The 51,047-nt window shown below is 73.1% G+C and carries 46 protein-coding genes and 1 pseudogene (1 of these 47 only partly in view); 15 read left to right on the top strand and 32 right to left on the bottom strand.

The features are described from left to right. Nucleotides 1-64: 64 nt before the first annotated feature. Nucleotides 65-1,465: an MFS transporter gene (locus tag ACFCY7_RS06030; RefSeq protein WP_376481728.1), complete on the bottom strand. Its 1,401-nt coding sequence runs from the start codon at nucleotides 1,463-1,465 to the stop codon at nucleotides 65-67. A gap of 116 nt (nucleotides 1,466-1,581) precedes the next feature. Here ACFCY7_RS06030 and ACFCY7_RS06025 point away from each other — a divergent pair, with 116 nt between their 5' ends. After that, the gene (locus ACFCY7_RS06025) at nucleotides 1,582-2,067 is read left to right on the top strand and encodes a MarR family winged helix-turn-helix transcriptional regulator (protein WP_376481726.1); all 486 of its coding nucleotides are present in this window, start codon (nucleotides 1,582-1,584) and stop codon (nucleotides 2,065-2,067) included. A gap of 271 nt (nucleotides 2,068-2,338) precedes the next feature. Continuing rightward, complete coding sequence (locus tag ACFCY7_RS06020; RefSeq protein ID WP_376481724.1) at nucleotides 2,339-3,241, top strand: tyrosine-protein phosphatase; 903 nt, start codon at nucleotides 2,339-2,341, stop codon at nucleotides 3,239-3,241. On the opposite strand, the gene ACFCY7_RS06015 is transcribed toward ACFCY7_RS06020, so the two are convergent. The 5 genes and pseudogenes from ACFCY7_RS06015 to ACFCY7_RS05995 all read right to left on the bottom strand — a co-directional run bounded on the left by ACFCY7_RS06015 (nucleotide 3,166) and on the right by ACFCY7_RS05995 (nucleotide 7,431). Continuing rightward, nucleotides 3,166-4,926: a DEAD/DEAH box helicase gene (locus tag ACFCY7_RS06015; RefSeq protein WP_376481723.1), complete on the bottom strand. Its 1,761-nt coding sequence runs from the start codon at nucleotides 4,924-4,926 to the stop codon at nucleotides 3,166-3,168. The genes ACFCY7_RS06020 and ACFCY7_RS06015 overlap by 76 nt on opposite strands. A 363-nt stretch (nucleotides 4,927-5,289) precedes the next feature. Further along, nucleotides 5,290-5,910: a TetR/AcrR family transcriptional regulator gene (locus ACFCY7_RS06010; RefSeq protein ID WP_376481722.1), complete on the bottom strand. Its 621-nt coding sequence runs from the start codon at nucleotides 5,908-5,910 to the stop codon at nucleotides 5,290-5,292. A 55-nt stretch (nucleotides 5,911-5,965) separates the two neighbouring features. After that, on the bottom strand, nucleotides 5,966-6,481 hold the full coding sequence (locus ACFCY7_RS06005) for a pyridoxamine 5'-phosphate oxidase family protein (RefSeq protein ID WP_376481720.1): 516 nt from the start codon (nucleotides 6,479-6,481) through the stop codon (nucleotides 5,966-5,968). Between the two features lie 146 nt (nucleotides 6,482-6,627). Further along, nucleotides 6,628-6,999: pseudogene (locus tag ACFCY7_RS06000) on the bottom strand (VOC family protein); the annotation flags it as partial. A gap of 51 nt (nucleotides 7,000-7,050) precedes the next feature. After that, nucleotides 7,051-7,431 carry a MerR family transcriptional regulator gene (locus ACFCY7_RS05995; protein WP_376481719.1) on the bottom strand — a complete coding sequence of 127 codons (381 nt, stop codon included), beginning with the start codon at nucleotides 7,429-7,431 and terminating at the stop codon, nucleotides 7,051-7,053. A 55-nt stretch (nucleotides 7,432-7,486) separates the two neighbouring features. Here ACFCY7_RS05995 and ACFCY7_RS05990 point away from each other — a divergent pair, with 55 nt between their 5' ends. Continuing rightward, nucleotides 7,487-8,431 carry an aldo/keto reductase gene (locus tag ACFCY7_RS05990; protein ID WP_376481717.1) on the top strand — a complete coding sequence of 315 codons (945 nt, stop codon included), beginning with the start codon at nucleotides 7,487-7,489 and terminating at the stop codon, nucleotides 8,429-8,431. Here ACFCY7_RS05990 and ACFCY7_RS05985 read toward each other — a convergent pair. Together ACFCY7_RS05985 and ACFCY7_RS05980 are read right to left on the bottom strand one after the other, a co-directional pair. Then, the gene (locus ACFCY7_RS05985; RefSeq protein WP_376481716.1) at nucleotides 8,426-9,145 is read right to left on the bottom strand and encodes a VWA domain-containing protein; all 720 of its coding nucleotides are present in this window, start codon (nucleotides 9,143-9,145) and stop codon (nucleotides 8,426-8,428) included. The genes ACFCY7_RS05990 and ACFCY7_RS05985 overlap by 6 nt on opposite strands. Next, entirely contained in the window at nucleotides 9,136-9,720 is a 585-nt protein-coding gene (locus ACFCY7_RS05980) for a PadR family transcriptional regulator (RefSeq protein ID WP_376481714.1), read from the bottom strand. Before ACFCY7_RS05980 ends, ACFCY7_RS05985 begins: the two co-directional genes overlap by 10 nt. Nucleotides 9,721-9,816: 96 nt before the next feature. Here ACFCY7_RS05980 and ACFCY7_RS05975 point away from each other — a divergent pair, with 96 nt between their 5' ends. The 3 genes from ACFCY7_RS05975 to ACFCY7_RS05965 all read left to right on the top strand — a co-directional run bounded on the left by ACFCY7_RS05975 (nucleotide 9,817) and on the right by ACFCY7_RS05965 (nucleotide 16,947). Next, complete coding sequence (locus ACFCY7_RS05975; RefSeq protein ID WP_376481712.1) at nucleotides 9,817-10,944, top strand: LLM class flavin-dependent oxidoreductase; 1,128 nt, start codon at nucleotides 9,817-9,819, stop codon at nucleotides 10,942-10,944. A gap of 104 nt (nucleotides 10,945-11,048) precedes the next feature. Beyond that, nucleotides 11,049-16,178, top strand: coding sequence for a caspase family protein (locus ACFCY7_RS05970; RefSeq protein ID WP_376481710.1), 5,130 nt, complete (start codon nucleotides 11,049-11,051; stop codon nucleotides 16,176-16,178). A gap of 316 nt (nucleotides 16,179-16,494) precedes the next feature. Continuing rightward, nucleotides 16,495-16,947: a hypothetical protein gene (locus ACFCY7_RS05965; protein ID WP_376481708.1), complete on the top strand. Its 453-nt coding sequence runs from the start codon at nucleotides 16,495-16,497 to the stop codon at nucleotides 16,945-16,947. Nucleotides 16,948-17,082: 135 nt separating this feature from the next. On the opposite strand, the gene ACFCY7_RS05960 is transcribed toward ACFCY7_RS05965, so the two are convergent. The 3 genes from ACFCY7_RS05960 to ACFCY7_RS05950 form a co-directional block, all read right to left on the bottom strand. Beyond that, the gene (locus tag ACFCY7_RS05960; RefSeq protein WP_376481706.1) at nucleotides 17,083-18,543 is read right to left on the bottom strand and encodes a glutamate synthase subunit beta; all 1,461 of its coding nucleotides are present in this window, start codon (nucleotides 18,541-18,543) and stop codon (nucleotides 17,083-17,085) included. Further along, a complete protein-coding gene (gltB, locus tag ACFCY7_RS05955; RefSeq protein WP_376481704.1) occupies nucleotides 18,536-23,125 on the bottom strand; it encodes a glutamate synthase large subunit in 4,590 nt (1,529 codons plus the stop codon). The genes ACFCY7_RS05960 and gltB overlap by 8 nt, the downstream gene beginning before the upstream one ends. A 571-nt stretch (nucleotides 23,126-23,696) precedes the next feature. Continuing rightward, nucleotides 23,697-24,425: a VIT1/CCC1 transporter family protein gene (locus ACFCY7_RS05950; protein WP_376481703.1), complete on the bottom strand. Its 729-nt coding sequence runs from the start codon at nucleotides 24,423-24,425 to the stop codon at nucleotides 23,697-23,699. Between the two features lie 255 nt (nucleotides 24,426-24,680). Here ACFCY7_RS05950 and ACFCY7_RS05945 point away from each other — a divergent pair, with 255 nt between their 5' ends. The 7 genes from ACFCY7_RS05945 to ACFCY7_RS05915 are packed head-to-tail and all read left to right on the top strand — an operon-like array spanning nucleotide 24,681 to nucleotide 32,779. Continuing rightward, the gene (locus ACFCY7_RS05945) at nucleotides 24,681-25,679 is read left to right on the top strand and encodes an ADP-ribosylglycohydrolase family protein (protein WP_376481701.1); all 999 of its coding nucleotides are present in this window, start codon (nucleotides 24,681-24,683) and stop codon (nucleotides 25,677-25,679) included. After that, nucleotides 25,676-27,178: an ADP-ribosylglycohydrolase family protein gene (locus ACFCY7_RS05940; RefSeq protein WP_376481700.1), complete on the top strand. Its 1,503-nt coding sequence runs from the start codon at nucleotides 25,676-25,678 to the stop codon at nucleotides 27,176-27,178. The genes ACFCY7_RS05945 and ACFCY7_RS05940 overlap by 4 nt, the downstream gene beginning before the upstream one ends. Continuing rightward, nucleotides 27,129-28,310 (top strand): ADP-ribosylglycohydrolase family protein, encoded by a 1,182-nt coding sequence (locus ACFCY7_RS05935; protein WP_376481697.1) that lies wholly within the window; start codon nucleotides 27,129-27,131, stop codon nucleotides 28,308-28,310. Before ACFCY7_RS05940 ends, ACFCY7_RS05935 begins: the two co-directional genes overlap by 50 nt. Next, nucleotides 28,307-29,797, top strand: a complete 1,491-nt coding sequence (locus tag ACFCY7_RS05930) for an ADP-ribosylglycohydrolase family protein (protein ID WP_376481696.1) — start codon at nucleotides 28,307-28,309, stop codon at nucleotides 29,795-29,797. Before ACFCY7_RS05935 ends, ACFCY7_RS05930 begins: the two co-directional genes overlap by 4 nt. Beyond that, nucleotides 29,794-30,714 carry a ribokinase gene (rbsK, locus tag ACFCY7_RS05925; RefSeq protein ID WP_376481693.1) on the top strand — a complete coding sequence of 307 codons (921 nt, stop codon included), beginning with the start codon at nucleotides 29,794-29,796 and terminating at the stop codon, nucleotides 30,712-30,714. Before ACFCY7_RS05930 ends, rbsK begins: the two co-directional genes overlap by 4 nt. Further along, on the top strand, nucleotides 30,711-31,946 hold the full coding sequence (locus tag ACFCY7_RS05920; protein WP_376481691.1) for a CaiB/BaiF CoA transferase family protein: 1,236 nt from the start codon (nucleotides 30,711-30,713) through the stop codon (nucleotides 31,944-31,946). The genes rbsK and ACFCY7_RS05920 overlap by 4 nt, the downstream gene beginning before the upstream one ends. Further along, complete coding sequence (locus ACFCY7_RS05915) at nucleotides 31,943-32,779, top strand: HpcH/HpaI aldolase/citrate lyase family protein (protein ID WP_376481689.1); 837 nt, start codon at nucleotides 31,943-31,945, stop codon at nucleotides 32,777-32,779. The genes ACFCY7_RS05920 and ACFCY7_RS05915 overlap by 4 nt, the downstream gene beginning before the upstream one ends. A 64-nt stretch (nucleotides 32,780-32,843) precedes the next feature. Here the strand turns inward: ACFCY7_RS05915 and lgt are convergent, their stop codons facing one another. The 11 genes from lgt to hisI form a co-directional block, all read right to left on the bottom strand. Next, nucleotides 32,844-33,845 (bottom strand): prolipoprotein diacylglyceryl transferase, encoded by a 1,002-nt coding sequence (lgt, locus tag ACFCY7_RS05910; RefSeq protein ID WP_376481687.1) that lies wholly within the window; start codon nucleotides 33,843-33,845, stop codon nucleotides 32,844-32,846. 84 nt (nucleotides 33,846-33,929) lie between these two features. Next, nucleotides 33,930-34,751 carry a DsbA family protein gene (locus ACFCY7_RS05905; protein WP_376481686.1) on the bottom strand — a complete coding sequence of 274 codons (822 nt, stop codon included), beginning with the start codon at nucleotides 34,749-34,751 and terminating at the stop codon, nucleotides 33,930-33,932. 63 nt (nucleotides 34,752-34,814) lie between these two features. Next, nucleotides 34,815-35,636 (bottom strand): tryptophan synthase subunit alpha, encoded by an 822-nt coding sequence (gene trpA, locus ACFCY7_RS05900; protein ID WP_376481684.1) that lies wholly within the window; start codon nucleotides 35,634-35,636, stop codon nucleotides 34,815-34,817. After that, nucleotides 35,633-36,871 (bottom strand): tryptophan synthase subunit beta, encoded by a 1,239-nt coding sequence (gene trpB, locus ACFCY7_RS05895; protein WP_376481682.1) that lies wholly within the window; start codon nucleotides 36,869-36,871, stop codon nucleotides 35,633-35,635. Before trpB ends, trpA begins: the two co-directional genes overlap by 4 nt. Nucleotides 36,872-37,272: 401 nt before the next feature. Continuing rightward, nucleotides 37,273-37,425, bottom strand: a complete 153-nt coding sequence (gene trpM / locus ACFCY7_RS05890; protein ID WP_376481732.1) for a tryptophan biosynthesis modulator TrpM — start codon at nucleotides 37,423-37,425, stop codon at nucleotides 37,273-37,275. 136 nt (nucleotides 37,426-37,561) lie between these two features. Continuing rightward, on the bottom strand, nucleotides 37,562-38,371 hold the full coding sequence (gene trpC / locus ACFCY7_RS05885; RefSeq protein ID WP_376481680.1) for an indole-3-glycerol phosphate synthase TrpC: 810 nt from the start codon (nucleotides 38,369-38,371) through the stop codon (nucleotides 37,562-37,564). Between the two features lie 148 nt (nucleotides 38,372-38,519). After that, nucleotides 38,520-38,963, bottom strand: coding sequence for a DUF2752 domain-containing protein (locus ACFCY7_RS05880; RefSeq protein WP_376481678.1), 444 nt, complete (start codon nucleotides 38,961-38,963; stop codon nucleotides 38,520-38,522). 260 nt (nucleotides 38,964-39,223) lie between these two features. Beyond that, a complete protein-coding gene (locus ACFCY7_RS05875) occupies nucleotides 39,224-39,478 on the bottom strand; it encodes an HGxxPAAW family protein (RefSeq protein WP_376481677.1) in 255 nt (84 codons plus the stop codon). Nucleotides 39,479-39,614: 136 nt separating this feature from the next. Then, complete coding sequence (locus ACFCY7_RS05870; RefSeq protein WP_376481675.1) at nucleotides 39,615-40,265, bottom strand: TIGR02234 family membrane protein; 651 nt, start codon at nucleotides 40,263-40,265, stop codon at nucleotides 39,615-39,617. A 14-nt stretch (nucleotides 40,266-40,279) separates the two neighbouring features. Next, a complete protein-coding gene (locus ACFCY7_RS05865; protein WP_376481673.1) occupies nucleotides 40,280-41,770 on the bottom strand; it encodes an anthranilate synthase component I in 1,491 nt (496 codons plus the stop codon). Nucleotides 41,771-41,781: 11 nt separating this feature from the next. Continuing rightward, nucleotides 41,782-42,132 carry a phosphoribosyl-AMP cyclohydrolase gene (gene hisI, locus ACFCY7_RS05860; RefSeq protein ID WP_376481670.1) on the bottom strand — a complete coding sequence of 117 codons (351 nt, stop codon included), beginning with the start codon at nucleotides 42,130-42,132 and terminating at the stop codon, nucleotides 41,782-41,784. Between the two features lie 84 nt (nucleotides 42,133-42,216). On the opposite strand from hisI, the gene ACFCY7_RS05855 reads away from it, so the two are divergent. Next, complete coding sequence (locus tag ACFCY7_RS05855; protein ID WP_376481668.1) at nucleotides 42,217-42,852, top strand: TIGR03085 family metal-binding protein; 636 nt, start codon at nucleotides 42,217-42,219, stop codon at nucleotides 42,850-42,852. A gap of 37 nt (nucleotides 42,853-42,889) precedes the next feature. Here the strand turns inward: ACFCY7_RS05855 and ACFCY7_RS05850 are convergent, their stop codons facing one another. The 10 genes from ACFCY7_RS05850 to hisD form a co-directional block, all read right to left on the bottom strand. Further along, nucleotides 42,890-44,137, bottom strand: coding sequence for an MFS transporter (locus ACFCY7_RS05850; RefSeq protein ID WP_376481665.1), 1,248 nt, complete (start codon nucleotides 44,135-44,137; stop codon nucleotides 42,890-42,892). A gap of 6 nt (nucleotides 44,138-44,143) precedes the next feature. Continuing rightward, nucleotides 44,144-44,731, bottom strand: a complete 588-nt coding sequence (locus tag ACFCY7_RS05845) for an ArsR/SmtB family transcription factor (RefSeq protein WP_376481664.1) — start codon at nucleotides 44,729-44,731, stop codon at nucleotides 44,144-44,146. Nucleotides 44,732-44,848: 117 nt separating this feature from the next. Then, nucleotides 44,849-45,604, bottom strand: coding sequence for an imidazole glycerol phosphate synthase subunit HisF (gene hisF / locus ACFCY7_RS05840; protein WP_376481663.1), 756 nt, complete (start codon nucleotides 45,602-45,604; stop codon nucleotides 44,849-44,851). After that, nucleotides 45,601-45,999, bottom strand: a complete 399-nt coding sequence (locus ACFCY7_RS05835; RefSeq protein WP_376481661.1) for a RidA family protein — start codon at nucleotides 45,997-45,999, stop codon at nucleotides 45,601-45,603. The genes hisF and ACFCY7_RS05835 overlap by 4 nt, the downstream gene beginning before the upstream one ends. After that, nucleotides 45,996-46,724 (bottom strand): bifunctional 1-(5-phosphoribosyl)-5-((5-phosphoribosylamino)methylideneamino)imidazole-4-carboxamide isomerase/phosphoribosylanthranilate isomerase PriA, encoded by a 729-nt coding sequence (priA, locus tag ACFCY7_RS05830; protein WP_017238761.1) that lies wholly within the window; start codon nucleotides 46,722-46,724, stop codon nucleotides 45,996-45,998. The genes ACFCY7_RS05835 and priA overlap by 4 nt, the downstream gene beginning before the upstream one ends. Further along, entirely contained in the window at nucleotides 46,721-47,368 is a 648-nt protein-coding gene (gene hisH, locus ACFCY7_RS05825; RefSeq protein WP_376481659.1) for an imidazole glycerol phosphate synthase subunit HisH, read from the bottom strand. Before hisH ends, priA begins: the two co-directional genes overlap by 4 nt. Next, nucleotides 47,365-47,529 (bottom strand): hypothetical protein, encoded by a 165-nt coding sequence (locus ACFCY7_RS05820; RefSeq protein WP_367825727.1) that lies wholly within the window; start codon nucleotides 47,527-47,529, stop codon nucleotides 47,365-47,367. The genes hisH and ACFCY7_RS05820 overlap by 4 nt, the downstream gene beginning before the upstream one ends. 2 nt (nucleotides 47,530-47,531) lie before the next feature. After that, nucleotides 47,532-48,125: an imidazoleglycerol-phosphate dehydratase HisB gene (gene hisB, locus ACFCY7_RS05815; RefSeq protein WP_017238764.1), complete on the bottom strand. Its 594-nt coding sequence runs from the start codon at nucleotides 48,123-48,125 to the stop codon at nucleotides 47,532-47,534. Continuing rightward, nucleotides 48,122-49,243 carry a histidinol-phosphate transaminase gene (locus ACFCY7_RS05810; RefSeq protein ID WP_376481656.1) on the bottom strand — a complete coding sequence of 374 codons (1,122 nt, stop codon included), beginning with the start codon at nucleotides 49,241-49,243 and terminating at the stop codon, nucleotides 48,122-48,124. Before ACFCY7_RS05810 ends, hisB begins: the two co-directional genes overlap by 4 nt. Further along, nucleotides 49,240-50,583 carry a histidinol dehydrogenase gene (gene hisD / locus ACFCY7_RS05805; protein ID WP_376481654.1) on the bottom strand — a complete coding sequence of 448 codons (1,344 nt, stop codon included), beginning with the start codon at nucleotides 50,581-50,583 and terminating at the stop codon, nucleotides 49,240-49,242. Before hisD ends, ACFCY7_RS05810 begins: the two co-directional genes overlap by 4 nt. 225 nt (nucleotides 50,584-50,808) lie before the next feature. Here hisD and ACFCY7_RS05800 point away from each other — a divergent pair, with 225 nt between their 5' ends. Then, nucleotides 50,809-51,047, top strand: the start of a protein-coding gene (locus ACFCY7_RS05800) for an oxidoreductase (protein ID WP_376481652.1). Its footprint extends 1,378 nt past the window's final position; the window shows 239 of its 1,617 coding nt (coding positions 1-239); the start codon lies at nucleotides 50,809-50,811; its stop codon lies beyond the right edge, outside the window.

The raw sequence follows: 51,047 nt of genomic DNA, 5'->3' as shown, positions 1-51,047 counted from the left end.
CCTCCGGGTGGAGGCGCCGCGCCCGGACGGACTCTCCCGGCGGGAAGCCCGCGGGAAGGGCGCGTCACTCGCCGTCGGTGACCGCTGTGCGGGGGAGCCGCAGGCTCAGGGCGGCGCACAGGGCGTAGGCCGCGAGGACCCAGGGCATGGCGGCCTTGAGGGAGAGGTCGGCGAACCAGGCGGTGCCGATGGCGGCGGCTCCGAGGGCGCCGCCGAACTGCTGGGCGGTGGCGAAGGCGCCCGAGGCGCCGCCGGCGAGTTCGGCGGGGGCGGCCGAGAGGACGATGCCGACGAGGGGGACGACGAGGAGGCCGAGGCCGGCGCCCGCGACGGCGAGGCCGGGGGCCAGGGGCCAGGCGCCGGTGTGGACGGGTGCGGCGGCCTCCATGGCGTACCAGACCCAGCCGTAGCCGGCCGCCATGAGGAGGGCGCCCGCGGTGGGGACGTACCGGCCGAGTCTGACCGCGAGCGGTTCGGCGGCGGGGGCGGTGAGGAAGCCGCCGGCGGAGAAGGCGGCCATCAGGACGCCCGCCTGGGTCGGGGTGTAGCCCTGGCCGCCCTGCAGCCAGATCGCGAGGACCAGGAAGAAGCCCTGCATGCCGAAGGCGAAGAGGAGCTGGACGGCGAGGCCGTACGAGAAGGCCGGGACGGTGAAGGTCCGCCGGGGCAGCACCGAGCCGCGTACGGCGACCCCGGTCACGGCGGCCGCTCCGGCGGCGAGGAGGGCCCAGCCCCAGAGCGGCCAGTCCCAGCTGCGGCCCTGGACGAGCGGCAGGACGACGGCGACGAGTCCGGCGGCGAGGAGGAGGCTGCCGAGCAGCGGGGGCCGGGCCGCGGCGCGTTCGCGGGTGGCCGGGACGAGGACGACGGCGGCGGCGAGGGTGAGGAGGGAGACGGGGACGTTGACGAGGAAGACGCTGCGCCAGCCGAGCCCGAAGAGGTCGGCGTCGGTGAGGACGCCGCCGAGCAGCAGCCCGATGGCGGAGGCGAAGCCGGCCACGGCCCCGTACATGCCGAAGACCTTGCCGCGGTCCTTGCCCCGGAAGAGGCTGTGGAAGGAGCCGAGCACCTGCGGCATGAGGACGGCGGCGGTCACGCCCTGCACGGCGCGGGCGGCGATCAGCTGGCCGGGGGTCTGTGCGAGGCCGCAGGCGAGGCTGGCGAGGCCGAAGCCGGCGGTGCCGGCGAGGAAGAGCGCCTTGCGGCCGTACCGGTCGCCGAGCCGGCCGGCGACGACGAGGGTCGCGGCGAAGCCCAGGAGGTAGGCGGAGACGGTCCACTGGAGGGCGCTCTCGGAGGCGCCGAGCCCGTGCCCGAGGGAGGGCAGGGCGACGTTGACGATGGTGACGTCGACCAGGTCCATCAGGGCGGCGACCATCATGACGACGGCGGCGGCCCAGCGGCGCGGGTGGACGGTGTACGGGTCGCCGGTGGCGGTGGTGTCGGTCGTGGCGGTCGCGGACATGTCGGCCTCCTCCTTTTATTTCGTTCGGCCTAACGAAATAAAAAGTGGCACACGCCGACCCTCGATCGCAAGTCTTTCGTTCGGGCGAACTAAATGAATTTTGCTAGGCTCCCCCCATGCCCACGAGCAAGAAGGACACCGAGGCGCGCGCCGCGGCCGTCGCCGCCCTCACCGCCGCCGGCCGCGACTCCAGCGCCGCCTCCGTCGCCTTCCACTCGGCCGTCGCGGCCCAGCAGGACCTGGGTGCCACCGAGACCAAGACGCTCGACCTGCTCGAACGGCACGGCCCGCTCACCGCCAAGGAACTCGCCGAGCACTCCGGCCTGGCGCCCGCCTCCGTCACCGGCCTCGTCGACCGCCTCGAACGCAAGGGCTTCGTCCGCCGGGTGAAGCACCCGACGGACAAGCGCCGGATCCTCGTCGAGCCCCGCCCCGAGAAACTGGCCGAGCTGGCCCCCCTCTTCGACGACTGGGCCCGCGAAGTGCACGAGCTCTACGAGGAGTTCACGACCGCGGAGCTGGAGACCATCACCCGCTTCCTCACCGGCGCGACCGACCGCCAGCGCGCCGCGACCAAGCGGCTCGGCGAGGGCACCCGCTAGCCCCCCTCGACTCCCCGGCCCCCGGCCCCCGCCGCTCCGGATTCCGCCGGGGCGCGCACGGCACTCCCGTCCGGCGCCGTCGGCTGCTACCTTCCTCGCGGGAAACCACCTAACAAGCGTTTGGTGGAAAGGTGACCGATCCGAGCCCGTGACCCCTCGGGTCCGTGCCCCTGACACTCCGCGGGCCCGTCCGCCCACGGCTGCCCCACCCGAGTCCGTCAGCCGTACGGCACGCCGCCGTACGTCCGTCAGTCCGCAAGGGAGTCCAGCCATGCCCCTGTCCCGACGCGCCCTGCTCACCGCCGGCGGTACCACCGCCCTGCTCGCCGCCGCCCCGGTGCCCGCGACGGCCCGCCCCGGCCCCCGGGCCGCGAACACCATCCGCCGGATCCCGCTCCAGGGCGCGGTCAACGTCCGCGACCTCGGCGGATACCTCACCTACGACGGGGCCCGGGTCCGGCACGGCCTCGCCTACCGGGGCGACCACCTCGGCAAGCTCACCGACGCCGATCTGGGCGCGCTCGGCGCGCTCGGCCTCGGGACCGTGGTCGACCTGCGGATCCCGCTGGAGGTGGGGTACGACGGTGCCGACCGGCTGCCGGCCGGTACGGCCCCGGTCGCCCGGCCCGTCACCGACAACGGCCTCTTCGGGCAGCTGCTCGCCGCGATCGGCTCGCGCGACCCCGTGCGGCAGGAGGAGATGCTCGGCGGCGGGCGGGCGGCCGCGTTCATGACCGAGGTGTACCGGACCTTCGTCACCGACCCGGCGAACCGGGCGGCGCTCGCGGCCACCCTGCGGGACTTCGCCGACCCGCGCCGGGGGCCGCTGCTGGTGCACTGCACGTCGGGCAAGGACCGCACCGGCTGGACGAGCTGGCTGCTGCTGACCCTGCTCGGGGTGCCCGCGAGCGCAGCCCGCGCGGACTACCTGGCCTCGAACACCTTCCGCGCCGCGTACGACGCGCGGGTCCGGGAGGGACTGAAGCAGGCCGGGCTCATGCAGAACCCGGAGCTGATCGTGCCGCTCCAGGAGGTGCGGACGGAGTACCTGGACACCACCCTGGACCAGGTCCGCACCTCCTACGGGAGCCTGTTCCGCTACGTGTCGGTCGGCCTCGGCCTGGAGCCGCGCGTGCTGCTCGCGCTGCGCGAACGGCTGGTGCTCGACGCCTGACGTCCGCCGCGGCCCGCGCCCGCACCGGCACCGGCACCGGCACCGGCACCGGAGGCGGCACCGCGCCCGGCTCCCGCGCCGGCTCCCGCGCCGGAACCCCGGCCGGAGCCGGTGCCGGTACCGGTGCCCCGGCCCGTGCCCGTCCCGCGACCCGCACCGGCCGCCGCACGGCCCGCGCCGGACGCGCCGCGCCCGGAGCCGGCCGTGGCACCGGAGCCGCGGCCCGAGGCCGTACCACCGGAGCCGGAGGAGCGGCCCGCACCCGCGGACGCACCGCCGGAACCGCCGCGACGGCGGCGGCCGCCGCCGGTTCCCGCCGCGTTGCGCGGCGGGGTCGGCTGCGGGGTCTCGATGACGACGGGGACGCCCGAGGGCTCCCGGGCGCCGGTCAGCTCGGCGAGCTGCTCGTCGCTGGACTTGATCTGCGCGGTGCGGGGGCTGATGCCCGCGTTCGACATGAGCCGGCCCATGTCGCGCTTCTGCTCGGGCAGGACCAGGGTGAAGACGCTGCCGGACTCGCCGGCGCGGGCCGTGCGGCCGCCGCGGTGCAGGTAGTCCTTGTGGTCGATCGGCGGGTCCACGTTCACGACCATGTCGAGGTCGTCGACGTGGATGCCGCGCGCCGCCACGTTCGTCGCGACGAGCGTGGTGACCTGGCCGGTCTTGAACTGGTCCAGGGTCCGGTTGCGCTGCGGCTGCGAGCGGCCGCCGTGCAGGCCGGAGGCGCGGACGCCGTTGGCGAGGAGCCGCTTGACCAGCCGGTCCACGGACCGCTTGGTGTCCATGAAGAGGATCGTCCGGCCGTCGCGGGCCGCGATCCGCAGCGTGACGGCCTTCTTGTCGGTCTCGTCGGCCACGTACAGGACGTGGTGCTCCATGGTGGTGACCGCGCCGGCCGACGGGTCGACGGAGTGCACGACCGGGTCGTCGAGGAACATCTTGACGAGCTTGTCGATGTTCCGGTCGAGGGTGGCCGAGAAGAGCAGCCGCTGACCGCCGGGCTCGACCTGCTTCAGGAGCTTCGTGACCTGCGGCAGGAAGCCCATGTCGGCCATCTGGTCGGCCTCGTCCAGGACCGTGATCGCGACCTGGTCGAGTCGGCAGTCGCCCCGCTCGATGAGGTCGTGCAGGCGGCCGGGGGTCGCGATGAGGACCTCGGCACCGCGCCGCAGCGCGGACGACTGCCGGGAGATCGACATGCCGCCGACGACGGTGGTGAGCCGCAGCCGCAGCGCGCCGGCGTACGGCGTGAGGGCGTCGGTCACCTGCTGGGCGAGCTCGCGGGTGGGCACCAGGACCAGCGCGAGGGGCGCGGTCGGCTCGGCGCGGCGGCCCGCGGTGCGGGCGAGGAGCGCGAGGCCGAAGGCGAGGGTCTTGCCGGAGCCGGTACGCCCCCGGCCGAGCACGTCACGGCCGGCCAGCGAGTTCGGCAGCGTCGCCGCCTGGATCGGGAACGGCTCCGTGACGCCCTGCTCGCCGAGGATCCGCAGCAGGCCCTCGGGCATGTCGAGGTCGGCGAAGGAGGCCACCGCGGGCAGCGCGGGCGTCACCGACTCCGGCGGCGTGAACTCGGCCGGCGGCGGAGGCGCCGTGGGGCGGCGGCCGCCGCGGGCTCCCTTCGGCTGCGACGTGGACTTCGCCTGCGTACTGCGGGGGCTGCGCTTGGGGCGTTCGGAGCGGGTCATGCGTGCCTTCCTGGCCGGTGCTCGCGGCACAGCCGGGGCCCGCACCTGCACGGTGCGGGCCCCGGCTGCTCTACCCGGAACACGCGATACGGGCCCCGGCTGTTTCTCCCGGAACACGCGAAACGAGCCCCGGATGTCTCTACCGGAACAATAGTGCGCCTCAGGACCTTCCCGCCCCGCCCGCCCGATGCCCGGACGGATCAGACCAGCCCAGACCCGGCCGACGTGGGCGACCTCACAGGGCGGCCGGGCGGACGGGGGCCCGGCAAGGGACCCGGCCAGGGGTCCGGCAAGGGGCCCGGCAAGGGCTCCGATCAGAGTTCTCGGTCAGGGCTCCGGCCAAAGCTCCGATCAGGGCTCCCGTCAGGCGGTGCGTACGGCGATCCCGTCCAGCACCATCGACAGGTACTGCCGCGCGATCTCCTCGGGGCTGTGGAGGCCACCGGGGCGGTACCAGGACGCGGCGACCCACACGGTGTCGCGGACGAACCGGTAGGTGAGGCGTACATCCAGGTCGGCGCGGAAGACCCCGTCGGCGACACCGCGCTCCAGCGTGCCGAGCCAGGCCTTCTCGAACCGGCGCTGCGAGTCGGTCAGGTAGTGGAAGCGGGGCTGGTCGGTGAGGTGCCGGGACTCCTTCTGGTAGATCGCGACGGCGGCGCGGTGCCGGTCGATCTCGCGGAAGGACTCGGTGACGAGGGCCTCGATGGTCTCCCGGGGGCCGAGGCCGGCATCGAGGACGGCGTCGTACCCCTCCCACAGCTCGTTCAGGAAGCCGGAGAGGATCTCGTCGAGCATCGACTCCTTGGAGTCGAAGTGGTAGTAGAGGCTGCCGGCGAGCATCCCGGCGGCGTCCGCGATCTTGCGGACGGTGGTGGCGTTGTACCCCTGGGCGGCGAACACCTCGGCCGCCGTGTCGAGGAGTTCCCGGCGCCGCTCGGGTGCGGCGGCGTTCACCTGCTTCTTCTTCTTGGTCGTCGGCACGTGCCCATTCTGGTCCCACCCGCGCCGGGCGACGACGCCCGGCCGCCGCCCCGGCTCAGCCGTCCCTGCGCGGCGGGCCGTCGTCGTTGCCGCGCCGGATCGTCCGGGTCGGGCGTCCCGGGGTCCAGGTGCGGAAGACGATCTCCTCGCCGTCGACCCAGGTCCGGACGATCTCGGCCGGCTCCACCCGGAAGAGGTGGAAGGGCTGGGGGGCGCCCGCCTCGGCCGCGTACCGCCCGACGGCCTCCGGGTCGGTCACCTCGACCGCGCGCCCGGAGACGCGGACGTCCCCGCCGCCCATGCCGGTGCCGGCGCCCGGGTTGGCGAGCAGCGCGAAGCGGGGGTCGCGGCGCAGGTCGAGGGCCTTGCGGGAGTTCGGCATCATGCCGAGCCAGAGCTCGCCGAAGCGGAAGTCGGCCTCGATGCCGCTGAGCCGGGGCGAGCCGTCCTTCCGTACGGTCGCGAGGGCGTGGTGCGTGTACTGCCCGAAGCGTTCCCGCACGGTCGCGGCGAACTCGGGTTCGGCGGCCTCGAAGGCCGACCAGGTGGTTCCGGTTCCGGTGTCTCCCATGCGTCCAGGAAACACCGGATACCCGTCACCTCCTGTCCGGATTACTCCGGGCGGACGGAGGTCGCGGCCTTCGGGCGCGTGGGAGGTCGCGGCCCTCGGGCGCGTGGGAGGTCGCGGCCCTCGGGCGGGCGCGGCACTCAGGCCGTCGCGGCGCGCTCCGCCTTGCTGCGCTCGACGCAGAACTCGTTGCCCTCGGGGTCCGTGAGGGTCGCCCAGCCGGTGCCGTCCGGGTTCCGGTGGTCCTCGAAGAGGGTCGCGCCGAGGGCGAGCAGCCGCTCGACCTCCTCGTCGCGCGTGCGGTCCTGCGGCTGGAGGTCGAGGTGGACGCGGTTCTTGACGGCCTTCGGCTCCGGCACCTGGATGAAGAGGATGTTCGCGCCGGGCGATTCGACGAGCGCCTCCGGGTCGCCGGGCTGGTCGTCGTCGGAGACCTTGGAGTCGAGGGCTCCGGCCCAGAAGGTCGCCAGTGCGTAGGCGTCGGCACAGTCGATGGTCACGTGGCGCACGAGAGAAGTCATGGACCGCATGATCGCCCTCGACCGCCCCGCGGGCCAGTGAATTACCACCCGTCAGTCGGCGGCGGCCAGTTGCGTGCCCTCGGCCGCCGCGACGAGGGCGGCGAGCGAGGAGCGGGTGCCCTGGAGGTCGTGGATCCGCTCGTCGATGGCGTCGAGCTGAGCGACCAGCATCGGGCTGAGGCAGGGCTCGATCTCCGCCTCGCTGCCGCAGACGCAGTCCAGGACCTCGGAGATGACCCGCGTCGGCAGCCCGGCGCCGAGCAGGGACCGGATCCGGCGGACGACGGCGGGGGCGTCGGGGCCGTACACCCGCTGCCCGCCCGGGGTCCGTTCCGACGCGAGGAGGCCCTGCTCCTCGTAGTAGCGGAGCAGCCGGACGTTCACGCCGGTCAGCTGCGACAGCTCGCCGATCTTCACTGTGATCCCCCTCACATCCACCCGTCCGTGCTTGAACCTCACATCCATGTGAGCTCCTACGGTTCCGGGCATGACGAACGACACGAAGTCCTCGGACACGACGATATTCCGGCTCGGCGGCGACCTTCCGGTCCGGCGTGTCGGGTACGGCACGATGCGACTCGCCGACGGCCCCGGCGACCCGACGGGCCCCGAGGCCCGCATCTGGACGGCCCCGACCGACCGGGCCGCGGCGCTGGCCCTGCTGCGGACGGCCGCCGAGGCGGGCGTCACCCTCTTCGACACGGCCGACGCGTACGCCCTCGGGGCCGGCGAGGAGCTCCTGGCCGACGCCCTCGAGCCGTACGGCGACGAGGTGGCCGTGGCCACCAAGGTCGGCGTGGTGCGCCCCTCCCCCACCGAGTGGGTGCCGCTCGGCCACCCCGCCTACCTGCGCCAGCAGACCGAACTGAGCCTCCGCCGGCTCCGTACCGAGCGCATCGACCTCCTCTACCTCCACCGCGTCGACGAGAGCGTCCCGCTCGCCGACCAGGTCGGCGCCCTCCGCCGGCTCCAGGAGGAGGGCAAGGTCCGCCACATCGGCCTGTCCGAGGTGACGGTCGCCCAGTTGGAGGCCGCCGAGGCGGTCGCCCCCGTCGCGGCCGTCCAGAACCTCTACAACCTCGCGACCCGCGACCACGAGGCCGTCGTCGAGCACACCGCCGGTCGCGGCATCGCGTTCGTCCCCTTCTTCCCGGTCGCCATGGGCGGGCACGCGGGGCCCGACGGCCCGGTCGCCCGGGTCGCCCGCGAGGTCGGCGCCACCCCGTCCCAGACGGCCCTGGCCTGGCTCCTCCACCGCGCCCCGCACCTCGTGCCCATCCCCGGCACGTCCTCGGCCGCCCATCTCCTGGAGAACCTCGGCGCCCTCGACGTCACCCTCACCGACGAGCAGTTCGCCCGCCTCGACAGGGAAGTCACGAAGGAAGTCACGACGGAGGTCACGAAGGAGGCCGCGGCGGCGTCGGGCTCATGACCGGACGATGCCCTGGGCCCGGGCCGCGGCCAGCCACGCGGGGAAGTCGCCGACGATCCTGTCGTACAGCTCCTCGTCCGGCACCCGGTTCGGGTCCTGCCCCGCGTGGAAGAAGCCGGCGTTGTCGACGGGCCGCTTCGCCGGCACGTCCAGCTCGTCGAGCCTGCGCAGGAACTCGAACTGCCGGCTCCCCGGGTCGCCGAAGCCGATGAACTGCCAGAAGATCGGCAACCGGGCCGCCTTGCAGACGTACCGCTCCGCCGCCAGCTTGTTGATCGGCCCGCCGTCGGTCTGGAAGACGACCAGCGCGGGCGCGGTGGAACCGCTGTCCAGGTAGTGGTCGATGACGGCGTCCATCGCGAGGTGGTAGCTCGTCTTCCCCATGTGCCCGAGACCGGCGACGATCCGGTCGATGCTCCCCGCGTGACCGTCCAGCCGGATGTCGGTCTCCGCGTCGATGTCGGTGGAGAAGAAGACCACCGGCACCCGGCCGTCGTCGTCGAAGTGCGCGGACAGGCCCAGCACCCGGTCCGCCAGCGCCTGGACGCTGCCGTTGCCGTAGTACGGCTTCATCGACCCCGAGTAGTCGACCACCAGGTACACGGCGACCCGCTGCCCGCTGATCCCGTGCCGCTGGAGCGACGCCCCCGCCGACTTGTAGAGGCTGACGAGCGCGGGCGCGGTCTCCTCGACCTTCCGCAGGCTCAGTGCCATGGACGCTTCCTCTCCCACTCCTCGATGTCCGCGAGCATGGCGTCGGCCAGGTCGCGCTCGGCCGTGTAGTACCGCTCGGCCCAGGCGAGGGTGAGGCGGGGGAACGCCCACGCCTCGTCGGCCCCCGCGTCGGCCGCGTCCGCCTCGGCGCGCCGCCGCATGCCCTCGGCGTACTCCCGGTGCCCGGCGAGGACCTCCCGCATCCGCTCGGGTTCGAGGAGGTGGCCGAGCCAGAGCCGCAGCATCGGCCCGTGCTTGAGCACCGGCGGGTCGAGGGGGGCCGTGCGGGCCCAGGCGCGGACGGCGGCGAGACCCTCGTCGGTGATCCGGTAGACGCGCTTGTCGCGCGTGCCCGTCTCCGGGGCGACCAGGCGCGAGGTGGCGTAACCGGCGCTCTCCAGCCGCTTGAGCTCACCGTAGACCTGGCTGAACGACGGGCTCCAGTAGAAGAGGCCGAGCGACCGGTCCGACCACTTCTTGACGTCGTAGCCGGACAACTCCCGTCCGAAGGAAAGCAGTCCGAGCACCGCCCAGCTCGTCGCCGGCAGCCCCGGCAGGGTCTCTTCGTCCGCCACGGACGGCAGTCTACGGCTCTTCCCTCCTCCACCTATGCCTGCTAGAAGTATTTCGATTAGGCATAGCCGTGTCGGCTTTCCCGGGAGGAGCTCCCGTTGAAGTTCTCCATGATCTTCGAAGCACAGCTCGTCGACCCCACCCCCGACCGCGAACACCGCGTCCTCCACGACTGCGTCGAACAGGCCGTCCTCGCCGAGGAGATGGGCTTCGACCGCATCTGGGCGGTCGAGCACCACTCGCTCACCCGGTACGCCCACATGAGCGCCTCCGAGATCTTCCTGACCTGGGTCGCCGCCCGCACCCGCACCCTCCGCGTCGGCCACGGCGTGGTCACCATGCCCTTCGGCTACCAGCACCCCGTCCGCGTCGCCGAACGGACCGCCATGCTCGACGTGCTCTCCGGCGGCCGCGTCGACATCGGCGCGGGCCGGGGCGCCACCCGCCAGGAGATGCGGATGTTCGGCGTGCGCCCCGAGGACACCCGCCCGCAGACGGAGGAAGCCCTGCGGATCCTCGCCTCCGCCTGGCGCGAGCCGGAGTTCACGTGGCACGGCACCCTCGACATCGGCCCCGGCGCCGTCCTGCCCCGCCCCGTCCAACGCCCCCACCCACCCCTCTTCATGGCCTGCTCGCAGCACGAATCGCTCCGACAGGCCGCCGAACTCGGCATCGGAGCCCTGGTGATGGGCTTCGCCGGCGCCGACGACGTCCGCGCGATGCGGGCCGTGTACGACGAGGCCATCGCCGCACGCGACGGCTCCCGGTTCGTGTCCACGGAGGTCAACGACCACTTCTCCGCCCTCTGCCCGACGACCGTCCTCGACGACGCCGACCGCGCCCTCCGGCTCGGCACCCGCGGCCAGCGCTTCTTCGCCGAGTCGATCGCCCACTGGTACTCCGGCGCCCCCGCCCCCACCGGCCACGCGGAGGACGAGGACCACACCGGCGCCCTCGACCGGGAGCGCGAGAAGCTGATCGCCCGCCTCCACGAGGCGAACGTCCCCGCCCGCCCCGTCGACACCGGCACCTACAACACCGACCACGCCTACGGCGACGCCGGCACCGCGATCGCCTACGTCGAACGGCTCCGCGAGATCGGCGTCGACGAGGTGATGTGCCTCATCCAGATGGGCACCGTCCCGCAGGACGTCTGCCTGGAGACCATCCGCCAGTGGGGCACGAAGGTCATCCCCCACTTCCGCGAACCGGCGGGCCCCGCATGACGGACCGGTGAGCCGACCGCATCGCCCCAACCACCCCTGGTCGGCACGCCCGTTCTGGAATCATGGACGTCCGGCGGGGCAGGGCAGGGGAGTTGGGGGCACGGGTGGGCACGGCGACGGACACGACCGAGGAGCAGGCGACCGGAAGAAGGCGGGCGCTGCTCATCGGAGTGGGCCGGACCGAGTTCCTGGAACGCGACGAGGACCTCGCCCGGCGCTACCCGCCGCTCGGCTTCGTCGACCGGGACGTCGAACTCGTCGGCACCGCCCTCGCCGAATCCGGCTACACCGTGGAGGCCCTCCACCCCGGCCACCCGAACCCGGAGCGGCGGAACACGGGCGTGGGCTCGATCGTGAGCGCCGTGGAGGAGTTCCTCCTCTCCTGCGCGGCCGGGGACACCGCCTTCCTGTACGTCTCCGCCCACGGGGTCACCGTCGCCGAGCGCGAGTACCTCCTCACCTCGGACGCCCGCCCCCGGGCCGACGGCTCCCTGATCGCGCAGACCATCCTCGAAACCGCGCCCGACGTCCTCCTCGGCACCGTCCCCGACGGCGTCACGGTCGTCGTCTCCCTCGACACGTGCCGCACCGACCAGCCGCCCACCGCCACGCCGCCGCGCCTGACCCGCCTCGTGGACTCCTCGTACGAGAACGTGGCGTGGCTCCGCGGCTGCGGCCCCGGACAGGCCGCCTACGCCGACCCGGAGAAGGGCAGCTACTTCGGCATCGCCCTCTCGGAGGCCCTGTCGCCGCACAGCCCGCCCCGGACGTTCGAGGAGGTCCACGCCTTCGTCCGCGCCCGGGTCGACCGGCTCACCTCCCTCCTCACGGAACCCCCGCCGGCCGTCGAGTTCCAGTGCGCGGAGGAGCTCGCCGCCCGGCTCGTCCTGTGCGACGGCTCCGAGGAGACCGAGCTCTGGACCGAGGCCGTCGACGCCTCCGTCCTCTGGAAGCACACCTCGCAGACCGCCGTCCACGAACGGGTCAAGGAACGCCTCGGCGACCTGGCCCGCGAGGTCGCCAAGAGCAGGCTGGGCACCGACTCGGCCCTCGCCACCCCCTGGAGCGATCCCGCCTACCCGCTCCGGGTCGTGGAACGCCTCGGCCACCTCGTCGAAGCCGCCGGCCTCACCGGCCGCGAACTCCTCTCCCCCGCCGAGACGGCCGCGCTGCTCGCCGCTCCCCTGCTCCACGAAGGCGTCGTCGCCGTCGCCCTGAGCGAACTCGCGGCACTGCGGCCGGACCGCATCGACCGCAGCGAGGACGGCAGGGGCCGTGCCGTGACCACCTCCCACGGCCGGCTGGTGTGCGACGCCGCCCGCGACGTCTCCCGGGCCCACTCCCAGGTCGCCCAGACCGCCGAGACCCTGCGCCGGCGCCACCTCCCCGCACCCGCCACGGCCGCCGACCACTGGCTGCGGCACCGCTTCATCGCCGACTGGGACCTCCTGTGGGACGGCACGGGCGACTACGCGGCGATCGACCACCTGATCGACCGCGTGGTCACCGCCGTCGCCGCCGCCGGACCCGGCGAACCCTCCGCGCAGAACCGCACCCTGATCGACCGCCAGATCCGGCAGGTCCTCGCCCACGTCACCGTCGCCCCCGGCAGCAGCCCCCGCATCGACCACACCGGCGAACTCCGCTGGAGCGAACACCCGGCCGTCACCGGCAACGCCTGGCGCGCCCGCGACCTCGCCTACCTCGTCTGGCTCGCCTCCCTCCTCGCCGCCGACCCCCGCCGCATGTCCAGCGCGCTCGTCGACCACCTCGGCTCCGCCCACCGGCGCCTGGTCCCCTCCGAGGTCGTCGCGGCCCTCGCCGAGTACCGGCTGCACGCCCCGAACGACGCCGAAGGCGCACACGACCTCGCCGTCAACTTCCACTGCCCCCACCCCGCCCTCCACGCCGCCCTGGAAGAACTCGCCGCCACCGCCGACGCCTCCGTCCGCGCACGGCACAAGGGCTGGAAGGAGGCCCGCACCACCGCCCCCGACCTCCTGCGCGGCATCCCCCGCAAGGTCACCACCGAGTTCCTGGAGCCCCTGGCGCAGCAGTACACCAAGCCCCTGGAGCGCTTCCGCCTCGCCGAGGACGAGATCCGCCCCCTCCTCATGGGCACCCAGCTCTACGGCGACAAGATGCTCGCCGTCCGCGAGCTCTACCAGAACGCCCTCGACGCCTGCCGCCACCGCCAGCTCCGCACCGCGTACGGCCGGAAGATCGGCAAGTGCGGGGCGACGGACACCGGCCGCGAACCGGACATCACCTTCGTCCAGGGCTACGACGCGGACCGCCCCTACATCGAGTGCCGCGACACCGGCACCGGCATGAGCCGCAAGAAGCTCACCTCCATGTTCGCCCGCGCCGGCAAGCGCTACGAGCAGGACCCCGACTTCGTCCAGGAACGCCGCAACTGGCGCCGCGCCCGCATCGAACCCGTCCCCTTCAACAGCCGCTTCGGCATCGGCGTCTTCAGCTACTTCATGCTCGCCGAGGAAGTCGTCGTCACCACCTCCACCATCGACCTCCACGGCATCCCGTCCCGTACCGAAGCCCCCCTCCAGGCCACCATCCAATCCGGCTCCGGGCTCCTCGAGATCGTCGAGACCTCCGCCGCCCCCGAGCGCGGCGGCACCACCGTCCGCCTCTACCTCAACGCCGACGGCGAACCGACGCCCTCCCTCGTCGAGACCCTGCGCAGCCTGCTGTGGGTGAGCGACCACCGGGTGACGGCGGTGGAGCTGGACCGGGAGGGCGGGACGATCCGATCGGAGGAATGGACACCGGGCCGGCTCCAGGCCTCGGAGCACTGGACCACCGCGCCCGCCCGAGCCGGGGACGACGCGTGGATCGTCCAGGGCCGAGGCCAGCTGCTGCTCGACGGCGTCGTCGTCAGGAACGCGCCCGACGTGCACGGATACGTCTTCAACCTGCGCGAGCGGGACCAGCCCGTGCCCACCGTCGACCGCAACGGTCTGCTGCGCTACGACGAGGAGGGGGTGACGCGCCGGGTCCTGGCCGGCGTGCCCGAGGCGGTCGCCGCGTTCGAGGAGGTGTCGCTGCGGTGGCTGTGGAAACTCGCCGGCCAGGAGCCCCGGTTGGCGGTGAGGATCTTCGACTCGCTGGCCGACGACTCGGTGGGAGTCCTGCACCCGACGCACGAGGAACGCAGCCTGGCCGCCTCGTCCTTCCCCCTGCGCAAGGTGGGATGCCACCCGCCCGACCAGGCATCGCTGAGCCAGCACCAACTCATTCGCCCCTTCGGGCCGGAGCGGTTGCACGAGGGCGCCCTGCACCATCGGTGGCGCACCTCCTTGCTGGGCGTTCTCGGTGGCGCGCGGGAAGCGTTCGCGCCTCGCGGGTACCCCGATCCCGTCGGACTCGACATGTTGGTCTTCGGGCGCGGCGCGCCCAGCGGGTCCTGGGCGGGGCCGCTGCGCGTGGCCGCGCTCGCCGGTGAATCCCTCACGGCGGCCGTACGCGCCCAACGGCGCTTCGCCATCGCCGGATTGAAGGTGCCCGAGATCGCCGACATCAGTGCGCTCCGGGAGATGTTCCCGACCGTGGTCGCGGCCGACCTCTGCGCCGCGTACGGACCGGTGGACACCGGACCCGAAGCGGGAGGACCGGATCCGGCCCTCACCGCGATCCTTCCGATCACGGCCACCCACAACGTGCCCCTGTCCGAGGCTCTCGCCACGGTCCGGGACCTCGCGAGCCGCCTGCCGCTACCGGGCTGGAACGACATCCCCCAGGTCGAGGCGGACGTCCTCTCCGAGTCGGACAGGATCGCCGCCTTCTTCACGGAGGTGGGGGCGGCCCACTGGCAGAAGGGGGTCGCCCACCCCGTCGACCTCCTCGTGGACGCCCCCTCCGTCGAGCAGCGCAGGCACCTCGTCGACCGGATCGAGAGCTTGAAGCCGTTCGGCTTCTTCCTGGGTACGGGGTGTTCGCCCGCGACTCTCGCCCATCGCGCCCTGAACGGCGACGAACGCCGTCTCCTGTCACGGGGGGTGGACGGCGAATCACCATGGCTCGAAGGCGACCTGACCATGCTCGACGTCCTGGAACGCTCCCGGGCCATGAGCATCCCGATGGGCCGCGTGGTGGAGCAGATCAACGCCCTCACGCCCGCGACCGGTGTATCGGCACCACCGGTCCCCGACACGGTCACCGACTGGACGGTCCCCCCATGGGTCGCCTCCCTCGTTCCGTGGCCGGAGGAGGAGTCCGGCCCCTTCGGCCCTTGGCGTGTGACCGCCGCACTGCGGCATGCCACTCCGTCCGACTTCGCGTCGACGCGTCAGGACCTGCGCCATCTGGATGCCTGCGGACTCCTCGCACCGGGTTGCCTGTCGCTCGTCGAAGCCCACGGCGAGCGGATCACCGAGGACTCCGCCGTCGACGATCTGCTCGAGATCGTGCACCCGTTCTCGAAGTACGGCCACGGGCGGTGGGATCTCGACACCCTCGGTCTCGGGATCGAACCGCTGATCCACCTCGCGTCCCGGAGCAGGTCGACACTGGGCACCGAGGCGGGGCGCCTGGCGCCCCTCGGCCTGCCCTTCCCCCTGCCGGTCGCCGATCTCCCCGACTCCCTCAGCGCGCTCACCCCGAGCGTCGGGTTCCGGTTCCTCTTCGAGCTGGGCAGGGGCCGCAACATGGCGTTCCGGAGCGCCCTCACCCTGGGACAGCTCCTCGCCCACGCCGTCTACGAACCCGGCGGCCTCGGCGAGACCGTCCGCACCGCCCAGGCCTTCCTCCCCGTAGGCGGCCCCACCCTCCCCGGCCCCTTCACCGGCCCCGACGCCGAGGCGCTGGAGCGCTTCGCACCCGACGACTTCGATCTGGCGGCGTTCGATCCGGGGCTGCTGGGTCCCGGCACCCTCGGCCCCCTCGAACTCGTCCTCGTCGCGGGCCGCTTCGGCTGGACGCTCGGGAAGGCGTACGAGCGGTACGCGCCCTTCCGTTGCCTCGGGCTCGACGTGACGGTCGAGGCACCCACCGGGGACGAGCGCGACATCGTGCCGGACTGGCGGGACGTCATCGTGCTGACGGCGCGGCTGACGGGTCGGGCGCCGGCGGTCGAGGGGGCGGTGGAGGCCGCTCACGTACTGCTCTGCTCGGAGGAGACGGACCTGTCCGAGGAGGAGGTCCTCGAAAGGCTCCGCCGGTACCAACGGCTCTTCGAGCTGATAGTTCCCACCACCACTGGAGGCCCGCGCCCATGAGTTCCGCTGTTCCCTACCGCGTCACGGACCGACCGTTGACCTCGCCCGTCACCACGTTCCTGTGGGAGTCGCGGGGAGGGGGGCGGGTGGAGGCCTCGGGCGAGTGCCCCGAGTGCCGGTGTGTGACCCGGCGGGCGTGGGAGGACGTGCAGTACGTGACGAAGGGCCCGGGGTCGTCGCGGGGGCCGGAGGCCGAGGACACCGCGCCGAGGTACGCGCGGTGCGCGTGCGAGACGTGGCACGTGGACCGTCCGGCGGGGGTGGAGCAGGGGTGCGGGGCGTCGTTCTGGATCGCGCGGCCGCGGGGGAACCGGCGGTGAACGAGTTCACGCCCGCGGAGCTGCGGGACGCGGACGAGCGCGTACTGGCGATGGCGACGCCGCCCGAGCAGCTGAGGGCGGCGCTTCAGCAGGCGGAGGGGTACCGGAACTTCCTGACCACGCTGACCGGTCTGCTGACGGTCGTCTTCGTGCTGAAGGGGCAGGAGAACCTGAGCAAGATGACCACCGGGCCGCGGTGGTGGGTGATCGGACTGCTCGCGGGGGCGTTCCTGCTGCTCCTGCTCGCGTCGTGGCTGATGGTGACGGCCGTGCACGAGTCGCCGGGCCGGAAGCTGCGGTCGGGCGCGGAGTATCTGCTGCGGTACGAGAGGCGGCGGGCCGAGGCCGTGCGCCGGATGACCGGATGGGCGCGGTGGATGGGGCTCGCGGGGGTCCTGGCGGTGTCGACGGCGTCGCTGCTGACGTGGATCTTTCCCGGGAAGAGCTAGGGAGGGACCGCGGGGGCGCGCGCCCGGTGCCGAGACGCGCATCGGCGCCCACCCAGTCGTCCGGTCGGGGACATTCGGGGGGCGCCGCGCTCAGTTCCGCACGTCGTTGTACGGGACGTCTTGGGGGGGGACGGATCAGACCATCAGGGAACGGTCCGTCGGGCGGATCGGGGCCGGCAGGGAGCTGGCTCCGGTCAGGTAGCGGTCCACGCCACGGGCGGCGGAGCGGCCCTCGGCGATGGCCCAGACGATGAGGGACTGGCCGCGGCCGGCGTCACCGGCGACGAAGACGCCATCGACATTGGTGGCGAAGTCCGCGTCACGGGCGATGTTACCCCGCTCGTCGAGGTCCAGACCAAACTGGGAGACGAGGCCGTTCTCCACGTCCGTGCCGGTGAAGCCCATGGCGAGCGTGACCAGCTGGGCGGGGATCTTGCGCTCGGTGCCCGGCTTCTGGGTCAGCTTGCCGTCGACGAACTCGACCTCGATGAGGTGGAGGAACTGGACGTTGCCGTCCTCGTCGCCCTCGAAGTGGGTGGTGGAGACGGAGTAGACCCGCTCGCCGCCCTCCTCGTGCGCCGACGTGACCTTGTAGAGCATGGGGAAGGTCGGCCAGGGCTGGCCGGGGTTCCGCTCCTCGCCCGGCTTGGGCATGATCTCCAGCTGCGTGACCGAGGCCGCGCCCTGGCGGTGGGCCGTGCCGACGCAGTCGGCGCCGGTGTCGCCGCCGCCGATGACGACGACGTGCTTGCCCTCGGCGGTGATGGGCGGGGCCACGAAGTCGCCCTCGACGACCTTGTTGGCCAGCGGCAGGTACTCCATCGCCTGGTGGATGCCGGCCAGCTCGCGGCCCGGGACGGGCAGGTCGCGGGCGGTGGTGGCGCCGGCGGCGATGACGACCGCGTCGTACCGGTTGCGCAGGGCGGTGGCCGGCATGTCGCGGCCGATCTCGACGCCGGTGCGGAACTTGGTGCCCTCCGCGCGCATCTGCTCGATGCGGCGGTTGATGTGCCGCTTCTCCATCTTGAACTCGGGGATGCCGTACCGGAGGAGGCCGCCGATGCGGTCCGCGCGCTCGTAGACGGCGACGGTGTGGCCGGCCCGGGTCAGCTGCTGGGCGGCGGCGAGACCCGCCGGGCCCGAGCCGATGACGGCGACGGTCTTGCCGGAGAGGCGCTCGGGCGCCTGCGGCGTGACGTCGTTGGCGTCCCAGGCCTTGTCGATGATGGAGACTTCGACGTTCTTGATGGTGACGGCCGGCTGGTTGATGCCGAGCACGCACGCGGACTCGCACGGAGCCGGGCACAGGCGGCCGGTGAACTCCGGGAAGTTGTTGGTGGCGTGCAGCCGCTCCGACGCCGCCGCCCAGTCCTCGCGGTAGGCGTAGTCGTTCCACTCGGGGATGAGGTTCCCGAGGGGGCAGCCGTTGTGGCAGAACGGGATGCCGCAGTCCATGCAGCGGCCGGCCTGCTTGCTGATGATCGGCAGCAGGGAGCCGGAAACGTAGACCTCGTTCCAGTCCCGGACGCGCTCGCTCACCGGTCGGGTCTGGGCGACTTCACGCCCGGTGGTCAGGAAGCCCTTGGGGTCAGCCATGGGACGCAGCCTCCATCATCTTCTCGGTGGTCTCGGTCTCGGAGAGACCGGCGAGCTCAGCGGCGTCCTTGGCGGCGAGCACTGCCTTGTACGTGGTGGGGATGATCTTGCTGAACCGGGCCGCCGCGGCGTCCCAGTCGGCGAGGAGCTTCTCGGCGACCGTGGAGCCGGTCTCCTCGAAGTGGCGGCGCACGACGTCGTGCAGCTGCGCCTTGTCGGTGTCCGACAGGGCCTCGATCGCCTCCAGGTTGCCGGAGTTGACGTTGTCCCGGTCGAGGTCGACGACGTACGCGACGCCGCCGGACATGCCGGCCGCGAAGTTGCGTCCGGTCTCGCCGAGGACGACGGCCGTACCGCCGGTCATGTACTCGCAGCCGTGGTCGCCCACGCCCTCGGAGACGACGAGGGCGCCGGAGTTGCGGACGCAGAAGCGCTCGCCGGTGCGACCGCGGAGGAAGAGCTCGCCGCCGGTCGCGCCGTATCCGATGGTGTTGCCCGCGATGGTCGAGTACTCGGCCAGGTGGTCGGCGCCGCGGTCCGGGCGGACGATCACGCGGCCGCCGGAGAGGCCCTTGCCGACGTAGTCGTTGGCGTCGCCCTCCAGGCGGAGGGTGACACCGGCCGGCAGGAAGGCGCCGAACGACTGGCCGGCGGAGCCGGTGAAGGTGATGTCGACGGTGTCGGCCGGGAGGCCGGCGCCACCGAACTTCTTCGTCACCTGGTGGCCGAGCATGGTGCCGACCGTGCGGTTGATGTTGCGGATCGCGACCTGGGCGCGGACCGGCTGGGCCTCTTCGGCGGTGGCCGCGTTGAGGGCCTCGGCGGCGAGCTGGATCAGCTCGTTGTCGAGGGCCTTCTCCAGGCCGTGGTCCTGCTCGATGCGGGCGTGGCGGACCGCGCCCTCGGGCAGCTCCGGCACGTAGAAGAGCGGCTCCAGGTCGAGACCCTGCGCCTTCCAGTGCGTGACGGCACGGCTGGTGTCGAGCAGCTCGGCGTGGCCGACGGCCTCTTCGAGGGTGCGGAAGCCCAGCTCGGCGAGGAGCTCGCGGACTTCCTCGGCGATGAACTCGAAGAAGTTGACGACGAACTCGGCCTTGCCGGAGAAGCGGTCGCGGAGGACCGGGTTCTGGGTGGCGATGCCGACCGGGCAGGTGTCCAGGTGGCAGACGCGCATCATGACGCAGCCGGAGACGACGAGCGGCGCGGTCGCGAAACCGAACTCCTCGGCGCCGAGCAGCGCGGCGATGACGACGTCGCGGCCGGTCTTGAGCTGACCGTCGGTCTGGACGACGATCCGGTCGCGCAGGCCGTTGAGCAGCAGGGTCTGCTGGGTCTCGGCGAGGCCGAGCTCCCAGGGACCGCCGGCGTGCTTGAGCGAGGTGAGCGGCGAGGCGCCCGTTCCGCCGTCGTGGCCGGAGATGAGGACGACGTCCGCGTGGGCCTTGGAGACACCGGCGGCGACCGTGCCGACGCCGACCTCGGAGACCAGCTTCACGTGGATGCGGGCGACCGGGTTGGCGTTCTTGAGGTCGTGGATCAGCTGAGCCAGGTCCTCGATGGAGTAGATGTCGTGGTGCGGCGGCGGCGAGATGAGGCCGACGCCGGGCGTCGAGTGACGCGTCTTGGCGACCCACGGGTAGACCTTGTGGCCGGGCAGCTGGCCGCCCTCGCCGGGCTTGGCGCCCTGGGCCATCTTGATCTGGATGTCGTCGGCGTTGACCAGGTACTCGCTGGTGACGCCGAAGCGGCCGGAGGCGACCTGCTTGATCGCGGAGCGGCGCGCCGGGTCGTACAGGCGGTCCGGGTCCTCGCCGCCCTCACCGGTGTTGGACTTGGCGCCCAGCTGGTTCATGGCGATGGCGAGGGTCTCGTGCGCCTCGCGGGAGATGGAGCCGTACGACATGGCGCCGGTGGAGAAGCGCTTGACGATCTCGGAGACGGGCTCGACCTCGTCGATCGAGATCGCTTCCCGCTCGGCGGAGAAGCCGAACAGGCCGCGGAGCGTCATGAGGCGCTCGGACTGCTCGTTCACGCGCTCGGTGTACTTCTTGAAGATGTCGTACCGCTTGTTGCGCGTGGCGTGCTGCAGGCGGAAGACGGTCTCCGGGTCGAACAGGTGCGGCTCGCCCTCGCGGCGCCACTGGTACTCGCCGCCGATCTCCAGGGCGCGGTGCGCCGAGGGGACGCCGGAGGCGGGGTACGCCTTGGCGTGGCGGGCGGCGACCTCCTTGGCGACGACGTCGAGGCCGGCGCCGCCGATCTTGGTGGCCGTGCCGTTGAAGTAGGTGGCGACGAAGGTCTCGTCGAGGCCGACGGCCTCGAAGACCTGGGCGCCGCGGTAGGAGGCGACGGTGGAGATGCCCATCTTGGACATGACCTTGAGGACGCCCTTGCCGAGCGCGTAGATCAGGTTCCGGATGGCCTGCTCGGGCTCCAGGCCCTCGATGAAGGTGCCGGCGCGGACCAGGTCCTCGACGGACTCCATGGCGAGGTACGGGTTGACCGCCGCGGCGCCGTAGCCGATGAGCAGGGCGACGTGGTGGACCTCGCGGACGTCACCGGCCTCGACGAGCAGGCCCACCTTGGTGCGCTGCTTGGTGCGGATGAGGTGGTGGTGGACGGCCGCGGTGAGCAGCAGCGAGGGGATCGGCGCGTGCTCGGCGTCGGAGTGCCGGTCGGAGAGCACGATGAGGCGGGCGCCGCCCTCGATGGCGGTGTCGGCCTCGGCGCAGATGGCCTCGATGCGGGCGGCGAGGGCGTCGCCGCCGCCGGAGACCCGGTAGAGGCCGGAGAGCGTCGCGGCCTTCATGCCGGGCATGTCGCCGTCGGCGTTGATGTGGATGAGCTTGGCCAGCTCGTCGTTGTCGATCACCGGGAAGGGCAGGGTGACGCTGCGACACGACGAGGAGGTGGGCTCGAGCAGGTTGCTGCCGGGGCCGAGCGACGAGCGCAGCGAGGTCACCAGCTCTTCGCGGATGGCGTCGAGCGGCGGGTTCGTGACCTGCGCGAACAGCTGCGTGAAGTAGTCGAAGAGCAGCCGCGGGCGGGCGGAGAGCGCCGCGATCGGCGAGTCCGTGCCCATGGAGCCGAGGGGCTCGCCGGCGGTGCGGGCCATCGGCGCGAGGATGACGCGGAGTTCTTCCTCGGTGTAGCCGAAGGTCTGCTGGCGGCGGGTGACCGAGGCGTGGGTGTGCACGATGTGCTCGCGCTCGGGGAGGTCGGAGAGCTCGATCTCGCCGGTCTCCAGCCACTCCTCGTAGGGGTGCTCGGCGGCGAGGGCGGCCTTGATCTCGTCGTCCTCGACGATGCGGTGCTCGGCGGTGTCGACGAGGAACATCTTGCCGGGCTGGAGGCGGCCCTTGCGGACGACCTTGGCGGGGTCGATGTCGAGGACGCCGACCTCGGAGGAGAGGACGACGAGGCCCTCGTCGGTGACCCAGTAGCGGCCGGGACGCAGGCCGTTGCGGTCGAGGACCGCGCCGACCTGGACGCCGTCGGTGAAGGTGACGCAGGCCGGGCCGTCCCAGGGCTCCATCATCGTGGAGTGGTACTGGTAGAAGGCGCGGCGGGCCGGGTCCATGGTCTCGTGGTTCTCCCACGCCTCCGGGACCATCATGAGGACCGCGTGCGGCAGGGAGCGGCCGCCGAGGTGGAGCAGCTCCAGGACCTCGTCGAAGGAGGCCGAGTCGGAGGCGTCCGGGGTGCAGATCGGGAAGATCCGCTCCAGGGAGCCCTCGCCGAAGACGGTGGAGTCGAGCTGGGCCTCGCGGGCGGTCATCCAGTTCCGGTTGCCCTTGACGGTGTTGATCTCACCGTTGTGGGCGACGAAGCGGTACGGGTGGGCCAGCGGCCAGCTCGGGAAGGTGTTGGTGGAGAACCGGGAGTGGACCAGGGCCACGGCGGTGGCGCAGCGGCGGTCCGACAGGTCCGGGAAGAAGGGCTCCAGCTGGCCGGTGGTCAGCATGCCCTTGTAGACGATGGTGCGGGCGGAGAGCGACGGGAAGTAGGTCGCGGCCTCGCGCTCGGCGCGCTTGCGCAGCACGAACGCCTTGCGGTCCAGCGCGATGCCCGTGGTCTCGCCTCCCCCAGAGCCTTCGGCCTGGGAGGTACCCCCAGCCACGAAGAGCTGGCGGAAGACCGGCATGGTGGCGCGGGCGGAGGCGCCGAGCAGCTCGGGGGCGACGGGGACCTCGCGCCAGCCGAGGACGGTGAGGCCCTCTTCGGCGGCGATCGTCTCGATCGCGGCGGCGGTCTCGTCGGTGCCGTCCTCGGGGAGGAAGGCGATGCCGACGGCGTACGCGCCGGCCTCGGGGAGCTCGAATCCGGCGACCTCGCGGAGGAAGGCGTCCGGGACCTGGAGCAGGATGCCGGCGCCGTCACCGGAGTCGGGCTCGGAGCCGGTGGCGCCGCGGTGCTCGAGGTTGCGCAGTACGGTCAGCGCCTGCTCGACCAGCGCGTGGCTGGCTACACCGGTGAGGGTGGCCACGAACCCGACACCGCAGGCGTCGTGTTCGTTACGGGGGTCGTACATCCCCTGCGGAGCGGGGCGACCGTCCATGGGCGACCAGGCGTCGGAACGCATCGGCTCTCCCGTCGTCGTCGTGGCATATGCAGATACCGAGGGACGACGTTGGCCCTCCGCGAAATTTCGTGCAGGTTACATGATGGCTGGCTTCTCGCGAAGTGGATAGCTCATTCCAGCATGCGGACACCGCCGATACGGAGCGGTGGTGTGGGTTCACCTGTGGGGTGCGGGAACAGGGGCTGCCCCGCGGGGGACGGATCGAAGGATTCGGAGGATCTCCGGATCTCCGGCGGTCCGTCGCTGGGCGGGCATCGTTGCCCGCCCGAGGGGGCTCCATTGCCCCGTGACGCTCATGCCTCATTCCCGTTGGTCACGAGTTCGAAACCGCCGAGTAACCGGCTACATATGTGGCGTCCCGCATAGTGTCTCATCGCAGCGAAGGATCGGACCAGGGAGATACGTCACAGCCGATCCGCGGCTTGCATCCCGAAAAGTCGCCCCGAAAAGACCGAAAGGCCCCTCAAGGGGGCCTCCGGGCCGTCTGTACGGCTACGGAATCCGTTCCGCCGCGGACACAGGATCCGCGCTGGCGCGGATACGGGATCCACGCCGGCGCGGGCGTGCGGGGCTACAACGCCGCACCCAAGAGCATGCCGAGCCCGTACGTGACGGTCGCGGCGGCCCCACCCAGGACGAGCTGGCGCATCCCGCTGAACAGCCAGCCGCGGGCGGTCACCCGCGCCACCAGGGCGCCGCAGGCGAAGAGGCCGAGGAGCGCGAGCAGCACCGCCGGCCACAGCGCGGTCGCGCCGAGCAGGTACGGCAGGACGGGGAGCAGCGCGCCGAGCGCGAACGAGCCGAAGGACGAGACGGCGGCGACCATCGGCGACGGCAGGTCGTCCGGGTCGATGCCGAGCTCCTCGCGGGCGTGGATCTCCAGCGCCTGCTCGGGGTCCCTCGACAGCTGCATCGCGACCTCGCGGGCGAGCGCGGGCTCGACGCCGCGGGAGACGTAGAGCGCGGCGAGCTCCTCCATCTCGTCGACCGGGTGCTTGCGCAACTGGCGGCGCTCGACGTCCAGTTCGGCCTGGACGAGCTCGCGCTGCGAGGCGACGGAGGTGTACTCGCCGGCGGCCATCGAGAAGGCGCCGGCCGCGAGGCCGGCGAGGCCGGTGATGACGACGGTCTGCGAAGAGACCGAGCCGCCCGCGACTCCGGTCATCAGGGCGAGGTTGGAGACGAGTCCGTCCATCGCGCCGAACACCGCCGGCCGCAGCCAACCGCCGTTCACGTCACGGTGGGTGTGGTTGTCGCGGTGGGCCTCGTGCAGCGGCGCCTGAGCTTCGATGATGGACATGGCTCTCCCCTCGTTCCGGCGAGCCGGGATATGCACCCGCCGCCCCCAACACCCTCGAAAATACGCGCTATGTAAGGGGTCCGCCAGCAAGGCAGGCCGTACTTACTAAGGTCCCCCTCACTGGGTGAGCCGCGTTCTGGCGGGGTGTCAGCCGGGTGACAGAGACGTTTCTTCGGCGAGTTCGCGGCCCGCGGTGGCACAGATCCAGGCATCGGGGCGCCGACCGCGCGCCCCACCCGAGGAAGGGGCCGCGAGATGGTGACCACCACGGCAAGCGACACGCGCGAACGGGCGAGGGGTGCGCTCCTCGGCCTCGCCGTCGGTGACGCGCTCGGCGCGCCCGCCGAGAACATGCGGCCCTCCGAGATCCGCCGCCGCTGGGGCCGCATCGAAGGCTTCGTCATGGACAGCCCGGCCGGCACCGACGACACCGAGTACGCCATCTTCTCCGCCCTCCTCCTCGCCCGCCACGGCTCCGCCCTCACCGTCCACCACGTCGAACGGGCCTGGCACCACTGGATCGCCGACCTCGACGAAGGCCCCTTCCGCGGCGCGGGCTTCTCCGAACGCGGCACCTTGGAGAACCTCCGCCGCGGCCTCACCGCCCCCATCTCCGCCCAGCACCGCCACGCCTGGAGCGACGGACTCGCCATGCGCGCCGCCCCGTTCGGCGTCTTCGCCGCCGGTCGCCCCGCGGAAGCCGCCCGCCTCGTCGCCATCGACGGCAGCGTCAGCCACGACGGCGAAGGCATCTACGGCGGCCAGGCCGTCGCGGCCGGCGTCGCCGCGGCGATGGGCGGCGCGGGCGTCACGTCCGTGATCGCGGCGGCCCTCTCCGCCGTCCCGATGGACTCCTGGACCGCCCGCTCCCTGCGCCGCGCGGTCGTCGCCGCCCAACGCGTCCAGCCCGACCCGCTCACCCGCGAACGCCAGGTCCGCTCCGCCGTCGTCATCGGCGGCTACCCCTGGACGGACCTCGCCCCCGAAGCCGTCGGCCTCGCCTTCGGCGCCTTCGCCGCCGCCCGCGGCGACTTCCGCACGGCGGTCCTGACGGCGGTCAACATGGGCCGCGACGCCGACACCACCGCTGCCGTGGCGGGCGCCCTCGCCGGCGCCTCCGGCGGCCTGAGCTCCATCCCGGACGACTGGGCCTCCGCCATCGCCCCCGTCACCGGCAGCTGCCTCCCCTCCATGCGCGGCTACCACGTCCTCGACATCGCCGACCTCCTCACCCCGGAAGCAGACACCCAATGAGCGCAGACCTGACAAACCCCACCCCGACCACCGCCACCGGCGCCTCGACCCCTGCCACCCCCGCCACCCCTGCAGCCGCCCCCACCGCCGGCGCCGGCGCCTCGGCCACCGCCACCCCCGCCACCCCAGCTGTGGGCAATCGCCCCTCCCCCAGAGTTCGTCCGGGGGGACCCCCAGGGCGGGACGGGTGGGCACAGCCCCCGTTGCCGGGTCCCGGCCCCCTGCCCGGTGCCCCGCAGGACCCACCTCCCGTCGCCCCGGTCCGCGGTACCGGCTCATGGGGCGGCCCCCAGGAGAGCCCGCACGGACACGAGGCCCCCCACCGCCCCGCCCGCGACGCGGTCGAAGGCCTTCTCCTGGGGATCGCCGCGGGCGACGCCGCAGGATGGCCGGCCGCCCGCCACCGCGCCGCCCGCATGCCGGAGTGGACCCGCCGCCTCACCCGCGAACTCGACACCTTCGCGGAGCAGAACGCGACGACGACCCTCCCCGTCCCCATCGCCCTCAACCAGCCCCCCGAGCCGCTCCGACTCGGCCCGTCGGACGACGCCGAGTGGGCGGTGTTCACGGCCGAGGCGGTCCTCGCCTCCGCGGGCCCGGTCTTCGCGGGCCTCCCCCCGGAGCGCCGGCTGCGGGCCGCCGTCGACCTGGCGTGGAACGCCCTCGCGGGCCAGGTCGCCGCCGCGGCGGACCGGGCGCCCGAGGTCGAGTCGGCCGTACTCCCCCTGCGCGCCCGGATCTCGGTCCGGGCGGGTCTAGGGAACCTCGCCACCGGCCTGCGCCCACCCGCGACCGGCCACGACAACCCGCACTTCTTCGACGACGCGGCCTGCGTCCGCGCCGCGGTCCTCGCGGTCGTGCACCCCGGCGACCCGCACGCCGCGGCCGAACTCGCCGAGTTCGACGCCCGGTACACGCAGGACGGCGACGGCGTGCACGGGGCGCGCGCGACGGCGGCGGCGGTCGCGGCGGCGCTGGGCGGGGCGACGGTCGAGGAGGCCGTCGGGGCGGCGCTGGCCGAACTCCCGCCGGTCACCGAGATCGGCCGCAACGCCCGGCACGCGGTGAAGCTGGCCGAGACCGCCGCTTCGGCGTTCGAGCTGGTCCCGCTCCTGGAGCACCAGATCGTGGACCACGTGTACAGCTACGGCATCGCGGCCGCCGAGACCGTGCCGGTCGCCCTGGCCCTGGCGACCGCCGCCCGGGGCGAGATGGGGGCGGCGGTCCCGGCCGCCGCCTGCCTGTCCCGGGTCGCCGACTCGGCGCCGGCGCTCGCGGGGGCGCTCACCGGCGCGCTGGGCGGCGGGCGTTCGGTGCCGTCGAGCTGGCGGGACGCCTGCCGGACGCTGGCGGGCTGTGCGCTGCCCCGGCTCGCGGGGACGGATCTGGTGGAACTCGCCGGGCTGCTCGGAGCCACGGAACCGACCGCCCCAGGTGGACAATTCCGACATGACACCCACACAGGACGTGCCCGCACCGGTCGGCCCCCCTCTGGATGACCGGATCACCGGAAGCCTCGTCGGGGCCGCCGTCGGCGACGCGCTCGGCGGCCCCGTCGAGGGCTACACCCCCGAACAGATCCTGGAGCGCCACGGCGGCCGGGTCACCGGGATCGTCGGCCCCTGGAACGGCGGCGACTGGCGCACCGCCCGCCCCATCGCCCCGTACCACAAGGGCGACGGGCACGTCACCGACGACACCTTGATGACCCACGCGCTGATCCGGGTGTACGAGAAGGTCCGCGGCCACCTCGACGCGTACGCGGTCGCGGACCACCTCGTGCCCGAACTCATGGGCTCCCCCGTCTGGATCCCCGAGCTGGAGGCCGAGGCGCTGCCCCTCCAGCGGATCTTCCTCGCCGAGAAGTGGATCGTGACCCGGCTCCACTACGGCCACGTCGATCCGCGCGAGGCCGGCGGCGGCAACGTCGTCAACTGCGGCGCCGCGATGTACATGGCGCCCGTCGGCCTGGTCAACGCCGCCCATCCCGCCGCCGCGTACGCCGAGGCGATCGACCTCACCGGCGCCCACCAGTCCTCGTACGGCCGGGAGGCGGCCGGTGTCTTCGCCGCCGCGGTCGCGGCGGCCTGCGCCCCGGGCGCCACCCCGGCCTCGGTGGTCGGCGCGGCCCTCTCGCTCGCCAAGGACGGAACGCGGGCGGCGATCGAGGCGGTCGCCGAAGTCGCCGCCGGCCACACGGACTTCGAATCGGCCCTTGCTCCCCTCCGCCGGGCGGTCGCCCCCTTCGACTCGGTCGGCCCCGACTACCGCTCGCCCTCCCTCGGCGCCCGCCGCCCCTCCCGCCTCCACGCCATCGAGGAACTCCCGATCGCCCTGGGCATGCTGCTCGTCGGCGAGGGCGACTTCCGCCGTACGGTCCTCGGCGCCGTCAACTACGGCCGCGACTGCGACTCGATCGCCACGATGGCCGGCGCGATCGTCGGCGCGCTCCACGGCGAGTCCGCCGTCCCCGCCGACTGGGCGAAGCGGGTGGCCGAGGCCAGCCGCCTCGACCTGCACGCCCCCGCGGCGGCCCTCACCGCGGTCGCCCGCGAGGTCTTCGCCCGCGACACCGCGCTGCGCCGGGCCCACGAGTCGGCCTTCGCGACCCTGACGAGCGCCGACCGGTGACCCTGCGCCTGACCTGGGTCCAGCCCGAGGACCTGGTGGGCCACGAGCTGCGGCAGGCGACGGAGGACGGCCGCGACGCCCACGCCCTCGCGGCCCGCTGGACGGCCGCGGGCGGCCCGCCCGCCCCGCGGACGGCCGGCGCCTCGGAGACCCCGCGCCCCCACCTCCGCCCGCTGGCGGAGGAACTCCTGGACACCCTGGCGACCCTTCCCGGCCCCCTGTCGGCCCTGGAACCCACGGCCTTCACCGACATCACCACCGCAGCGGGCGCCCCTTCCGCAGCGCGATCGGGATCCCCCCGGACGGAGCCCACCGGCGAGACCCGCGGCAAGGACGGCCCCGGCGGGGAGCGCAGCGGCGGGGAGCGCAGCGGCGGGGAGCGCACCAGCGGAGAGGCCAGCGGCCGGGAGCGCACCGACGGGGAGGGCACCGGCCTCCTCCACCGGCTGCACGCCGCCTGGCTGGGCCGCGCCGCCGGCTGCCTCCTCGGCAAGCCGGTCGAGAAGCTCCCCCTCCCCGCCATCCGGGCGCTCGCCCGGGCCGCCGGGAACTGGCCCCTCACCACGTGGTTCACCGCCCGCGGCGTTCCCGGCGAGCTGCTCGCGGCCCACCCCTGGAACCGCCGCTCCGCCGCCACCTCGCTCGCCGAGAACATCGACGGGATGCCGGAGGACGACGACCTGAACTACCCGCTCCTCAACCTGCTCCTCCTCCAGCGGTACGGGCGCGACTTCACCACCGCCGACGTCGCGCGCCTCTGGCTCGACGAACTGCCCGCCGGCCGCACCTTCACGGCCGAGCGCGTCGCCTACCGCAACCTCCTCGACGGGATCGAACCCCCGCTGACCGCCCTCCACCGCAACCCGTTCCGCGAGTGGATCGGCGCCCAGATCCGGGCCGACGTGCACGGCTGGACGCATCCGGGCGACCCGGTCGCCGCGGCCGCGCAGGCGTACCGGGACGCGGCGCTCACGCACACGGCCAACGGGGTCTACGGCGCCATGTTCGTCGCGGCGACCCTGGCCACGGCGGCGACCGGCACCGCCGACGTCCACCGGGCGCTCGCGAGCGGCCTCGGGGTGATCCCACCGTGCTCGCGGCTGGCGGCGGCCGTCCGCCTCGGCATCGCGGCGGCCCGCGCCACGCCCGACTTCGACGCCGTCGTGGACCGCCTGCACGCCGAGCTCGGCGGGTACCACTGGGTGCATGCCGTTCCCAACGCCGCCCTGCTCGCCGCCGCCCTCACCCACGGCGACGGCGACTTCTCGCGCTCGGTCTGCGCGGCGGTGTCGGGCGGTTGGGACACCGATTCCAACGGGGCCACCGCCGGTTCGGTCGCCGGTCTCCTCGCCGGGCACCCCGACCGGCTGCCGGAGCGCTGGACCGCTCCGCTCAAGAACCGTCTGGCGACGTCGGTCCCGTCCTTCGACGGCATCGGCTTCGACACGCTGGCCGAACTGACACACACGGAGGCAGTACGCCCATGACCAGCATCGTCGTGCTCGGCAGCACGAACATGGACCTCGTGGCCTATGTGCCGAGGGCCCCGGCCCTCGGCGAGACGGTCACCGGCCGCTCGTTCCGCACGATCCCCGGTGGCAAGGGCGCCAACCAGGCCGTCGCCGCCGCACGCGCGGGCGCCGAGGTCGCGATGATCGGCGCGGTCGGCGCGGACGACTTCGGGGCACGGCTCCGCGCCACGCTCGAACACTGCGCGGTGGACACCGATCTCCTGCGCACCGCCGAGGGCTCCTCCGGCACGGCCCACATCGTCGTCGACGACGAGGGCGGCAACGCGATCGTCGTCGTCCCCGGCGCCAACGGCACCGTGACCTCCCTCTCGCACGGCGACGAGGCCCTCATCGGCACCGCCGACACCCTGCTCCTCCAGCTCGAACTCCCCCTCCCCGTCGTCGTCGAGGGCGCCGTCACCGCCCGCCGGCTCGGCGTCCGCACGATCCTCACCCCCGCCCCCGCCCAGCCGCTGCCTCCGGAACTCCTCGCCGCCACCGACCTGCTGGTGCCCAACGAGCACGAGGCAGCCGCCCTCACCGGACTCGCCGACCCGCGCGCGGCGGCCCGGGCCCTGCTGCGGTTCGTCCCCGAGGTGGTGATCACCCTGGGCGCGGCCGGCGGCCTGTACGCGGCCCGCGACGCCGAGCCGGTCACCGTCCCCGCCCCCCGGGTCAGGGCGGTGGACACCACGGCGGCCGGCGACACCTTCGTCGGCGCCCTCGCGGTCGCCCTCGGCGAGGGCCGCCCCGCACCGGAGGCGCTCGCCTGGGCGCAGGCCGCCGCCGCGCTCTCCGTCCAGCGACAGGGCGCGTCGACCTCGATGCCGTACCGCGTCGAGATCGAGGCGGCCTTCCTCTCCCCCGACACCCTGGAGGCCGACTCCGCATGACCGTCCACGCTCCGGCCGCCGCGCCGACGAACCCCGCTCCCGCCGCCCCGGCGCCGCTCCAGGGGCTGCGCGTCCTGGACCTCGCCACCCTCTTCGCCGGCCCGCTCGCGGCCATGATGCTCGGCGACTTCGGCGCCGACGTCGTCAAGGTCGAGCACCCGCGCAAGCCGGACCCGTCCCGCGGGCACGGCCCCGCCAAGGACGGCATCGGTCTCTGGTGGAAGGTCCTCGGCCGCAACAAGCGGACGATCACCCTGGACCTGTCGTCGCCCGGCGGTCGCGACACCCTGCTCGCGCTCGCCGCCGACGCGGACGTGATCGTGGAGAACTTCCGACCCGGCACCCTGGAACGCTGGGGTCTGGGCTGGGAGGAGCTCTCCACCGTCAACCCGCGGCTGGTCCTCGCCCGGGTCACCGGCTTCGGCCAGTTCGGCCCGTACGCCCACCGGCCCGGATTCGGCACCCTCGCCGAGGCCATGAGCGGCTTCGCCGCCATCACCGGCGAGCCCGAGGGCCCGCCCACCCTGCCTCCCTTCGGTCTGGCCGACTCGATCGCCGCCCTCGCCACCGCGTACGCCGTGATGACCGCGCTCACCGCCAGGACGACGACCGGCCGCGGCCAGGTCGTCGACATGGCGATCATCGAGCCGATGCTCTCCGTCATCGGACCCCACACCCTCTGGTACGACCAGCTCGGTTACGTCCAGCCCCGGACCGGCAACCGCTCCCGCAACAACGCCCCCCGCAACACGTACCGGACCGCCGACGGTTCCTGGGTCGCCGTCTCCACCTCCGCCCAGTCGATCGCCGAGCGCGTGCTGCGCCTGGTCGGCCGCCCCGAACTGATCGACGAGCCGTGGTTCGCCGACGGCACGGGCCGGGCCGCACACGCGGACGTCCTGGACGAGGCGGTCGGCTCCTGGATCGCCCGCCGCACCCGCGACGAGGCGATGGCGGCCTTCGAGAAGGCGGAGGCGGCCATCGCCCCGGTCTACGACGTCCGGGACGTCGTCGCCGACCCGCAGTACCAGGCCCTCGGCACGGTCACCGAGGTGCAGGACCCCGAACTCGGCCCGATCAAGATGCAGAACGTCCTCTTCCGGCTCTCCGAGACCCCCGGCGCCATCCGCTGGCCCGGCCGCCCCCACGGCGCCGACACCACCGACGTCCTCACCGAACTCGGCCTCACCCCCGCCGAGATCGACGACCTCCGCGACCGGGGAGCGGTATGAGCGGCGGCGTGACCGGGGTCGACCGTCTCGCCCGCGTCCGCACGCCCCTCACCTGGCTGTACGCCCCCGGCGACCGGCCCGCGGTCGTCGCCAAGGCCCTGTCCTCCGGCGCCGACGTCGTCATCGTCGACCTGGAGGACGCGGTCGCCCCGCACCGCAAGGCGTACGCCCTCGACGCCACGGCCGATCTGCTCGCCGACGCCCACCCCGTCCCGGTGCACGTCCGCGTCCACTCCCCGCACGACATCCCCACCCTGGCCCCCCTCCCCGGCCTCTGCGGTCTCCGTGTACCCAAGGTGACACACGCCACTGACATCCACCGGATCGCCGGGCTCGCCCCCGGTCTCCCCCTCTACCCGCTCCTGGAGAACGCCCTCGCCCTGGAGCACGCGTACGCCATCGCCACCGCCCACCCGGCCGTGCGCGGCATCGCCCTCGGCGAGGCCGACCTCCGCGCCGACCTGGGCGTACGGGAGGACAGCGGGCTCGACTGGCCGCGCGGCCGGGTGGTGGTCGCGGCCCGGGCGGCCGCCCTCCCGCCCCCGGCCCAGTCGGTCCACCCCGACATCGGCGACCTGGACGCCCTGGCCGCCGGCTGCGCCCGGGGCCGGGCCATGGGCTTCCTCGGCCGGGCGGCGATCCACCCCCGCCAGCTCCCGGTCATCGAACGGGCCTACCTGCCCACCCCCCAGGAGGTCGACGCGGCCCGGGAGGTCGTCGCCGCGGCCGCCACCGACCAGGGCGCCCTGGCCCTCCCCGACGGCCGCTTCGTCGACGCGGCGGTGGTGGAGGGCGCCCACCGCGTCCTCGCCCTCGCCTCCCGCACGGCCTGACCCCCGTACGCGAGAGGGCCGCCGGAACCTTTCGGTCCCGGCGGCCCTCTCGGCAGCGGAAGGATCAGCCCTTGGCGGCCGACCCGGCGCCGTTGCCGGCACCGGCTTCCTCGTTCTTGTCGGAGTCGGCGACCGGAGCGGCGTCCTCGGGCTCGCCGTCCACCGACTCGCCCTCCCCGGACTCCCCGGACTCGGTGGACTCCCCGGACTTCTCGCCCTTCCCGGACTCCGCGGCCTTCCCGTCCTTCTCCGCCGCCTTGGGCTCCACGATCTCCTCGCGTCCCGGCCGCATCCGCGACGAGACCACGATGTAGACCACGGCGAGCAGGAAGACGACGATCGCCGTCCACACGTTCAGCCGCAGGCCGAGCACGTGGTGCGCCTCGTCGACGCGCAGGTACTCGGTCCAGACCCGGCCGGCGCAGTACGCGGCCACGTACACCGCGAAGGCCCGCCCGTGGCCGAGCTTGAAGCGGCGGTCGGCCCAGATGACGAGGAAACCGACGCCGACGCACCAGAGCGATTCGTAGAGGAAGGTCGGGTGGTAGAGCCCGGCCTCGCGGTTCGCGCCCTCGGTGATCTTCAGGGCCCAGGGGAGGTCGGTCGGCCGGCCGTAGAGCTCCTGGTTGAACCAGTTGCCCCAGCGGCCGATGGCCTGGGCGAAGGCGATACCGGGGGCGATGGCGTCGGCGTAGGCCGGCAGCGGGATGCCTCGGCGGCGGCAGCCGATCCAGGCGCCGACGGCGCCGAGCGCGATCGCGCCCCAGATACCGAGGCCGCCCTCCCAGATCTTGAAGGCGTCGACCCAGTTCTCACCCTCGCTGAAGTACAGCTGGTAGTCGGTGATCACGTGGTACAGGCGTCCGCCGACGAGGCCGAAAGGCACCGCCCAGACGGCGATGTCGGCCACGGTGCCGGCGGTGCCGCCCCGGGCGATCCAGCGCTTGTTGCCGTACCAGACGGCGACGAAGACACCGATGATGATGCAGAAGGCATAGCCGCGCAGCGGGATCGGTCCGAGGTGGATCACGCCGGTCGACGGGCTGGGAATGTAGGCAAGGTCCATGGCAGGACCGACGCTACCCTGCCGGGCGGGCGGGACGGCAGCCCACCCGGCAACGTATGGGTAACTAACCCGGCCTCGAACGGCTCAGCCGGCCGAGGGCGAGGCCGTGCCGGCCTTCTTGCCCTTGTTGGCCTCGGCCACCCACTTCTTCAGGTTCTCCGGGGAGATCTGCTCGTTCCCCTTGGTCGGGAAGATCGATTCGCCGTTGAGGAGGACGGACGGGGTGCCGCGGAAGCCGCCGCTCTGGAAGGCCTCGTTCGACTTCGTGACCCAGCTGTCGTGCGTGCCGTCCTGGACGCAGCTGCGGAAGGTGGGCGTGTCGAGCCCCGGGACCTTCGCCGCCAGCTCGATCAGCTTGTCGTTCTTGCCGAAGGCGTCGTCCGTCTCCGGCGGCTGGTTCGTGTAGAGCGTGTCGTGGTACGCGGTGAACTTGCCCGCGTCCTGGGCGCACGCGGCCGCGTTCGCCGCGCGCAGCGAGCCGCTGCCGCCCATGTTCCCGTCGATGAGGGTGGCGAGGTGGTACTCGGCCTTGAGCGCGCCGGAGGCCTCCAGCTCGTGGATCGTGTCCCGCATGACGGTCTCGAACTGGGCGCACGCCGGGCAGCGGAAGTCCTCCCAGATCGCGAGGGTGGACGGGGCGTCCGTCGTGCCCGTGGGGATCGCGGGCTTGTCGCCCTCGATCGATCCGGTCGGCGCGACGACCGGGCCGGCCTTGTCGGATCCGCCGTCCTTGTCGCTGTTCGCTGCGATCACGCCGACGACCGCGGCGAGGCCGAGGACCCCGACCACCGCCGCCGACACGATCAGGACGCGCCGCTGCTTCTCGCGGGCCTTGTCGCGCTCGCGCTGCTGCTGGAGGCGCTCCCGCGCGCTCCGGTTACCGTCACCACGGTTCTTCTCGCTCACGCCTCAGGAACGAACCGGGGAGGCGCGTACGTGCCTCCCCGGTCCCGGATCCACCCGAACGGGCTACGAAACGCGGCGGACACCCTCGGCGAGTTCGCCCGCCAGTTCCCTTACGGCGGCCAGCCCGGCGGCCTCGTCGCCGTCGGCGTCGAGGATGCGCTGCACGAAGGCGGAGCCGACGATGACGCCGTCGGCGAAGCCGGCGACCTCCTTGGCCTGGGTGGCGTTGGAGACGCCGAGGCCGACGCAGACCGGCAGCCCGGACGTGGCCCGGGTGCGCCGGACCAGGTCGGCGGCCTGCTCGCCGACGGACTCGCGGGTGCCGGTGACCCCCATGAGCGAGGCGGCGTAGACGAAGCCCGAGCCGACCGACGTGATGGTGGCCAGGCGCTCGTCCTTGCTGCTGGGCGCGACGACGAACACGGTGGCGAGACCGCGCTTGTCGGCGTGCTCGCGCCAGACGGCGGACTCCTGGACCGGCAGGTCGGGCAGGATGCAGCCCGCGCCGCCGGCCGCGGCGAGCTCCTCGGTGAAGCGCTCGATGCCGTACCGGTCGATCGGGTTCCAGTACGTCATGACGAGGACCGGCTTCCCGGTGGCCTCGTGGGCCTCGCGGACCGTCCGCATGACGTCGGCGATCTTGACGCCGCCGCGCAGGGCGATGTCGTCGGCGGTCTGGATGACCGGCCCGTCGAGGACCGGGTCGCTGTGCGGCAGACCGACCTCGACGACGTCGGCGCCGCCGTCGAAGGCCGCCTTGATCGCCGCGATGCCGCCGTCGACCGTCGGGAAGCCCGCCGGCAGGTACGCGATGAGCGCGGCCCGGTTGTCGGCCTTGGCCTTGGCCAGGGTGTCGCTCAGCAGCTGGATGTTCCCGGTCGTCACTTGGAGCCCTCCCCGTCGTACAGCCCGAAGTAGCGGGCGGCCGTGTCCATGTCCTTGTCCCCGCGCCCCGAGAGGTTCACGAGGAGCAGGGCGTCCTTGCCGAGCTCCTTGCCGACCTCGAGGGCCCCCGCGAGGGCGTGCGCCGACTCGATGGCCGGGATGATGCCCTCGGTGCGGGAGAGCAGCCGCAGTGCCTGCATGGCGGCGTCGTCGGTGACGGCCCGGTACTCGCCGCGCCCGCGGTCCTTGAGGTACGCGTGCTCGGGGCCGATGCCCGGGTAGTCGAGGCCGGCCGAGATCGAGTACGGCTCGGTGATCTGGCCCTCCTCGTCCTGGAGGACGTACGAGCGCGAGCCGTGCAGGATGCCGGGCTCGCCGGCGGTGAGGGTGGCCGCGTGCTCGCCGGTCTCGACGCCGTGGCCGGCCGGCTCGCAGCCGATCAGGCGGACGCCCGCGTCCGGGACGAAGGCGTGGAAGAGGCCGATGGCGTTGGAGCCGCCGCCGACGCAGGCGATGGCCGCGTCGGGCAGCCGCCCGGCGCGCTCCAGGACCTGGCGGCGGGCCTCGACGCCGATGACCCGGTGGAAGTCGCGGACCATGGCGGGGAAGGGGTGCGGGCCGGCCACGGTGCCGAACAGGTAGTGCGTCCTGTCGACGTTCGCGACCCAGTCCCGGAACGCCTCGTTGATGGCGTCCTTGAGGGTGCGGCTGCCGGACTTCACGGCGATGACCTCGGCGCCGAGCATCCGCATCCGGGCCACGTTCAGGGCCTGGCGCTGGGTGTCGACCTCGCCCATGTAGATGGTGCAGTCGAGGCCGAACAGGGCGCAGGCGGTGGCCGTGGCCACGCCGTGCTGGCCGGCGCCGGTCTCGGCGATGACCCGCGTCTTGCCCATGCGCTTGGTCAGCAGCGCCTGGCCGAGCACGTTGTTGATCTTGTGCGAGCCGGTGTGGTTCAGGTCCTCGCGCTTGAGGAAGATCCGGGCGCCGCCCGCGTGCTCGGCGAACCGGGGCACCTCGGTGAGGGCGCTCGGACGGCCCGTGTAGTTGACCATCAGGTCGTTGAGTTCGCGCGCGAACTCCGGGTCCGCCTTCGCCTTGTCGTACTCGACGGCGACCTCGTCCACGGCGGCGACCAGCGCCTCCGGGATGAACTTGCCGCCGAAATCGCCGAAGTAGCCCTCGGCGTTGGGGACCTGGCCCTCCAGGTCCGGAATGAAGAACTCGCTGGACATGCGGATGCTCCTCGCGGGGCGGATGCCCCGGGATACGTGTGGTTGATGGTCACGTTATGCGCGCGCCACGCTCACATCCGGCAACACGGTCGCCTGTCGCCCCGACCCGTCGCGGCGGCCACCGCCCGTTGCGACCCGCCCCGCCCGTTGTGGGCAATCGTTCCGCTGGGGCGGAACGGGTGGGCACAACGGACGGCGCCCCCTGCCGGGCCTAGGCTTCTGCGCCTGAACCCGCACCGGATGCGCGCCGCGCTATGGGTGCGGGTAGGTGCAGGGGGCGGAGGCGCCGCCAAGGGCGCCGTCCCGTGTGCCCACCCGTCCCGCCCTGGGGGTCCCCCCGGACGAAGTCTGAGGGAGGGACGATTGCCCACACGGGCGGTGGGCCGGGACGACGGGTTCGGTCAGGCGTCGTGTGTGGAGGTGCGCGGGGCGCGCGGGCGCCATCGCATGCCGTTGACCTGGCCCGGCTCGGAGCCGATGACGTAGCGGACCCGGCGGCCGTGGACACGGCGGGCGGGCGCGCGACAGCCGCGCGGGCGGCAGCCCCTGGCCAGCGGGGCGTGCTTGGAGACGGGGGCCGCGACGGTACGGAGCCGGCCGCGGCGGCCCGACGCGTCCGCGGGCACGACCGCACCGCCCGGGGCGGTGCCCAGGGCGGTCGGCGTGGCGCGGACGGGGGTCATGGCGGGGTCAGCTCCGGCCGTGGCGGAGGGCCGGGTGGGCGCCGGCGGCGACCAGGTCGGCGACGGCGGCCTTCGGGTCGCGGCCGGTGACGAGGGACTCGCCGACCAGGACCGCGTCGGCTCCGGCGTTGGCGTAGGCGATGAGGTCGTGCGGGCCGCGGACGCCGGACTCGGCGACCTTGACGATGTGCGCCGGGATCTCGGGGGCGACGCGCTCGAAGGTGGAGCGGTCGACCTGGAGGGTCTTGAGGTTGCGCGCGTTGACGCCGATGATCCGGGCGCCCGCGTCGACGGCGCGCTCGACCTCCTCCTCGTCGTGGACCTCGACCAGCGGGGTCAGCCCGATGGACTCGGCACGCTCGATGAGGGAGACCAGCGCCTCCTGCTCCAGGGCGGCGACGATGAGGAGCGCGAGATCCGCTCCGTACGCCCGGGCCTCCCAGAGCTGGTACGCGGTGACGATGAAGTCCTTGCGCAGGACCGGGATGTCGACCCGGGCGCGGACGGCCTCCAGGTCGGCGAGGGAGCCGCCGAAGCGGCGCTGCTCGGTGAGGACGGAGATGACGGCGGCGCCGCCCGCCTCGTAGTCCGCGGCGAGACCGGCCGGATCGGCGATCGCGGCGAGTGCGCCCTTGGACGGGCTGGAGCGCTTGACCTCGCAGATCACCTTGACGCCGTCGCCGCGCAGTGCGGCGACGCCGTCCTTGGCCTGCGGCGCCTTGGCGGCGCGCTCCTTGAGCTCGTCGAGGGTGACCCGCGCCTGTCGCTCTGCGAGGTCGGCGCGCACGCCTTCGATGATCTCGTCGAGCACACTCACGCGAGGGGCCCCCTTCCGGGACGGTGATGAGGAAACAGGTTCAGCCACTTCGATCCTATCCGCAGGACGGCCCCGGACTCGCATCGGCCGGAGCGGCGTCCCACCTGCTGGGACTCCCGTCGGGGTCCCCGAGTGCCGGTGAAGGGCCTCAGGGGGCCAGCGCGGAGCCGAAGGGAAGGTTCCGGACCACGGTGAAGAGGGCGAGGACGGCCCCGATCCCCCACCACCAGACCGGGGAGACCGCGAGGCGCATCGGCACCGCGCGGGTGGCACGAATCAGCCAGACGGCCATGACGACGGCGAAGAGCCCGTAGCCGACGACGGCCAGGGCGTTCGCGCCGAGTGCGGCCGGCAGGTCTCCGGTGACGAAGGCGTGGGCACTGCGGAGTCCGCCGCACCCGGGGCAGTACAGGCCGGTGAAGCGGAGCAGCGGGCAGACGGGATAGTGCCCGGGTTCGTTGGGGTCGACGGCCCCGACGTACGCGAACGCCGCGGCGACCCCGGCGAGCGTCCCCACCGGCGCGAGCAGCCGCCGCACGAGCGGCCGGGGCGGCGGTACGACGCCCCACGGGCCTCCGGACCACCCGGGCACGGCTCCGCCCGGACCCCCGTGCCCCGCGTACACGGCCCCGTCCGGACTCCCGGGCCCCGCATGGGCGGCCGGTGTCGGGGCGGGGGCGGGGGCGGGTGGGACGGGGTTCCCCGGTGGGGTGGATTCACCCGGTCGGGTGGGGGATGCGTCGGTCGCGGCTCCGGCCGTCGGGTGCGTGTCCACCCGGTGATTCTCGCCCCTGACGCGCGAGGGCGCAGCCCGGCACGGCCGGACTGCGCCCTCGAGTGCGTCGTGTCGCGTCAGGAACGGGCCAGCGCGGTCGCGGTGGCGGCCTCGCGGGCGGCGGCGACGGCCGCCGACTCCTTCGGCATGCCGAGGCCGGCGGCCTTCATCGCACCGCCGACGATGCCGCCGAGGAGGATGACGCCCACGCCGGCCCAGAAGCCGGGCAGGTTGGCGGCCACCATGAAGACGCCGGCGATGCAGAAGCCGATGAAGGAGATGATGACACCGGTCCAGGCGGCCGGGGTGTGTCCGTGGGCGCTGCCCGCCATGAGTTGCTCCTCGTTGCAGTTGCTCGATGGTGAGGTCTCGCGTGCGCGGACACTCGGCGTCCATTGTCCCGCACGTGGGCGCGCGAGGATGAATCGGGGGTCCCGGGACGATCACGCGTCGCGGTCGGCCCTCCGGTCAGCCGCCGTGCGTGGGGTCCTCACCGCGGTCGAGGGCCTTCCACAGGTCCTCGGGCCGGTCGGGGTCGGTGGTGGGCGTCTTGCGCCCGGCGCGCGGGGTTCCGGACCGTTCGTAGCGGCCGCCCATCGCGGGCCAGCTCTTGCCGAAGCGCAGGGCGAAGAGGCCGGCGAGCAGTATGAGGGCGGCGCCGGCCGCGGTCACGTACGGCCAGGCGGTGTGGGTGAGGCCGGCCACGGCGGCGGCGGTGTCGCCGCTGATGCGGGCGGCCTCGGCGTCGAGGGCGCTGCTGTCGGAGGCGCCGAGGACCGCGGCGAGCGCGGCGCCGGCGCCGCTGAGCGCGAGGAGCGCGGCGACGAGGGTGCGGCCGGTGCGGCGGACGGCGAAGACGGCGAAGAGGGCGGCGAGGCCGACGATCGCGAGGGCGGTCGGCACGCCGGTGACGGCGCTGCCGTCGGCTTCGACGGGAACGCTGCCACCGCCGACGGACGCGGTGCCCTCGGCCCAGATCTGGCCGGCGGAGAGCAGGACGACGGTGGCGCCGAGGGCGCCGAGGAGGAGGGCCGCGGCCAGGCTGCGGCGGCCGCCGGTGGGGACGGCCGCGCGGGCGGCCCGGGGCTGGGGTACGGGTACGGCACTCACGTACCCCACTATCCCCTACGTGCTCAGTTGTCGTTCATCCGGTTGGCGGTGTGGACGGCGCGGAGGACGGCCGCGGCCTTGTTGCGGCACTCGTTGTCCTCGGCGACGGGGTCGGAGTCGGCGACGACACCCGCTCCGGCCTGCACGTACGCGGTGCCGTCGCGGAGCAGGGCGGTGCGGATGGCGATGGCGGTGTCCGCGTCGCCGGCGAAATCGAGATAACCGACACATCCGCCGTACAGGCCGCGCCGGGAGGGTTCGAGCTCCTCGATGATCTGCATCGCGCGGGGCTTGGGGGCTCCGGAGAGCGTGCCGGCGGGGAAGCAGGCGGTGAGGACGTCGAAGGCGGTCCGTCCGTCGGCGACCGTACCGGTCACGGTGGAGACGATGTGCATGACGTGCGAGTAGCGCTCGATCGACATGAAGTCGACGACCTCGACGGAGCCGGGCGCGCAGACCCGGCCGAGGTCGTTGCGGCCGAGGTCGACGAGCATGAGGTGCTCGGCGCGTTCCTTGGGGTCGGCGAGCAGTTCCTCGGCGAGGTCGTGGTCCTCCTGCGGGGTGGCGCCGCGGTGCCGGGTGCCGGCGATGGGGTGGACCATCGCCTGCCCGTCCTCGACCTTGACGAGGGCCTCGGGGCTGGATCCGACGACGTCGAAGCCGTTCTCGAAGCGGAAGAGGTACATGTACGGGGAGGGGTTGGTGGCCCGCAGGACCCGGTAGACGTCGAGCGCGGAGGCGGTGCAGGGGGTCTCGAAGCGCTGCGAGGGCACGACCTGGAAGGCCTCGCCGGCCCGGATGCGCTCCTTGATGTCCTCGACGGCGTCCTGGTAGGCGGGGCCGCCCCAGAGCGCGGAGAACTCGGGCAGTTCCGAGGCGGGCAGGGCGGTGGGGGCGGTGGCGACCGGGCGGGCGAGGTCGGCCTCCATGGCGTCGAGGCGGGCGACGGCGTGCGCGTACGCCTCGTCGACGCCGGTCTCCAGGTCGTTGTGGTTGATCGCGTTGGCGATCAGCAGGACCGAGCCGTCCCAGTGGTCGAGGACGGCGAGGTCGCTGGTGAGGAGCATGGTGAGCTCGGGGAGCTGCAGGTCGTCGCGGCCGTGCTCGCCGATCTTCTCCAGGCGGCGGACGATGTCGTAGCCGAGGTAGCCGACCATGCCGCCGGTGAACGGGGGCATCCCGGAGGAGAGGTCACGGGGGGTGTGGAGGGCTTCGACGGTGGCGCGCAGGGCGTCGAGGGGGTCGCCGTCGGTGGGGACGCCGACGGGCGGGGTGCCCAGCCAGTGCGCCTCGCCGTCCCGCACCGTCAGGGTGGCGTCGCTGCGGACCCCGATGAAGGAGTAGCGGGACCACGAGCGGCCGTTCTCCGCGGATTCGAGGAGGAAGGTGCCGGGCCGTTCGGCGGCGAGCTTGCGGTAGAGCCCGACCGGGGTGTCGCCGTCCGCGAGGAGCCTGCGGCTGACGGGGATGACGCGGCGGTCGGCCGCCAGCTTGCGGAACGTCTCGAGATCCATGGCGCCAGACCTTACTGGGATACGGGGAGCACGTCGGTGTCGAAGCAGGTCCGGGTGCCGGTGTGGCAGGCGGCCCCGATCTGGTCGACCTTGACGAGGACGGTGTCGGCGTCGCAGTCGAGGGCGACGGACTTGACGTGCTGGACGTGGCCGGAGGTGTCGCCCTTGACCCAGTACTCCCGGCGGCTGCGGGACCAGTAGGTGGCGCGGCCGGTGGTGAGGGTGCGGTGCAGGGCCTCGTCGTCCATCCAGCCGAGCATCAGCACCTCGCCGGTGTCGTACTGCTGGGCGATGGCGGGGACGAGCCCGTCGGGGCTGCGCTTGAGCCGGGCGGAGACGGCCGGGTCGAGATTGCTGCTCATGGCGCCATTGTGCCGTGGTCCGGGGTGGTGTCCGGCCGGGCGTCCACTGGGCGGACCGGTCGCCCCGGCCGTACGCTGACGGGCATGTCGACCCATGCGAAACGTGAACGGCTTCTGCTCGCCGATCTGTTGGAGGCGGCGGGTCCGGACGCCCCGACGCTCTGCGAGGGCTGGCGGACCCGGGACCTCGCCGCCCATGTGGTGGTGCGCGAGCGGCGGCCCGACGCGGCGGCCGGTTCCCTCGTGCCGGTGCTGCGGGAGCGGCAGGACCGGGTGCAGGCGGAGTTCGCCGACAAGCCGTACGAGGAGCTGATCCAGCTCATCCGTACGGGACCGCCGCGGTTCTCGCCGTTCACCATCAAGCAGGTGGACGAGGGGGCGAACGTCGTCGAGTTCTACGTGCACGCGGAGGACGTGCGCCGTGCGCAGCCCGACTGGTCGGCGCGCGAGCTGGATCCGGTCTTCGCCGACGCCCTCTGGTCCCGGCTGGAGCGGATGGCCCGGCTCCTCGGCCGCAAGGCCCCGGTGGGTCTGGTCCTGCGCCGTCCGAACGGCCAGACGGCCGTGGCCCACCGCGGCACCCCGGTGGTGACGGCCTCCGGGGAGCCGGGCGAGCTGGTGATGTACCTGTACGGGCGCCAGGACTCGGCGAAGGTGGCCCTGGAGGGCGAGCCGGAGGCGATCGAGCGGCTGCGGGAGACGAAGCAGCTGGGGATCTGAGCGGGCTGCTTCGGCGGTTCGGCGCGACGGTTCGGGGCTACTTCGGCAGTTCGGCGCGGCGGAGGGCGGGGACCAGGAGGGCGTACGCGCCGGACAGGGCGCAGACCGCCGCGCTGACGACGAAGACCGGGCCGGGGCCCCAGAGGCCGACGGCAGCGCCGGTGACCGGGAAGCTCAGCGGGGCGATGCCGAAGCTGCCGAGGCTGGAGACGGCGCTCACCCGGCCGAGGTAGGCGGGGTCGCACTCGGTCTGGACGAGGGCGTTGCACAGGGCTCCGGAGAGTCCGGCGAGCAGGCCGATGGAGACCGCGACGAGGCCGGCGAGGGCCAGCTGGGGGACGTGGGCGAGGGCGCCGATCGATACGGCTCCGAGCACCATGGTCCAGCCCATGACGGCGCCGGCGCGGGGGACCCGGCCCTTGACGGTCAGCAGCAGGGAGGCGCTGCCGGCGCCGATGCCGAAGCCGGCGAGGACCCAGCCGATGCCGGCGGCGCCCCAGCCGCGCTGGTCGGACAGGACCGCGAGGCCGACGTTGAGGGGGCCGGCGAAGCCGAGGTCGGCGAGGAGGACGACGATCATCAGCGGGCCGAGCGTCCGGTGGCCGCGAAGGTAGCGCAGGCCGGCGGCGAGGTCGCTCAGGGCGGTGCCGTCGGTCGCCCGGTCCTCGTGCGGCAGCGGGCGGAGCTCGAGCGCGCCGAGCAGGGGCAGGGACAGGGCGAAGAGGATGCCTGCGATGCCGAAGGCGGTGGCGGTGCCGCCGAGGGCGACGGCGAGCCCGCCGAGCGGGGCGCCGAGGACGGCGCCGAGCCGGTAGGCGAGGCCGCGCATGCCCTGGACGCGGGCGAGCTGGTCGTGCTCGGCGATGCGGGGCGGCAGGGCTCCGACGGCGGGCAGGAAGAGGGCGTCGACGACGCCGAAGACGAGGGCGACGGCGGCGAGCGCCCAGAGGCCGGGCGTGGCGAGGAACAGCGTCGCGGCGAGGCCGAGGACGACCAGGGCGCGGACGGCGTCGGAGGCGATGACGACCCGGCGGGGGCCGAGGCGGTCGGCGATCGCTCCCCCGACGAGCAGGAGCAGTGCGCGGGGCACGGCGGAGACGGCCATGACGAGTCCGGCCTGGGCGGGGGTGCCGCTGCTGACGGCCGTCCAGGAGAGGGCGAGGTAGTAGACGCTGTCGCCGAGGGTGGAGGCCGTGTAGGCGCCGAGCCAGCGCAGGACCTGGGGGCTGCGGTGGGCGGGGCGGGCGGTCGCGGGGGCGGTGGTCCCGGTCGTCGTGGTGGCCATCGTCCCTCAGCCTCGGTAGGGGAAGCCGTGCAGGTGGACGGCGACGTTCTCGCGGCCTTCGGTGTCGCCGGCGTCCTCGGCGGCGCGGGCCCGCTGGTCGTACTTCTCGAGGAGCGCGTCGAGTTCCTTGCCGAGGGCGGCGAGTTCGGTGGCGGTGAGGCGGGGCAGCCACTCGGAGCTGATCGCGGCCGAGCGCCACTCGTCGGACCAGGTGAGCCGCTCGTCGATGAAGCGGCGGTGGAGCGCCGTGCGCTGTTCGTTGATGGTGCGGCCGACGGCGTCGCTCGCGGCGGCCATCTCGGGGTTTCCCCGGACGTCCTCGTCGCGGATGGACAGCCCGTACGAGCTCGGCTGCCACCAGCGTTCGCGGCCGTCGGCGGACTGCGCCTCGGCCTCCTCGATGAGGCCGTGCTCGGCGAGCTTGCGCAGGTGGTAGCTGACGAGCGAGACGGCCTCGTCGACCTGCTCGGCGAGCTGGGACGCGGTGGCCGTGCGGGCCACGAACAGGGCCCGGTAGAGGCGCATGCGCAGGGGGTGCGCGATGGCCTTCAGGGTGCCGAGGTCGTCGATGCGGCGGTTCTCCTGCGAGGTCATGTCCACGACCGTAGATGCGAAAGAAAAGTTGCGCAACAAGATTTGCACAAATAATCCTGCACATCCGGCGAAGAAGAAGGGCCCCCGCAGGGGCCCTTCACGGAAGCGGAACTCCGATCAGCGGACCGGGTGGCCCGCCTCCCGCAGCGCGTCCTTGACCTGCGAGATCCGCAGATCGCCGAAGTGGAAGACGGAGGCCGCGAGCACCGCGTCCGCCCCCGACGCCACGGCCGGCGCGAAGTCGGAGAGCTTTCCGGCCCCACCGGACGCGATCACCGGCACCGTGACGTGCTTGCGCACCGCCGCGATCATCTCGGTGTCGTAGCCGTCCTTCGTGCCGTCCGCGTCCATCGAGTTGAGCAGGATCTCGCCCGCGCCCAGCTCGGCGGCCCGGTGCGCCCACTCGACGGCGTCGAGGCCGGTGCCCTTGCGGCCGCCGTGCGTCGTCACCTCGAAGGAGCCCGAGGCGGTGCGGCGCGCGTCCACGGACAGGACGAGCACCTGGCGGCCGAAGCGCTCCGCGATCTCGCGGATCAGCTCGGGGCGCTCGATGGCGGCGGTGTTGACGCCCACCTTGTCGGCACCCGCCCGCAGCAGCTTGTCGACGTCCTCGGCCGCACGGACGCCGCCGCCGACCGTGAGCGGGATGAAGACCTGCTCGGCGGTGCGGCGCACCACGTCGTAGGTGGTCTCCCGGTTGCCGGAGGAGGCGGTGATGTCCAGGAAGGTCAGCTCGTCGGCGCCCTCGGCGTCGTACAGCTTGGCCATCTCGACGGGGTCGCCCGCGTCCCGCAGGTTCTGGAAGTTGACGCCCTTGACGACCCGGCCGTTGTCCACGTCCAGGCAGGGGATCACGCGTACGGCGAGACTCATGCGGCATCACTCCTGAAGGCCTCGACCTCGACCTCGACGACCAGGCGGGGGTCGACGAAGCCGGAGACGATGATCATCGACGCGGCGGGGCGGACGGCGTCGAACAGCTCCTTGTGGGCGCGGCCGACCTCCTCCACGTCCCGGGCGTGCGTGATGTACATCCGGGTCCGGACGACGTGCTCAATGCCCAGGTCCAGCTGCTTCAGCGCCCCGAAGGCCACGTTGAAGGAGTTGACCGCCTGGTCGTACGGGCCGCCGTCGATGATCTGGCCGTCGACCACCGACGTGCAGCCGGAGACCAGGACCAGACCGTTCGGCAGCTCCACCGCGCGCGAGTAGCCGAACTGCTCCTCCCAGGGAGCGCCGGTGACGACCTTGCGTACGGAATCGGTCATACGGCAGCCACCGCCGCGATGGCCTCTTCGAGGGTGAAGGCCTTGGCGTACAGCGCCTTGCCGACGATCGCGCCCTCGACGCCGAGCGGGACCAGGCCGGACAGGGCCCGCAGGTCGTCCAGGGAGGAGACGCCGCCGGAGGCGACGACGGGCTTGTCGGTGGCCGCGCAGACGTTCTTCAGGAGCTCCAGGTTGGGGCCCTGGAGCGTGCCGTCCTTGGCGATGTCGGTGACGACGTACCGCGCGCAGCCCTCGGAGTCCAGGCGGGCCAGCGTCTCGTACAGGTCGCCGCCGTCACGGGTCCAGCCGCGGCCGCGCAGGGTGGTGCCGCGCACGTCGAGGCCGACGGCGATCTTGTCGCCGAACTCGGCGATGACCTTGGCGACCCACTCGGGGGTCTCCAGCGCGGCGGTGCCGAGGTTGACGCGGGTGCAGCCGGTGGCCAGGGCGGCGGCGAGCGAGGCGTCGTCGCGGATGCCGCCGGACAGCTCGACCTTGATGTCCATGGCCTCGGTGACCTGGCGGACCAGGTCGCGGTTGTCGCCGGTGCCGAAGGCGGCGTCCAGGTCGACCAGGTGGAGCCACTCGGCGCCGGCCCGCTGCCAGGCCAGGGCGGCCTCCAGCGGAGAGCCGTAGGAGGTCTCGCTGCCGGACTCGCCGTGGACGAGCCGGACGGCCTGGCCGTCGCGGACGTCGACGGCGGGGAGGAGTTCGAGAGTGCTCACAGGGTTCCGATCCAGTTGGTGAGGAGCTGGGCTCCGGCGTCGCCGGACTTCTCGGGGTGGAACTGGGTCGCCCACAGGGCGCCGTTCTCCACCGCCGCGACGAAGGGCTCGCCGTGGGTGGCCCAGCTGACCTTGGGGGCGCGGATGTTCTTGTTGCCGACCTCCAGGGTCCACTCGCGCACCGCGTAGGAGTGCACGAAGTAGTACCGGGCGTCGGCGTCGAGGCCGGCGAACAGCTGGCTGTCGGCGGGCGCGTCGACCGTGTTCCAGCCCATGTGGGGGACGACGGGGGCGTTCAACGGCTCGACCGTACCGGGCCACTCGTCGAGGCCCTCGCTCTCCACGCCGTGCTCGATGCCGTGCGCGAAGAGGATCTGCATGCCGACGCAGATGCCCATGACGGGGCGGCCGCCGGAGAGCCGGCGGCCGACGATCCAGTCGCCGCGCGCCTCCTTGAGGCCCGTCATGCAGGCGGAGAAGGCGCCGACGCCGGGGACGAGGAGCCCGTCGGCGTTCATCGCCTTCTCGTAGTCGCGGGTGATCTCGACGTCCGCGCCGACCCGGGCGAGCGCGCGCTCGGCCGAGCGGACGTTGCCGAAGCCGTAGTCGAAGACGACGACCTTCTTCGGGGACGCGGCGCTCATGCCCACACGTCCAGCCGCAGCACGCCGGCGCCGAGGCACATCGCGGCGCCGAGGGCGACGAGCACGATCACGCCCTTGGGCATCTGCTGCTTGACGAAGGAGTAGATGCCGCCGAGCAGGAAGAGCCCGACGACGATGAGGATGGTGGAGAGGCCGTTCACGACTAGAGCGCGCCCTTCGTGGAGGGGAGGATTCCGGCGGCGCGCGGGTCGCGCTCGGCGGCGTAGCGGAGCGCGCGGGCCAGGGCCTTGAACTGGCACTCCACGATGTGGTGGGCGTTGCGGCCGTACGGCACGTGGATGTGCAGCGCGATCTGCGCCTGGGCGACGAAGGACTCGAAGATGTGCCGGGTCATCGTCGTGTCGTACGAGCCGATCATCGGCGCCATGTTCTCGGGCTCGGTGTGCACGAGGTACGGACGGCCGGAGAGGTCGACGGTCACCTGGGCGAGCGACTCGTCCAGCGGGACGGTGCAGTTGCCGAAGCGGTAGATGCCGACCTTGTCGCCGAGGGCCTGCTTGAAGGCGGCGCCGAGGGCGAGGGCGGTGTCCTCGATGGTGTGGTGCGAGTCGATGTGCAGGTCGCCGTCGGTCTTCACGGTCAGGTCGAACAGACCGTGCCGGCCGAGCTGGTCGAGCATGTGGTCGTAGAAGCCGACCCCGGTCGACACGTCGACCTTTCCGGTGCCGTCGAGGTCGATCTCGACGACGACGGAGGTCTCCTTGGTGGTGCGCTCAACGCGGCCTACGCGGCTCATCGCTCCTGCTCCTTCATCAATTCACGGACCGCGTCGAGGAACGCGTCGTTCTCTTCGGGGGTGCCGGCGGTGACCCGCAGCCAGCCCGGTACGCCGTTGTCCCGGACCAGGACGCCCCGGTCGAGGATCCGCTGCCAGGCCGCGTGCGTGTCGGGGAACTTCCCGAACTGCACGAAGTTGGCGTCGGACTCGGTGACCTCGCAGCCGATCGCCCGCAGCTCGGTGACGAGCCGGTCGCGCTCGGCCTTGAGCTGCTCGACGTACCCGAGGAGGGTGTCGGTGTGCTCCAGGGCGGCGAGCGCGGTGGCCTGGGTGACGGCCGAGAGGTGGTACGGCAGGCGGACCAGCTGGACGGCGTCGACCACGGCCGGGTGGGCGGCGAGGTAGCCGAGGCGCAGCCCGGCGGCGCCGAACGCCTTGGACATGGTCCGGGAGACCACCAGGTGGGGGCGGCCCGCCAGGAGCGGCAGCAGCGACTCCCGGTGGCTGAACTCCACGTACGCCTCGTCCACGACGACCATCGAGGGCTTGGCCGCCTGGGCCGCCTCGTACAGGGCGACGACGGTGGCGGCGTCGACCGCGGTGCCCGTGGGGTTGTTGGGCGAGGTGATGAAGACGACGTCGGGCCGGTGCTCGGCGATCGCCTTCTCGGCCGCCGCCACGTCGATGGTGAAGTCGTCGTTGCGCGGGCCGGAGATCCAGCCGGTGCCGGTGCCGCGGGCGATCAGGGCGTGCATCGAGTACGAGGGCTCGAAGCCGATCGCGGTACGGCCGGGGCCGCCGAAGGTCTGCAGCAGCTGCTGGAGGACCTCGTTGGAGCCGTTGGCCGCCCACACGTTCTCCACCGCGACCGGGTGGTTCCCGGTGCGGGTGAGGTAGCGGGCGAGCTCGGTGCGCAGCTCGACCGCGTCCCGGTCGGGGTAGCGGTTGAGGCCGCGGGCGGCCTCGGCGACCCGCTCCGCGATCCGGGCCACCAGGGGCTCGGGCAGCGGGTAGGGGTTCTCGTTGGTGTTCAGCTGGACGGGGACGTCGAGCTGGGGCGCGCCGTACGGGGACTTGCCCCTCAGCTCGCCGCGGACCGGCAGGTCGTCGATCCGGATGCTGTCGTTCTCGCTCACTTGCCCTCGGGGACCTTCCATCCGAACCGTGCCTTGATCGCGGCGCCGTGGGCCGGCAGGTCCTCGGCCTCGGCGAGGGTCACCACGTGGTGGGCGACGTCGGCGAGCGCGTCGCGCGTGTAGTCCACGATGTGCACGCCGCGCAGGAAGGACTGCACGGAGAGGCCCGAGGAGTGGCAGGCGCAGCCGCCGGTGGGCAGGACGTGGTTGGAGCCGGCGCAGTAGTCGCCGAGCGAGACCGGCGCCCAGGGGCCGACGAAGATCGCGCCCGCGTTGCGGACCCGGTCGGCGACGGCGGCGGCGTCGGCGGTCTGGACCTCCAGGTGCTCGGCGCCGTACGCGTCGACGACCTTGAGGCCGTCGGCGAGGTCGCGGACGAGGACGATCGCGGACTGGCGGCCCGCGAGGGCCGGGACGATCCGGTCGTCGACGTGCTTGGAGGCGGCGACCTGGGTCTTCAGTTCGGCCTCGGTGGCGGAGGCCAGCTCGTCCGAGTCGGTGACGAGGACGGAGGCGGCCATCGGGTCGTGCTCGGCCTGGCTGATGAGGTCGGCGGCGACGTGGACGGGGTCGGCGGTGGAGTCCGCGAGGATCGCGATCTCCGTCGGGCCGGCCTCGGCGTCGATGCCGATGCGGCCCTTGAGGAGGCGCTTGGCGGCGGCCACGTAGATGTTGCCGGGGCCGGTGACCAGGTTGACGGGGGCGCAGCCGGGCTCGTCGGCGGTTCCCTGGGTGCCGTAGGCGAACATGGCGATGGCCTGGGCGCCGCCGGCGGCGTAGACCTCGTCGACGCCGAGGAGGGCGCAGGCGGCCAGGATCGTCGGGTGCGGCAGGCCGCCGAACTCCTTCTGCGGCGGCGAGGCGATGGCGACGCCCTCGACGCCGGCCTCCTGCGCCGGGACGACGTTCATCACGACGGAGGACGGGTAGACGGACCGGCCGCCCGGCACGTACAGGCCGACGCGCTCGACCGGGATCCACTTCTCGGTGACCGTGCCGCCGGGGACGACGTGGGTGGTGTGGGTGGTGCGGCGCTGCTCGCGGTGGACGAGCCGGGCGCGCCGGATGGACTCTTCGAGGGCGGCGCGGACGGCCGGGTCGAGCTCGTCGAGGGCGCGGGTGATCGCGTCGGCGGGGACGCGGAGGCTCGGGACGCGGACGCCGTCGAATTTCTCCCCGTAGTCGATCACCGCTGCCGCGCCATGATGCCGGACGTCCTCGCAGATCGGCCGCACCTTCTCCAGGGCGGCTTCCACGTCGAACTCGGCACGGGGCAGCAGGTCGCGCAGGGCGGAACCCTCGGGCAGGGTCTCACCGCGCAGATCGATTCGAGAGATCACGGGTCAATTCTCGCAGACGGCCCATCGACGCCGGTCGGCCGTATCAACAGCTGATACATGCCAATCACTGACCGATACACGCCACAGTGGCGTCTTGTCGCCACGCCTGACCGTTAGCGTTCAGCCCGTCACACAGCGGGAAGAACGGCTGTACGAATCCACGAACCCCGCCGGCCGGAGTCGGCGGAGTCGTGGGAGCGGATCGTGGAAAGCGAGGGGGCGGCAGTGACCGAGCCGCACGAGGACGGGATGCCGGACGGCCTCACGGGACCGGAGCGGGCCGTGTGGCGGGCGTTCCGGATCGGCAGGACGTGCGATCTCACGGAGGGGATCGCGGAGCGGGACGACCCGTTCAGGGAGCGGGAGTGGGAGTGGGGTGAGGAGCGGAGCGTCCGCGCCGACGTGGTGGCGCTGCTGCTGCTCGCCGGGCCGCCGGCCCGGTCCGGGCGGGTGGCCGCGCTGAA

This window comes from Streptomyces sp. NPDC056361 (genome assembly GCF_042262805.1).
Lineage (GTDB): Bacteria > Actinomycetota > Actinomycetes > Streptomycetales > Streptomycetaceae > Streptomyces.
The sequence above is the reverse complement of the archived record's forward strand: the minus strand, read 5'-3'. Positions and strand labels throughout refer to the sequence as shown.

Bases quoted from the DNA above. Each gene is read 5' to 3' on its own strand.
- ACFCY7_RS06030 (WP_376481728.1), bottom strand. From the start codon at position 1,465: ATGTCCGCGACCGCCACGACCGACACCACCGCCACCGGCGACCCGTAC.
- ACFCY7_RS06025 (WP_376481726.1), top strand. From the start codon at position 1,582: ATGCCCACGAGCAAGAAGGACACCGAGGCGCGCGCCGCGGCCGTCGCC.
- ACFCY7_RS06020 (WP_376481724.1), top strand. From the start codon at position 2,339: ATGCCCCTGTCCCGACGCGCCCTGCTCACCGCCGGCGGTACCACCGCC.
- ACFCY7_RS06015 (WP_376481723.1), bottom strand. From the start codon at position 4,926: ATGACCCGCTCCGAACGCCCCAAGCGCAGCCCCCGCAGTACGCAGGCG.
- ACFCY7_RS06005 (WP_376481720.1), bottom strand. From the start codon at position 6,481: ATGGGAGACACCGGAACCGGAACCACCTGGTCGGCCTTCGAGGCCGCC.
- ACFCY7_RS05990 (WP_376481717.1), top strand. From the start codon at position 7,487: ATGACGAACGACACGAAGTCCTCGGACACGACGATATTCCGGCTCGGC.
- ACFCY7_RS05985 (WP_376481716.1), bottom strand. From the start codon at position 9,145: ATGGCACTGAGCCTGCGGAAGGTCGAGGAGACCGCGCCCGCGCTCGTC.
- ACFCY7_RS05960 (WP_376481706.1), bottom strand. From the start codon at position 18,543: ATGGCTGACCCCAAGGGCTTCCTGACCACCGGGCGTGAAGTCGCCCAG.
- gltB (WP_376481704.1), bottom strand. From the start codon at position 23,125: ATGCGTTCCGACGCCTGGTCGCCCATGGACGGTCGCCCCGCTCCGCAG.
- ACFCY7_RS05950 (WP_376481703.1), bottom strand. From the start codon at position 24,425: ATGTCCATCATCGAAGCTCAGGCGCCGCTGCACGAGGCCCACCGCGAC.
- ACFCY7_RS05945 (WP_376481701.1), top strand. From the start codon at position 24,681: ATGGTGACCACCACGGCAAGCGACACGCGCGAACGGGCGAGGGGTGCG.
- ACFCY7_RS05940 (WP_376481700.1), top strand. From the start codon at position 25,676: ATGAGCGCAGACCTGACAAACCCCACCCCGACCACCGCCACCGGCGCC.
- ACFCY7_RS05935 (WP_376481697.1), top strand. From the start codon at position 27,129: ATGACACCCACACAGGACGTGCCCGCACCGGTCGGCCCCCCTCTGGAT.
- rbsK (WP_376481693.1), top strand. From the start codon at position 29,794: ATGACCAGCATCGTCGTGCTCGGCAGCACGAACATGGACCTCGTGGCC.
- ACFCY7_RS05920 (WP_376481691.1), top strand. From the start codon at position 30,711: ATGACCGTCCACGCTCCGGCCGCCGCGCCGACGAACCCCGCTCCCGCC.
- ACFCY7_RS05915 (WP_376481689.1), top strand. From the start codon at position 31,943: ATGAGCGGCGGCGTGACCGGGGTCGACCGTCTCGCCCGCGTCCGCACG.
- lgt (WP_376481687.1), bottom strand. From the start codon at position 33,845: ATGGACCTTGCCTACATTCCCAGCCCGTCGACCGGCGTGATCCACCTC.
- trpB (WP_376481682.1), bottom strand. From the start codon at position 36,871: ATGTCCAGCGAGTTCTTCATTCCGGACCTGGAGGGCCAGGTCCCCAAC.
- ACFCY7_RS05875 (WP_376481677.1), bottom strand. From the start codon at position 39,478: ATGGCGGGCAGCGCCCACGGACACACCCCGGCCGCCTGGACCGGTGTC.
- ACFCY7_RS05865 (WP_376481673.1), bottom strand. From the start codon at position 41,770: ATGGATCTCGAGACGTTCCGCAAGCTGGCGGCCGACCGCCGCGTCATC.
- hisI (WP_376481670.1), bottom strand. From the start codon at position 42,132: ATGAGCAGCAATCTCGACCCGGCCGTCTCCGCCCGGCTCAAGCGCAGC.
- ACFCY7_RS05855 (WP_376481668.1), top strand. From the start codon at position 42,217: ATGTCGACCCATGCGAAACGTGAACGGCTTCTGCTCGCCGATCTGTTG.
- ACFCY7_RS05850 (WP_376481665.1), bottom strand. From the start codon at position 44,137: ATGGCCACCACGACGACCGGGACCACCGCCCCCGCGACCGCCCGCCCC.
- ACFCY7_RS05845 (WP_376481664.1), bottom strand. From the start codon at position 44,731: ATGACCTCGCAGGAGAACCGCCGCATCGACGACCTCGGCACCCTGAAG.
- hisF (WP_376481663.1), bottom strand. From the start codon at position 45,604: ATGAGTCTCGCCGTACGCGTGATCCCCTGCCTGGACGTGGACAACGGC.
- ACFCY7_RS05835 (WP_376481661.1), bottom strand. From the start codon at position 45,999: ATGACCGATTCCGTACGCAAGGTCGTCACCGGCGCTCCCTGGGAGGAG.
- hisH (WP_376481659.1), bottom strand. From the start codon at position 47,368: ATGAGCGCCGCGTCCCCGAAGAAGGTCGTCGTCTTCGACTACGGCTTC.
- hisB (WP_017238764.1), bottom strand. From the start codon at position 48,125: ATGAGCCGCGTAGGCCGCGTTGAGCGCACCACCAAGGAGACCTCCGTC.